Genomic DNA, 56,336 nt, shown 5'->3' on the forward strand with positions numbered 1-56,336 from the left:
GAGCGCGACGTCCGGTTCGTGATCTCTACCTCACCCCACGCGCCCATCCCGCGCAGCGGGTTCGTTCTTCGGCCCCAAGGCTGCCAGTCAGCAGCGCGCATTTTGCAGCCAGTGGAATCACTTGGCGTCCCAGAAATGCGGCTAACACAAATAGGGAGCCCAGTTTAATCTAGACATATCCCTAGTCGGGGCGGTGGTAGGCCAGCACCTCGGTTGGCGCGCTCAGGCTTTGCAGGGAACCGGGGGCGGCGCCGCCGATCCAGCCCAGCACCGAGCGGGCGAGTTCGGCGCCGGCCAGCCGGAAGTTCTCGTTGACCACCAGCAATTCCCTGCGGAACAGGTGCAGCAGGTCGGACGACTGCTTGGACACCACGTCGACGTCCCGGCCGAGTTTTAGGCCGGCATCCTCGATGCCGGCGACGATGGCGAGTGTCGCGGCAGCGGCACAGCTGACGAAACCGTCCGGCTTTCATCGCGATGATGCAGGAAGCACATCCGTCGCTCCGCGGCATCGTGGCAAAGGCGTCGGAAGCCGGCTCGCCGGTGCCGGCGCTGTCGTCGGCGCTTGCCTATTTCGACAGCTATCGCCAGGGCCGCGGCACCTCCAACCTGATCCAGGCGCAACGCGATTTCTTCGGCGCGCACGGCTTCGAACGCATCGACGTGCCGGGCGCGTTCCATGGCCCTTGGGGGAGCGGAGCGGCAGGTTAGCGCCTAATGTCGGTCGTAAGAATCACCTTGCCGGCCCCGGGGAGCAGATATTGTGCGTGACCAGCTAGAGGTCGTGGTCGCGCGAGAAGTGGTCGTTACAACTGGTTTGTGGAACCTGACATCGCTTCACAGGGTCCACGGGGTTGCCGTCGAAACGTGCTCAGGCTGATGCTCGCCGAATGATCCTGAACCCGATGTCGATGACGTTCTCCGCCTGCTCCTCGCCGCGGAAGCGCGACAGGATGGCCTCGGCGGCGGCAGCGCCGAGCGCTTCGCGGTCGACGCGTACGGTGGTCAGCGCAGGTTCCACCGCGGCGGCATAGTCCTGGTCTCCGAAGCCGATCACCGCCACGTCGCCCGGTACGGAAAGTCCTCGCGCATGCGCCTCGATTAGAGCGCCGTGCGCGAGCAGATCGGAACTGCAGAACACGACGCCGTCCGAAAAGCCTTCCCGCAGCAGGCGCGAAAGCCCGGCCCGGCCGTTGGCCAGAGTCGCCGGCGCGTCGAAAGCCGCTTTCAGGACGGCATGGCCGCTACTCCGCTCGAAGCGGTCCGAGAACGCCTGCTGGCGCCGGCGCGCCCGCTCGTCGCCGGCCGACACGCAGGCCGCGCGCGGGTAGCCTGCGTCGATCGCGAAGTCGGCCGCCGCGCGGCCCGCCTCGACATGCGAGAAGCCGACGCAGATGTCGATCGGCGTGGTGCTGATGTCCCAGACCTCGACGACCGGAATGCCCGCCGCCAGCAGCATGCGCCGCGCCTGCGCGGAGTGGTGAATGCCCGTGAGCAGCATCGCGTCGGGCCGGCGCGAAAGGTGGGTGGCGATGAACGCCTCCTCGTCGCCGGGGTCGAAACCCGTCTCCGACAGCAGAATCTGGTAGCCGCGCGCGCGCATGCGTTCGTTGAACGAGGTGATCATCGAGGCGTAGACGATGTTCGAGATCGACGGAACCAGCGCCGAAACCAGCATGCTCCTCTGGGAGGCGAGCGCGCCGGCGAGCGCATTCGGAACGAAGCCGGTGACGCGGATCGCCTCGTGGATGCGCCGAAGCGTCTCAGCAGAGACCTTTGAGGGTTCCGAAAGCGCGCGCGAGACCGTGACCTGCGAGACGCCGGCCATACGGCCGACCGTCTGCATGGTCACCGCCCCTGACGAGCGCCTGCGCCTGGCGCGAGTCGACGTCTCCTCCACAACCATGTACGACTTATTTCTTCGGCCGGCCCGAAAGGCAAGCTTCAACCGGCGGCAAGCTTTTCCGCGCGCTGGCGCCGGCCGATGACGACCGAAACCGCGATCGACGCCACGATCAGGACCCACAGGAAGGCTGCGATCCAGCTCTTGGTGAAGAAGATCGTCAGGTCGCCAAACGACTCCAGGCTCTTGACGAAGTAGATCTCGGCCGAAGGGCCAAGGATGAAGCCGATGATGAACGGCGCGACCTCCAGCCCCAGCTTGACGCCGATCCAGCCCAGCACGCCGAAGAAGAGCAGCGTCCAGACGTCGAACATGATGCCGTAATTGATCGTGTAGGCGCCGATGACGCACATCATCAGGATGACCGGGTAGAGGATCGCCTTCGGGATCGCCACCGCCAGCGAGAACCACCGGATCGCGTAGTACATCATCACAAAGGTGGCGAGGTTTGCGAGCAGCATCGCGAGGATCATCGAATTCCATGTGTCCGGATGCTGCCCGATAAACAGCGGGCCGACCTGGATGCCTTGCAGGGCGAAGGCGCCGATCAGCAGCGCGGTGGTCGAATCGCCCGGTATGCCGAGCGACAGCAGAGGCACCAGCGCCCCTCCGGTCAGCGCGTTGTTGCTCGTCTCCGAGGCAATGACGCCCGCCGGTTCGCCCTTGCCGAACGTCTCGGGATGCGACGAACTCGTCTTCGCCGCCGTGTAGGCGAGGATCGACGCCGCCGACCCGCCGATCCCCGGCAGGATTCCGACGAAGGTGCCGATGCCCGACGAGCGGATGAGATTGATCGTCTGGCCCCGAAATATCGACCACGAGAACTTCGACCTGCCGCCCGACTCCAGTTCCTTGACCGAAGGCCCCTTCGGCATGCCGATCTCGGCCTCCTCCAGCACCGTCGTCAGCCCGAACAGCGCGATCAGCACCGACAGCAGCGCGAAGCCGCCGTAGAGGATGTCCTCCATGCCGGGCGGGATCAACCGGAAATGGCCGTTGCCGCCATCGGTCACGTCATAGACCCCGACGAGGCTGACAAAGATGCCCAGGAAGCCCGAGAAGATGCCCAGCAGCATGTCGCTCGACAGCGCGCCCATCACCGTCAGCGCGAACAGGATGATCAGGAACTTTTCGACGTAGGAGAAGCGGATCGCGAAATCGGCCAGCCACGGCGTGAACAGATAGAGCGCCGCCAGCGAGATCAGGCCGCCGATCAGTGAACCGATGATGGCGATGCGCATCGCCTGCTCGCCTTTGCCCTGACGGGCCATCTGGAAGCCGTCGAACGTGGTCGCGACCGACGACGGCGTGCCGGGTATGCCGATGAGGATCGCCGGCACCACCCCGCCTGAGATGCCGCCGACATAGAGACCGATTAGCAGGGCGAGGCCGTTCTCGAGCCCAAGCGAGTAGGTCATCGGCAGGCAGACGGCCACCGCCATCGTCGCCGTCAGGCCGGGAATGACGCCGAAGACGATACCGATAGCCGTTCCGCCGGCGATCAGCAGCACAAACAGAGGCGTGACGAAACCGAACAGTTCCATTGGGTTCTCCCTGTCAGGGCAGCGTCAGGAAGAAGACGTGCGCGAACACCCACCACACCAGCACGGGCGCGGCGACCGCCACCACGCCAAGCACGATGACGGCGGACCTTGTACGCTCCTGCAGGTAGAGCAGCCCGCTGAGCGCCACGAACGGGATGGAGCAGATTAGGAAGCCCATGCCCGTGTTGGGCCAGATGTCACCGACAGGGACCATCAGCAGGAAATAAACCAGCGTCAAAGCGATCGTCCCGAAGAAGCGCGGCTTGTCCATCGCCGCCAAGGTCTGCGACCAGTACCGGCCGGCGCCGGCGATCGCCTGCCGGCGCGTGATGAGAATGGCCATCCCCAGCGCAAGCAGAATGCCGCCGATCAGTGTCGGAAACACCAGGTGCGAGGTCTGGAAATCGATCGTGACGCGCGTAAAATCGCCCATCTGCCGTGTGCTCCTCCATGCGCGAGCAGCGTCCGGCCTGCGTGCAGGCCGGACGAAAGACTATACCCCTAGAGCAAGCCGCCCAATTGGCGGCTCGCTCCAGCTTTTTGTTTTCGCATCGGTTTTGCCGAAAACTGGCATCCACTTTTCGGCACGATGCTCTAGCCCTTCAGCTTCTCGATGATCGAGGCCACCGTATCCCGCTTGGACGTCAGATGCGCCTTCGCCTCGGCCTGAGGCAGGTAGTTGGGGATGAAAAAGGCCTTGGCCTGCCGCTTCTGGATCTCGCCGGCGGCGTAGATTTCCTTCAGCGCGGCGTCGATCTCGGACGCCAAGGCGGCGTCTATCTCCTTGTTGAACAGCAGGAAAAACTCCTTGTCGAACGTGAAATCCTTGCTGCCGTCGAGCGTGACGCTGGTCTGGGGGCTGGTGAATTTGAGCATTTCTTCCCGGCTCGTTCCACCCATCCCCGCCTCGGGGGCCTGCGCCAATGTCTCGGGACGCGCGGTGATCCAGACGAAGCGCATCGCGGTGCGGTCGTCTTCCGGCAGTTGCGTGAACTGCTCGTTGGCCTGGATCGAACCGTTGATCACGTCGGCCAGGTCGTCCCACATCGCCTGGTTCTTGTCGGCCTGCGAGCCGGTGTTGACCGCCACGATGTTGGCTTCCGATCCCGGATTGCGCACGCGGGCAGCATTGCGCATGCCGGTCAAACCGATCTCCGAGACGCCGCCCGGCTGGATGGCGACGCGAACCTTCTCGCCTTTTGCGGCTGCCGCGAAAACGTCCTCCATCGACTGATAGGGGGACTTCTTGGGAACGAGGAAGCAGTCGCCGGGGTTGATCGCCACAGTCGGTCCGATCGCGAAATCGGCGAAGGCATCGGGGACGCCCGGCACTCCGTAGAGATAGGAGAGGTAAATCTGGTCGTGGTGCAGCATGATCGTCGTGCCGCGGGAATCGCGGCCGGTGGCGTTCAGCGCCTCACTGGTGCCCACCGGGTCGACGCGAATGTTCACGCCCAGCTTCTGCGCTAGCGCTTCGGCGGCGATCGACGAGTTTTGGTAGGTGTCGCCGCCCGTCGAAGTCGAACCGATGACCATTCGGATGTTGCGCGGCAGGCTCTGCGCACGCGCGACGAACGGGCTCGCCAGCGCGACGGCGGCCCCGGCTCCTGTTGCGAGAAGGGATCTGCGGGTCAGTTTCATGATGTCCTCCCTGGGCCGCGGAACCCGCGGCGCGATCTCAGGGTCGCGCGGCAATCTCCCACTGCCGCACAACCCGCTCCCATGCGCATCTATGTTAGCGCATACATCCTCATGCACGAAAACGAGCGTTTCTGTCAACCGTACCGACATTGGCGGGTATAAATTCTGTTCTACGCGGACGCACCAAATTGACAAACATGAATGTTACCGCATACATCGAGCGATACGCGTGGAGGATGTCATGCCCGACGACAACCGCAGAACACCGGCGTCGCTGCGGTCGGCGCGCTGGTTTGCGCCGGACGATCTGCGCAGCTTCGGCCACCGGTCGCGGCTGATGCAACTCGGTTATTCCGAGGAGGATTTTCGCGACAGGCCGGTGATCGGGGTTCTCAACACCTGGTCGGAGCTCAACTCCTGCCACGCGCATTTTCGCGAGCGGGCGCAGGACGTGAAGCGCGGCGTCGCTCAGGCGGGCGGGTTCGCCGTCGAATTGCCTGCACTGTCGGTCGACGAGAGCTTCACCAAGCCGACCTCGATGCTCTATCGCAACATGCTGGCGATGGAGACGGAGGAGATGATCCGCTCGCATCCGCTCGACGGCGTGGTGCTGATGGGCGGGTGCGACAAGACCACGCCGGGGCTGGTGATGGGCGCGCTCAGCGCCGGTGTGCCGATGATCTTCCTTCCCGCCGGCCCGATGCTGCGCGGCAACTACGCCGGCAAGACGCTGGGCTCCGGTTCGGATGCCTGGAAATTCTGGGACGAGAGGCGTGCGGGCAAGATTTCGGATGACGAGTGGACGGGTATCCAGGGCGGCATCGCGCGGTCGGCCGGCGTTTGCATGACGATGGGCACGGCCTCGACGATGACCGCGATCACGGAAGCGCTGGGGCTGTCGCTGCCGGGCGCTTCCTCGATACCCGCCGTCGATTCGGACCACCAGCGCATGTCGGCAGCATGCGGACGGCGCATCGTCGACATGGTTTGGGACGACCTCACCCCCGATAAGATCGTCACCGCGGCAGCCGTCAGGAACGCGGCTATCGTCGCGATGGCCACCGGCTGTTCGACGAACGCCGTGGTTCACCTCATCGCGATGGCGCGCCGCGCCGGCGTGCCGCTGACTCTCGACGATCTTGACGCGCTCGGCCGCACCACGCCGCTGATCGCCAACGTCCGCCCCGCCGGCAAGGACTACCTGATGGAGGATTTTTACTACGCCGGCGGCCTGCGCGCACTGATGGCGCAACTAAGCGAGCGGCTCGACCTTTCGACGCTGACGGTCACAGGCAGATCGCTCGGCCAAACGCTCGAGGGCGCGCGGGTATGGAACGACGACGTGATCCGCCCTTTGTCCAACCCGGTCTATTCGGAAGGGTCGCTCGCCGTGCTGCGCGGCAACCTCTGCCCCGATGGCGCCGTCATCAAGCCGGCCGCCTGCGACCCCCGCTTTCATGTCCATGAAGGGCCGGCGCTGGTTTTCGACAGCTATCCCGAGATGAAGGCGGCGGTCGACGACGAAGATCTCGACATCACGCCGGACCACGTGCTGGTGCTGCGCAATGCCGGCCCGCTGGGCGGACCCGGTTTTCCCGAATGGGGCATGCTTCCGATCCCCAAGGCGCTGATCAAAAAAGGTCATCGCGACATGCTGCGCATCTCCGATGCGCGGATGTCGGGAACCTCCTACGGGGCGTGCGTGCTTCATGTCGCGCCGGAGGCCCACATCGGCGGCCCGCTTTCGCTGCTGCGGACAGGCGACATCGTGCGGCTGGATTTGCCGAACCGGCGGCTGGACATGCTGGTGGCGGACGACGAACTGGCGCGCCGTCGGGCCGACTGGTCACCCCCCGCGCCGCATTTCGAACGCGGCTGGGGCTGGATGTTCTCGCGCCATGTGACACAGGCCGACAAGGGTTGCGACTTCGATTTCCTCGAGCGCGATTTCGGCGCTTCGGCCGGCGAACCGGACATTTTTTGAAAGGCCAGGCATGACATTTTCCCTCGACAAGGCGCTGACCGGCATATCGGGCATTCTGGTTACGCCTTACGACCAACGCGGCGACATCGCGCCCGAACGGCTTTCCCCGATCCTCGACAGGGCACTGGACGCCGGCGTGCACATGCCGGTGGTCAACGGCAACACCGGCGAGTTCTATGCGCTGACAACCGACGAGGCGGTGACGATGGCGCGCGAAGTCGTTTCGATGGCAGCCGGCCGCGCGCCGGTGCTCGCCGGCGTCGGGCGGAGCATCCGTGATGCGCAGAAGCTGGCGAAACTATCCGCCGAAGCCGGAGCCGCGGCGCTGATGGTGCACCAGCCGCCAGACGCCTTCGTCGCGCCGCGCGGACTGGTTGACTACCTGAACGCGGTATCCGAAGCGTCGGGCGGCCTGCCGATGATGCTTTATATGCGCAACGATGCGATCGGCACGCGCGTCATCGCCGAGCTTTGCGGCCTTCCAGGCGTCAAGGGGGTGAAATGGGCGACGCCCAATCCGCTTCGCTTGGCGGAAGCGCGGGCTGCCTGCGACCCGTCGATCGTCTGGGTCGGAGGCCTGGCCGAGGTCTGGGCGCCGGTCTTCTATGCCGTTGGCGCGCGAGGGTTCACCTCCGGGCTGATAAACGTATGGCCCGAACGGTCGGTCGCGATCCATGCCGCACTCGAGGCCGGCGAATTTGAGAAGGCGAACGCGCTCATCGATGGAATGCGAGTCTTCGAGGAAATCCGCGCGGAGGAGATGGGCGGCGCCAACGTGACCGGCGTAAAAGCGGCGCTGATCGCGCAGGGCCTTGGCTGCGGACCGACGCGCCCGCCCTCGGCCTGGCCGCTCACTTCGGCGCAGCAGGCGAGGCTCGACGCCTTTTTAGTCGCGAACCGCCTTGCGGCGGGAAATCGCGAATGAGTTGCGAATTGCCTGCCGGCCGACGACGGGAGAGCCCCCGAAGAGCTTGCAGTGCCAGCACCTGAAATGAGGAAGCGAACATGGACGAGAATCTGCGCGAAAAACTTCTAGGCGTGTCCGTCGCCACCCTGGCCACAGCGCTGTTCAAGCGCGGCCTGCGCAACCAGGTAATCCAGGGTGTGGGTCCGTTGCAGCGAAAAGGCCGCAACATGGTCGGGCCGGCCTTTACGCTGCGCTACATCCCCGCGCGCGAGGACCGCAACCAGCTCACAGAATTCCGCAAGCCGGATCATCCGCAGCGCGTCGCCGTCGAGACCTGCCCGGCGGGCCATGTGCTCGTCATGGATAGCCGCAAGGATCCTCGCGCGGCATCCGCGGGCGACATTCTGGTGACGCGCCTGATGGTGCGCGGCGTCGCCGGCGTGGTCACCGACGGCGGGTTCCGCGACGCCGCGGTGATCGGCGAACTCGATATCCCCGCCTATCATACCCGGCCCTCCAGTCCGACCAATCTCACCCTGCACGAGGCATTCGACCTGAACGTGCCGATCGGTTGCGGGGACGTCGCCGTGTTCCCCGGCGATATCGTAGTCGGAGACGACGATAGTGTCATCGTCATTCCGCGGGAGATCGCCGGTGAGGTCGCCAATGAGGCGGCCGAGATGACCGTCTATGAGGATTTCGTGGTCGAACAGGTCAAGGGCGGCGTGCCGATCATCGGGCTCTATCCCTGCACACGAGACGAACACGCCGAACGGTTCAAAACGTGGCGCGCCGAGCGCGGCCGATAGGCATTGCTCGCGCAACCGGAAGGTTCGCCCACTCGGAGTGCGAGCGCCTGATCACCGTGATTTCGGGAGAACGAAGCTATGATTCACGGTATGAGCTGCACGTACGCCCGATATCAGCCTTCAACTTCCTCCTTCTGTTCGATGCCGAATCCGTAGGGCGGTGGATCTGGACGGCTGGCAGCGGGTTCAGCTATCGCCAGGGCCGCGGCACCTCGAACCTGATCCAGGCGCAACGCGATTTCTTCGGCGCGCACGGCTTCGAACGCATCGACGGGCCGGGCGCGTTCCATGGCCTTGGGGGAGCGGGGCGAGCGGCTAGTCGAAGGAGCCTCCCAAGCTGTGGCTCGATCATATTTCATGCATTGATGCTGAATAGTCTTGGATCTGGACGTCAGGCGCCGGTCAGTCCCGTGTGCCGATCGCTGGTGCGCGAGAACTTGTTCGCCGCCGCCTTCAGCGCAGCGGGATCGACTTCCATGCAACGCAACGCACGTGCCGCCACTCCCTGCTCCATCGCGGCGACTATAGCCACGACATGCGCACCCAGCAGTGGCCGGTGATCGTTTCGGTTGGCCGCCAATTCCTTCATCACCTCAGCTCCCGACGGGGCTGCGTCATAAAGGCCTGCGGCTGCCTGAAGCGGTTCTGGGGTCAAACCCCCGGATATGTGCTCCCCGGCGTTCACCCCAACCGAGCGGAGGGCTTCCCGATATTGGGCGCCGACCGCGTCGCGGAAGCCAGCGGCGTCCGCGCCAATTTCGCGGAATGCGAGACGGGCGGTATTGTCGGGAAGATCGATGGCCGCCAGCAGGAAATGTTCGGCTCCGGCCTGTCGCTGCTGGTCCTGTAGAGCGTAGTTTTCCGCACTTTCGCACAGTGTCTTGATGGTGCGGACGTTCGATAGACGGGTTTTGATGCCGCTGAGCATGATCGTCTCCTATGGCGGATTGTCCTGGGCGTTGATGTCGGACAGCCGCTTGTGGGCTGCCTGCTTGGAGATGCCGAGTGCCTGGGCAATCTTCGCCCAGGACCAACCTTGCTTCAGGGCCGCCCTGACCGCTCTACGCTCCAATAGGTCAGCCGCTCGCCGAAGCGCAACGACCGCAGCCAAGGCTTGCTCCGGCTGGTCAGGTGTGGGCAGTTGGTGGACATCGATCATGCGTCAACATTAGTTGACGAAATCGTCTCGTGTCAACATATATTGACGGACGATGCATTCGGGTCGGTTTCCAGAGAACCCAGACCAGGTCGAGAGCGGCCGCGCGCGATTGCCAACAGTGTGCACCGAATTTTTGATTTGGCTATCTAGCCGTCGCGCTAGGAAGTGACACCTCGGCTTTGCAACTAGCCGAGATGCGGTGGCTGCCCGAGATTCAGCCTTGCAGCCATGTTGACGAGTTCGGGAAGGGAACCGGCCTTCATCTTTCGCATAACCTGACCGCGATGGGCTTTTACTGTGATCTCGCTGATGCCGAGTTCGAAGCCAACCTGCTTGTTCAACAGTCCCGTCACGACCAGCGCCATCACCTCCGCTTCGCGTGGACTGAGTGATGAATAGCGCTCACGGAGCACTTGCTTGTCCAACTCGTTCGCACGTGCAGTCCGGCTGCGTTCAAGTGCGTACTCGACGGCCGTCATGAGCACGTCGTCCCCAAACGGCTTGGTGAGGAATTCTACGGCTCCGGCCTTCATCGCTTTGACTGTCATCGGCACGTCGCCGTAGCCAGTGACGAAAATAATCGGCATGTCGGTTCGCTCGACGGAGACGAGTTGTTGCAAGTCGAGCCCGCTGAGATCGGGAAGGTTGACGTCAAGAATCAGACAATTCGGAACCAGGGCTCGGGGCCGAGAGAGAAATTCCTGCGCCGATGAGCAGGGCTCCGGATGGAAGCCCGCTGAACGGATGAGCAATTCCAGCGATTCACGCACAGAAATGTCGTCGTCAACGACGAATACGACAGGCGTTTCGTGTGACATGATGCCGGCCTTGCCCTTGCTCGGTGCAGTTGCCAAATCCGTGTGTGCGGGAAGTATCCGTTGCGGATCGGCATAGCAAGTCGCGTTCAATCATTAGCGAAGGCCAGGTTGAGCGCTTTCTGCAGGGCTGTGTCGCTAAACGGCTTGGATAGGCATTCTACCGCACCCTTTTTTAAAAGGTCCGGCCGCGCGGTCTCACAACTCTGCGCCGTAATGTAGATGATTGGGATAGCCTGGCCCCGGCGCGCCAACTCTCGTTCGAGATCAGGCCCGGTCATGCCGGGCATGCTGATGTCAAGCACCAGACACTCGGTCTCGTTGATGATGCCTGACCGCAGAAACTGCTCCGCCGAAGAGAACGCTTCGGCACGGAAGCCGAACTCGCTCAACAGGTCGGGCAGGGACTCGCGCACGGATTCATCGTCATCGACGATCGACACGAGTGGGCGGCGAGCGTTCATGAAAAACCTCGTTGGATTGAGGCGCTGCTGCTGGTCGGCGCCGATATGGCGCCAGACGGATGGGCAGGTGGTGGTTCTGCGCGTAGATATTCGTGGATCGAAAACGAGAAGGTCGATCCAGGACCGACATTCGCCTCCGCCCAAAGCCGCCCGCCATGGCTTTCGACGATGGAACGACTGACGGACAGGCCTATTCCCATGCCCTCGGCTTTGGTCGTGTAGAAGGCTTCGAAAAGCCGCTCCGCACCCTGAGCATCAAACCCGATTCCGCTATCCCGCACGAAAAGCTGCACCTTACCGTCCTCCCCGAGCCGAGTGCCAAGCACGACAAGTCTTGGTCGATCGTCGACGGCGACCATCGCGTCGGATGCGTTGCGCAACAGGTTCATGATGACCTGTTGCAGTTGGACCCGATCGCCGCCGACGAGCGGCAGTCCGTCTGCAAGCTGGGTCTGAAGGAGCACCTTGTTTCGCTGAAGGTCTCCGGAAAACAATGCGACCACCTCTGCCGCAGCGTTGTTGAGATCGATCGGTTCAACTAACGTGGCCCTTTTGGCGAACAGCGCGCGAAGCCGGGCGATCACGTCAGCCGCGCGGTTGCCATCCCTGATTGTGCGCCGCGCAGTTTCCCGCGCGCCGTCAACGTTAGGCGGGTCGGCCGCCAGCATGCGAAGGCAGGTGCCGGCGTTGGTGACGATGCCCGAGAGCGGTTGGTTCACTTCGTGTGCAATCGACGCGGTCAACACACCCAAGCTCATAGTCCGCGTAGCTTGTGCAAGTTCGGATCGGACTTTCTCCAGCGCCTCTTCGGAGCGCCGCCGTTGTGTGATGTCAAGAACCGCGCCGACATACTCGATGGGGCTGGAATCGTTATGTGCGCGGTGGGCGATCAAGTGCAGGTGCTTGACCGACAGGTCGGGCAAGAGAATCCGGTGCTGGTATTCAAAGTCGCTATCACCGCGCAGCGCCCGTTCAACCATGTCCCCCATCAGAGGCAGGTCTTCGGGATGAACTCGGCTGGCTATTCTTTCGAGCGTTACGAGCGTACCCGGCTCGAACTCGAAGATGCGGTAAAGAGGCTCGGACCAGGTGATCTTGCCCGTTGCGACTTGCCAGGACAAATTCCCCATGCGGGCAAGGTACTGACCCTCCGACAGGAATGCTTCGCTGCGCTTGAGCGCGTCTTCGGCACGCTTTCGCCCGTGGATGTCGGTATGCGTGCCGTACCATTTGACGATGTTTCCGGCTTCGTCGCGCAGGGGATTGGCCCGAAACAGGAACCACCGATATTTGCCGTCGAAGCGGCGGAGGCGTGCTTCGGCTTCCCCCGACTTCCCTGACGCCAATATGGCCTCCCATGCGGCGGCAAGTCGGTCTACATCGTCGGGATGGACAGCCGCAGTCAAGTCCCAATACTCGGACAATGGACCGGCCGGCTCCCAATCCTTTGACTGGCCAATGGAGAGGCCCACGTAGTGGAGATAATGCTGGTTGAAGAATTCAGGTGACCCGTCAGGACGAGCCGACCATGCCATCACAGGTATGGTGTTGATGATGAGGCCAAGATCGTGCCTGCTTGCAAGCAGCGCCTCTTCGGCGCGCCTCTGGTCGTCAATGTCTATGCCGACCGAATACCAACGGATGACGCGTCCGTTTTCGTCGCGATGGGGCACGCGGCGAGATGTGTGCCAGCGATATTGTCCATCGGCGCGCCTAACCCGCACGTCAATGGTAAGCGGCTCGCCGCTTTCCAGTGCAACTCTCCACGCCGCATCGTTCCGCTCTACATCATCCGGATAGAAATGCGGAAATGTCTTCCCGGATGGACCTGTCGCGTCCTCGAGTGTGAGGCCCATGTAGTCTTGCCACGTCCGGTTCACGAAAGTGCGCGTTCCGTCCGGACTGTATGTTGCAACGAATACGGGGATCGTATCGATCGTCTGCCGAATATCTCGCTCGGCGGCGGTCAGCCTCGCCTCGTCCTGCCGAAGCGTTTCTTCGGCGCGTTTCCTTTGATCGATGTCGGTGTTGATCGCATACCACTCGACGATACGACCAACATCGTCACGCAGCGGACTGCAATGGATCACGAACCATCGGTATTGCCCGTCGGCGCGCCGCATGCGCGCTTCCATTTCGCCGGGTTCCCCGGAAGCCAGTATCGATCGCCAACTCTCGGTCAGGTTCGGCAAGTCTTGCGGGTCGATCGCAGCCTGCCACCCGGAGAAGCGGACCTGATCAATATCGAGCCCCGTATAGTCTGACCAGCGTCGATTGACGAAGTCGGCATGCCCGTCCGGTTTCGCGGTCCACACCATAGCCGGAAGTGCATCCAAAACGCGGCTCTGTTCGATCTCCATTGCGGTCCTTTCGCGAGTATCGCGTGCCGTGACAATGCGCCGGCGTGATAGCGGCGTCCATTGTGCCTTGGTGTCGGTCCGACGGGACGATGAGGCATCGCCGGGCCAATACAAAGGTATCGCCGATACCATCGTGCAATAGATTTGCCTCGCCTGACAGTCGATCTGTGTGCCGTCCAAAAGCATCAGCAAACAGGGAGAGTGTCATGTCAGCACGGTCACTTACTCGGCGCGAAATCCTTGTTGCGACCGCCGCCGCCGGGGCCGTGGGCCTGCTTCCGGGAACGCTTAACGCTGCAGCCACCAGCAGTTCGATCCGTCCGTTCACGGTCAACATCCCGCAGGAAGCGATTGACGAGCTTCGCCGGCGCATCATGGCGACACGGTGGCCTGACCAGGAGACAGTCGCCGATCGGTCGCAGGGCATTCAGCTCGCACGATTGCAGGAGATCGTCCGCTACTGGGGAACCGAGTACGACTGGCGCAAGGCTGAGGCAAAGCTGAATGCCCTGCCGCAGTTCATGATCGAGATCGACGGGCTCGATATCCACTTCCTGCACATTCGGTCGAAGCAACCCAACGCCCTGCCGCTGATCATGACGCATGGTTGGCCCGGCTCTGTGTTCGAACTGCTCCAGACCGTTGGTCCGCTCACGGACCCCACGCAGCATGACGGCAGGCCTGAGGATGCCTTCGACCTGGTGCTGCCCTCGATGCCCGGCTACGGGTTCTCCGGCAAGCCGCGCGGCGTCGGCTGGAATCCAGACCGCATCGCAAGTGCCTGGACCGAACTGATGCAGCGCCTGGGCTACGACCACTTTGTTGCCCAGGGCGGCGACTGGGGCGCGCCCGTTTCCAGCGCGATGGCACGCCAGGCGCCAAAGGGATTGCTTGGCATCCACATCAATTTGCCGGCAACGATACCGGCGGACGTGGCCGCAGTCCTTGCCGCCGGCGGGCCGGCGCCAACCAGCCTCACCGGGAAGGAAGGTGTCGCGTTTGGTTCGCTCGAAACCTTTTACAAGAAATATCGGGCCTACGCGGCAATGATGGGCACGCGGCCTCAGGCGATCGGCTACGCATTGACGGATTCGCCGGCCGGGCTCGCCGGCTGGATGTACGATTACAACAACGGCGAACCCGAGCGCCTGCTCAGCAAGGACGAGATGCTGGACGACGTCACGCTGTACTGGCTGACGAACAGCGCGACTTCGGCGGCCCGGCTCTACTGGGAGACGATGGGCCAGAGTGTCCTTCTCGCAGCGGCGCAGAAAACCTCCGATATCGGGCTCCCGGTCGCCATCTCGGTATTCCCCGAAGAGGTCTATCGAGCGCCCGAGACCTGGGCCCGCCGCGCCTATCCCAACCTGATCTACTTCAAGGAAGTGAACAAGGGCGGCCACTTCGCCGCCTGGGAGGAGCCGGAACTCTTCTCGGCCGAACTGCGCGCCGCGTTCAGGTCTCTGCGGCCGGCACACTAATACTCAAACCGCGAACGCCAAAGGAAAATAGCCATGAAAACGTTTCGAATGATCGCGGCGGCGACGCTTTTCGCCGGTGCTGTTCTCACGCCGTTGCTAGCGCAAACCGAAGAGGCACAATTGCCCGGTGTTGGGCGCACCGACTTGCTGCGGGCGGACCTCGGCACCCCCGGACGTGAAGTCATTCAGGTGCTTGTCGAATTCGCACCGGGCGTGACGGCGCCTTGGCACGCGCATCCTGGCGAAGAGATCGCCTATGTCGTCGAGGGCCAGCTGGAGTACACGCTCCAGGGTAAGCCGCCGCTGACACTCAACGCCGGCGATACGCTCTTTATCCCCCAGGGAACAAGCCACACGGCCAAGAACGTGGGCAGCGGCAAAGCGCTCGAGCTCGCTACCTACATCGTCGAAAAAGGAAAGCCGCTCGTCGCGCTGGATGAATAGCGCCTAGCAAGTGACGCCCAGCGAAGCATGCGCACGTCAACACAACCAACGGGAAATAGGAGACCATCATGAACCAGGCTGTTATTGCAAGAGATGTCGCGTCCTCCACGCAGGCGACAGACATGAAGCTCGAGGTCGTCGTTATCCCAATCTCGGATGTCGAGCGTTCCAAGCGCTTCTACGGCGAGCTGGGCTGGCGGCTTGACGCCGACTTTGCCGTCGGGGACGACTTTCACGCCGTTCAGTTCACGCCCCCAGGTTCGCCGAGCTCGATTCACTTCGGAAAGGGGATCACGTCGGCCACCCCGGGATCGGCTCGAGGACTGTATCTGGTCGTCTCGGACATCGTCGCAGCGCGTGCCGAGCTCATCGCTCACGGTGTCGAGGTGGGCGAGATCTTCCACCGCGCCGGGCCTGGAAAGCCTGTGATCAGCGGTCCGGATCCGGAGCGCCGCAGCTATTTCACATACGCGACATTCAGCGATCCCGACGGCAATGAATGGCTGCTGCAGGAAGTCACCACCCGGTTTCCCGGCCGGATCGACACCAACATGACGAGTTACGCTTCTGAGGCCGATCTGGCCTCTGCGATGCGGCGGGCATCTGAGGCTCATGGCGAGCACGAGAAGCGCAATGGCGGCCAACGCGATGAGAATTGGCCGGATTGGTACGCCAAGTACATGGTGGCGGAGCAGGCGGGCAAGCCGCTGCCGCTTTAAGCAGCACCGAGATTGGGTGAGCGGGACGGGTCACCGTCCCGCCGCCAAACATAGCCGGCGATCCAAGCCAGGTTTGCGGCTGATGGTTTCACGCGCAGTTGTCAGCGCAATCGAATGAGAGAGCAATCATGACGTATTCCAAAATGGGCATCGCGATGGTGACCGGCGCCTCCGCCGGGATTGGAGCGATCTACGCCGACCGGCTCGCGCGCCGCGGCTATGACCTCATTCTCGTGGCGCGCAGCCAGGAGAGGCTGGACGAAGTGGCCAGGCGCATCGCCGGCTCAACGAATTGCAACGTCAGCACTGTTGCGGCTGACCTCAACGACAAGGCGGATCTGGGCCGGATCGAGACCTTGCTCGGCGCCGATCCCGCCATCACGATGTTGGTCAATAACGCTGGCATCGGCGCTGTCGCGCCGCTCTTGGAATCCGACATCGACAAGATGCAAGCGATGATCGGGCTCAACATCACGGCGTTGACCCGCCTGACTTATGCAGCGGTTCCGGCCTTTGTGGCGCGAGGCGGCGGCACAATCATCAACATCTCGTCAGCGGTCGCCATCGCGCCGGAAATCCTCAACGGTGTGTATGGCGCGACGAAAGCCTTTGTGCTCGCTTTCAGCCTGTCGCTCCACAAGGAGCTTGCGGACAAGAAGCTGCGCATCCAGGCGGTTCTGCCCGGCGCCATCGCCACCAATTTCTGGGACGTATCAGGAGGTTCGCTCGACGATTTGCCGAGCAAGGCGATCATGCAATCCGATGACCTCGTCGACGCGGCCCTTGCCGGCCTCGACCAGGGCGAGTTGGTGACCATTCCCTCGCTTCCCGACGTCGCCGACTGGCACGCCTATGAAGCGGCGCGGCAGAAACTCATCCCAAATCTTTCGCTCAACACCTCGCCGGCGCGGTACGAAATCGCCGTGGCCGCGTAACCAAACTCAATGAGTCGGCCTGAGTAAAGACGGGTTCGTATTCCCGACACGGCGGCGTGTGCTCCTGCATGACGCCGAGGGGGTCGCAAACCAAGCATTCGCACCTATCACGGCCGACGTGTCCGATGTGACAGTCGACCGAAGATAATCTTCCACCAGGCACCATGCCTTATCAACGGATACAAACCGCCATGACCGAACAGATCGACCTCCATCGACGCCACTTGTTGGGCGTGGCCGTCACCACCGTCGCGGCCGCTCAGTTTGCCATGACGGGCTCGGCAAATGCGCAGTCCAGCATTACGAAACCGGACGCCAGCACAATCGAACCACCAGCAAACACGTCGTTCGGTCCGTTGAAGCAGGTTCAAGCTGGCGTACTCGACATTGGATATGCCGAGGTCGGTCCTGGCAAAGGGTCGGTCGTCATCCTCCTGCATGGATGGCCGTACGATATCCACACCTATGTCGACGTTGCGGCGATCTTGGCGTCGAGGGGCTTTCGCGTCATCGTCCCCTATCTGCGCGGCTACGGCACGACGCAGTTTCTCTCCAGCGAAACCCCGCGAAATGGCCAGCAGGCTGTGGTCGCCGTTGACGTCATCGCGCTGATGGATGCACTGCAGATTGATAAGGCGATCGTCGGCGGTTGCGACTGGGGCGCACGCACGGCCAACATCGTCGCGGCATTGTGGCCGGAACGCTGCAAGGCCCTGGTCTCGGTCAGCGGTTATCTGATCGGCAGCCAGGAGGCCAACAAGATGGCGCTGCCGCCAAAAGCCGAGCTGCAATGGTGGTACCAGTATTACTTCGCCACCGAACGCGGCCAGGCCGGCTACGAAAAGTACCGGTGGGATTTTGCCAAGCTGATCTGGCAGATTGCCTCGCCGCAGTGGAATTTCGACGATGCCACGTTCGAGCGCAGCGCCAGGGCCTTCGACAATCCGGATCATGTGGCGGTCGTCATCCACAATTACCGCTGGCGGCTCGGCCTCGCAGAAGGCGAACCGCAATATAACGTTCTGGAGCAGCGGCTTGCAAAGGCGCCGGTGATCAGCGTGCCGACGATCACCCTTGAGGGTGACGCCAACGGCGCTCCGCATCCCGACCCCAGTGCCTATGCCAAGAAGTTTTCGGGCAAGTACGAGCACCGCCTCATTACCGGCGGCATCGGGCACAACCTTCCGCAGGAAGCCCCGCGGGCATTTGCAGACGCCATACTGGAGGTGGCGAGCCTAGCTTGAGCAAATCGCTGTACCGCGATACATGATCGAGGGGGCCCAGGGCGAAACTGATGAAATCACAACCGCGCCGAGCAACAGGCCGGGGCAGTCCCGATCTCATCGAGCAGGATACGAAATGAACTCTGGGCGTGGCCGGGACCGCTTTCGTCGCCCTTTGCAGTGGCTCCTCGCACCCGTTGTGGGGGCAGTAGCGGGCTTGGCCTACGCGCTGATGTTCGACGTCGAGGCCCTGCACTCCGCAGTCAGGGGCGTGTTCATCGGAACTCCTATTCTGTTGTATGAGCGCGGCGTTATCTTGCGCCGATGGCGCAATGTGATCCGGCAAGCGGCAACGCCGGTGTTCGTCGTGACTACGATCGCAACCTACGTGTTGATGATCTTGATCGGCAACGCCGCCGCCGGCACAGCGCTTCACCATCTCCTCGGCTATATGAGCACCGCTCGCGAAGCCATGGTGATCTCGGAGTCCGGTCTTTTGTATTCACTCGGCGTCTCCACCCTCGTCGCATTCGTGTTCCGACTGCGTGACCTTATCGGGCCAAGCCTGTTCACCAGCCTGCTTCTCGGTCGTTATCACCGTCCCATCAAGGAGGAGCGGATCTTTCTGTTCCTCGATGTCAGTGGCTCCACGCAATTCGCGGATCGGTACGGAGATCTGGAGACCCAGGCCTACCTCGGACAGATATTCAACGCACTTGCGTCGCCTGTTCGTCGCTCCCAGGGCTCTATTGACGACTACATCGGGGATATGGCGCTGGTCACCTGGCCCATGGATCGCGGCATGCGGGACGCCGCGTGTCTTCGTTGCGTCTTCGACTTCGCGGCGGCCATAAGGGATCAGGCGGCGGCGTGGCAAGCGCGTTTCGGGCAGGTGCCGGAGTTTCGCGCCGTGCTGCATTGCGGGTCGATCGTTACCGCTGAGATTGGCCTTGAGCGACACAAGATCGCGTATTTCGGCGATGTCGTGAACACCACTGGACGTCTAGAGTCACTATCCAAGGCTCTCGGTCATCCTATTCTGGTCTCCGCAGATCTTCTCGCCGGTATCCGTGTTCTACCTCCGCATGTCGTCGCGGAGAACCTCGGAATCTCCGAGAATCCACCTATCTTCGATGCCCATTTTACGGCAGTCGCCGTCACCCCTGTGCGCTTTTGAATGTCCAGGTTCCGCAGCTGCCGGGTTCGTTCTCCGGCCCAAGGCTGCCAGTCAGCAGCGCGCATTTTGCAGCCAGTGGAATCACTTGGCGTCGCAGAAATGCGGCTAAGACAAATAGATGGAGATGCCCAATTCTATTTGAACGTATCCCGCTCTAGTCGGGACGGCGATAGGCCACAACCTCGCCAGGCATGCTCAGGCTCTGCAAGGAGCCAGGTGCCGCGCCGCCGATCCAGCCCAGCACCGAGCGGGCGAGCTCGGCGCCGGCCAGCCGAAAATTCTCGTTGACCACCAGCAATTCCCTGCGGAACAGGTGCAGCAGGTCGGACGACTGCTTGGACACCACGTCGACGTCCCGGCCGAGCTTGAGGCCGGCGTCCTCGATGCCGGCGACGATGGCGAGTGTCGCGGCAGCGGCGCTGCTGACGAAACCGTCCGGCCTGACATCGCGGCGCATCAGCTGCGCGGTCCTCATCCTGATCTGATCGATCGAATGGTCGACCGAAACGGTGTTGAACGGGATCTCGCTGGCGCCGACCTCGCTCAGCGCATCGGTGAAGCCGTTCAGCGTATGACTGTGGTAGGTCAGCTCGACTGGAGGCGCCAGCAGAGCCAGCCTGCGGCGGCCGATGCCGGCCAGGTGGCGCACAGCCTCGGTCGCGAACGCGTAGTTGTCGAAGTCATGATAGGGATGGATCAGCCCCATATCGGTGCGGCCATGCGTGGCAAAGGGAATGCCACGCTCGAGCATGTAACGGGCCCTGGGGTCATTCGGCTGGGTGCGCGAAATGATGACGCCGTCGGCGGAACCGGTCTCCACGAGATAGCGTATCGGGTCCAGGGGATCCTGAGAGCGTGAATAGGGCGTGACGATCAGGTGATAGGGTGTGGCGGCGATGACTTCCGAGACGCCGTAGATGATGTCCGAGACAAAGCTCATGATTTCGCGCTCGGTGTTGAGCACGAGGCTGATGACGTTGGTCTTGCCGGTCCGCAGGCGCACACCGGCGCGGTTCGGCCGGTAACCGATCTGCTTGGCGACGAGCTGGACGCGTCGCCTGGTCTCGGCGCCGATCTCGGGCGCGTCCTTCAGCGCCCGCGACACAGTGGTGACGCCCAGCCCGGTCATGAAGGCAAGCGTCTTCAGTGTCGGCCGGCCCGAGCCCTCGTCGTCCTTTTCCGTCTGATCTCTGTCCATTCATCCCGCCCGTCAGGCGCATAGCAGTTGCCGTGCAGGTCGGCAATCGGCGATGAACACCCTATATACTGAAACGTTACAGATTGTCACTTGCCATCGCGCAGCGGCCAGTAAAAGCTAGCCTGGATGAGCGGCGCTTCGTTCGACGCAAAGTCGGTGTGCGTCGGCAAGGCTTGCCCGCTGAGCAAGGTTTTGCCGAATTTCACGCATTGCAGCATCATTTTGCAGTGCAGCCTGCCCTGCTGCGATGCAGTAGGCGGACATTGTGCGGCGAGTTTGTTCGCTGCTCGAAAAAAATGCCGAACTGCTCCTGTTCGGGGTTGCGCGCCTCCAACAATTGCCGTATCGAAAATCTGTAACGTTTCAGATTCTGGGAGGAGCCGAAATGCGATACCAAATCATGACCGCTGCGTTGGCGGTGACAACCGCGCTGCCATTCGCCGGGCCGGCGGCAGCGACGGATCTGGAAGTCACCCATTGGTGGACTTCAGGCGGCGAGGCGGCGGCGGTCGCCGAATTCGCCAAGGCGTTCGACGCGACAGGCAATCATTGGGTCGACGGCGCCATCGCCGGCTCCGGCGGCACGGCGCGGCCGATCATGATCAGCCGCATCACTGGCGGCGACCCTATGGGCGCCACCCAGTTCAACCACGGAAGGCAAGCGGAAGAATTGGTGCAGGCCGGTCTGATGCGCGATTTGACCGAGCTCGCCACCAGGGACAAGTGGACGGAAATCGTCCAGCCGAAGAGCCTGCTCGATGGCTGCACCCTCGACGGCAAGATCTATTGCGTGCCGGTCAACATCCACTCCTGGCAGTGGCTGTGGCTATCGAACGCGGCCTTCGAAAAGGCCGGTGTGCCGGTGCCGAAGAATTGGAATGAATATGTCGCGGCCGCCCCGGCGCTGGAGAAGGCAGGCATCTTACCGATGGCGCTCGGCGGGCAGCCCTGGCAATCCTCGGGCACCTTCGACGTGCTGCTTACGGCGGTCGGCGGCACGGACGCTTTCTTGAAGGTCTATCGCGACAAGGATGCCGAATTCGCCGCCGGGCCAGAAGTCGCCAAGGTGTTCAAGGCCGCGGACGATGCCCGCAAGATGGCGAAGAACACCAATGTGCAGGACTGGAACCAGGCCACCAATCTCGTCATCTCCGGCAAGGCCGGCGGCCAGATCATGGGCGACTGGGCGCAGGGCGAGTTCCAGGTTGCCGGGCAGGCCGCCGGCAAGGACTATACGTGCCTTCCCGGCCTTGGGCTGAACGAGGTCATCGCCACCGGCGGCGACGCCTTCTACTTCCCGCTGCTGCAGGACGCTGAAAAATCCAAGGCGCAGGAAGCGCTGGCTAAAACGCTGCTCGATCCCAAGACGCAGGTCGCCTTCAACCTCAAGAAGGGCTCGCTGCCGGTGCGCGGCGATATCGACCTCAAGGCGGCGAACGACTGCATGAAGAAAGGACTCGACATCCTGGCCAAGGGTAGCGTCATGCCGTGGACGGACCAGCTGCTGTCGCAAGACACCCAAAAGCAGAAAGAGGACCTTTTCTCCGAGTTCTTCGCCAAGCCGGACATGACCGTGGAAGAGGCGCAAAAGCGCTTCGCCGACATCGTCGCCTCAGCGGACTGACGACCGACGAACCGCTCGCTCCCGGCCCGCGACCGCGGGGCCGGGAGCTCCGGGTCAAGAGACTCTTCGGCTTTGACCCTCCCGCCCTTACCCGATCCAGCCCGGCTGTGCAGATGAGCAAGAGCGAACGCCCCAACCAACTCTTCCGCAACCTTAATGCCAAGGTCGCCTCTATTCCGATGGTCCTCACCGCACTGGTGATCTTCGTTGGCGGCAGCGCGTGGACGGTGCTCTATTCCTTCACCAATTCAAAACTGCTGCCGCGGCTGAACTTCGTCGGGCTCGACCAGTATTATCGGCTGTGGTCGACGCCGCGCTGGCTGGTCTCGATCGAGAACCTGCTGGTCTACGGCGTGCTGTCGCTGGTGTTCTCTCTGATCATCGGCTTCATACTGGCGGCGCTGCTCGACCAGAAGATCCGCTTCGAGGACACGTTCCGCACCATCTTCCTCTATCCCTTCGCGCTCTCCTTCATCGTCACCGGTCTGGTCTGGCAGTGGCTGCTCAACCCGGAGTTCGGAATCCAGGGGGTGGTGCGCGGCCTCGGCTGGGAAACCTTCAGCTTCGATCCGCTCTACAATTCCGACATCGTCATCTACGGCATCCTGATCGCCGCGCTCTGGCAAGGCACCGGGCTGATCATGTGCCTGATGCTGGCGGGCCTGCGCGGCATCGACGAGGATATCTGGAAGGCCGCGCGGGTGGATGGGATACCCACCCTGAAGACCTATCTGTTCATCATCATCCCGATGATGCGACCGGTCTTCATCACCGCGCTCGTCATCATCGCCGCCGGCATCGTCAAGGTCTATGACCTGGTTGTCGCCCAGACCAGCGGCGGTCCCGGCATCGCCTCCGAAGTGCCGGCCAAATATGTCTATGACTACATGTTCTTCGCCCAGAACCTTGGGCAGGGCTTCGCCGCCTCGACCATGATGCTGCTGTCGGTGGTGGTCGTCATCGTTCCCTGGGCCTATCTCGAATTCGGAGGCAAGAAGCGTGGCTGACCTTGCCGTTCCCCTGCCTGCCGGTACGGGCTCTATCGGGCTTGAGGCATCCGGGCCGCGGGGGCCCAAGCCGCGGCATGTGTTCTCGCGGCGCAACATCTTCCTCTATGGCACGCTCATCGTGGTGGCGCTGTATTATCTGCTGCCGCTCTATGTGATGGTGGTGACATCGCTCAAGGGCATGCCGGAGATACGCCTCGGCAACATCTTCTCGCCGCCGCTCGAGATCACCTTCGAGCCTTGGGTGAAGGCCTGGTCCAGCGCCTGCACCGGCCTCAACTGCGACGGGCTCTCGCGCGGCTTCTGGAATTCGGTGCGCATCACCGTCCCGTCGGTCGTCCTGTCGATCGCCATCGCTTCAGTGAATGGCTACGCGCTTGCCAACTGGCGCTTCAAGGGAGCCGATACTTTCTTCGTGATCCTCATCGTCGGCGCCTTCATCCCCTATCAGGTGATGATCTATCCGATCGTCATCATCCTGCGCGAGATCGGCCTCTATGGCAGCCTGAGCGGCCTGGTGATCGTCCATTCCATTTTCGGCATGCCGATCCTGACGCTGTTGTTCCGCAACTATTTCACTTCCATGCCGGAGGAACTGTTCCGCGCGGCGCGCGTCGACGGCGCCGGCTTCTGGGGCATCTATTTCCGGATCATGCTGCCGATGTCGCTGCCGATCTTCGTCGTCGCCATCATCCTGCAGGTGACCGGCATCTGGAACGACTTCCTGTTCGGCGTCGTCTACACCCGCCCCGACACTTATCCGATGACGGTGCAGCTCAACAACATCGTCAACTCTGTGCAAGGCGTGAAGGAATACAACGTCAACATGGCCGCCACCATCCTGACCGGCCTGGTACCGCTCGTCGTCTACTTCGTTTCCGGCAAGCTTTTCGTGCGTGGCATCGCCGCCGGCGCGGTGAAAGGATGATGATGACAAGACTCGAAAATCCCAGCGTCTCAATCCAGGACCTTTCGCTGAATTTCGGCGCAATCTCGGTGCTGGAAACACTCAACATCGACGTCGCCGAGGGCGAGTTCATCGTGCTGCTCGGGCCGTCCGGCTGCGGCAAGTCGACCCTGCTCAACTGCATCGCCGGTCTGCTCGACGTTTCGGACGGCCGCATCTTCATCAAGGGCAAGAACGTCACCTGGGAGGAGCCCAAGGACCGTGGCATCGGCATGGTGTTCCAGTCCTATGCGCTCTACCCGCAGATGACGGTGGAGAAGAATCTGTCGTTCGGGCTGCGCGTTGCCGGCATTCCCAGGGACGAGATCGCCAAGCGCATCGCGCGGGCCGCCGAGATCCTGCAGATCGAGCCATTGCTGCAACGCAAGCCGTCGGCGCTTTCGGGCGGCCAGCGCCAGCGTGTGGCGATCGGGCGGGCGCTGGTGCGCGACGTCGACGTCTTCCTGTTCGATGAGCCGCTCTCCAATCTCGACGCCAAGCTGCGCGCCGAGCTGCGTGTCGAAATCAAACTGCTGCACAGCAAGCTGCAGAACACGATGATCTATGTCACCCACGACCAGATCGAGGCGATGACGCTGGCCGACCGTATCGCGGTGATGAAGGGCGGCGTCATCCAGCAGCTCGACGCACCGCAGACCATCTACAACCGCCCGGTCAACCGTTTCGTCGCCGGCTTCCTCGGCTCGCCGGCGATGAATTTCCTCGACGGCCGGCTGGAGAAGGACGATGGCAACTGGCACTTCGTCGCCAACGATGTGCGGATCCCGCTTGCCACCTACGCTTTCGAAAAGGAGCCCGTGCCGGGATCGGCGGTGTTCGGTATCCGGCCCGAGCATGTCGCCTTCAACAGCGGCTCCGGATGGCCGTTCACAGCCACGGCAAATGTCGTCGTCGTCGAACCCATGGGGTCCGACACGCTGGTCTGGCTGAAGCTCGCAAATCAGAATTTCACCGTGCGGGTGACATCTGAGCGCACGCCAAACAACGCCGACACCGTGAGCATCGGTTTTGACCCGATGCGCGCTTCGCTGTTCGACGCCGCAACCGGCAACCGCCTGTAACTCCCCAGAATTTCACCTCAAGCCCATCCATCCCCAGAGAACGGACAGAGACGATGAATTGGTCATTCCAACTTTACAGCGCCCGCAATTTCCAACCTTGGGATGGGGTGCTCAAGATGCTGGGCGAGCTCGGCTACGCCCAAGTCGAAGGGTTCGGCGGCGTCTATGACGACCCCAAGGCGTTTCGTGCCGAACTCGACAAGAACGGCCTCACCATGCCGACCGGCCATTTCTCGATCGATGCGCTCGAGAAGGATTTTGACGGTGTGCGCAAAATCGCCGACGCGCTCGGCATCACTCTGCTCATCTGCCCCTATCTGGTCGCCGAGAGCAGGCCGACCGACACGGCCGGCTGGCGCGGCTTCGGCGCACGCCTGGCCAAGGTCGGCGAGACGGCTGAAAAGGCCGGCTACGGCTTTGCCTGGCATAACCATGATTTCGAGTTCAAGAAGCTTGCCGACGGCTCGGTGCCGCAGGACCACATCCTGGCGGCAGCGCCCGACATCGGCTGGGAGATGGACGTCGCCTGGGTGGTGCGCGGCGGCGACGATCCGCTGCCCTGGATCGAGAAACATGGCAAACGCATTGCCGCCGTCCATGTCAAGGACATTGCCAAGCCCGGCGAGGGCCTTGACGAGGACGGCTGGTCGGATGTCGGCCACGGCACAATCGACTGGGCCGGTCTGATCCAGGCGCTGCGCGCCAACAGCCCCGCCAAATACTACGTCATGGAACAGGACAACCCCAACGATATCGAGCGCTTCGCCCGCCGCTCGATCGCAGCCGCCAAGACCTATTAGGAGCATCAGCATGGCAAGAAAACTTGGGGTCGGCGTCATCGGCTGCGGCAACATCTCGAAGGCGTATTTCTCGTTTGCGCCGCTGTTTCGCGGCATCGAGATGCGCGCCTGTGCGGATATTAACATGGATGCGGCCAAGGCGCGGGCGAAGGAGTTCAAGCTGCGAGCCGAGACAGTCGAAGGGCTGCTCAAGGCTGACGATATCGACATCATCGTCAATCTCACCGTTCCGGCGGTGCACTACGAGGTGTCGAAACAGATCCTCGATGCCGGCAAGCACGTCTATTCGGAAAAGCCATTCGTGCTATCGGTCAAGGAAGGGCTCGACCTGAAGAAGCTGGCGGAGAAAGACGGACTGCGCATCGGCTCGGCGCCCGATACTTTCCTCGGTGGCGCGCACCAGCTTGTCCGCGACCTGATCGACAGTGGCAAGCTCGGCAAGATCACCAGCGGCACATGCCACGTGATGAGCCATGGGATGGAGCACTGGCACCCCAATCCGGACTTCTTCTTCCAGCCTGGCGCTGGTCCGGTGCTCGATATCGGACCCTATTACATCACCAACCTGATCCAGCTGATCGGACCGGTGAAGCAGGTGGCGGCCTTCGCTTCGATCCCGTCGACAGAACGCACGATCTCGTCCAAGCCTCGCGCCGGCGAAAAAATCCTGGTCGCCACGCCGACGACGATCCACGGCGTGATGGAGTTCGAAAATGGCGCCGTGGTGACGCTCAATACCAGTTGGGACGTGTGGAGCCATGGCCATGCGCCGATGGAACTCTACGGCGAATTGGGCACGGTGTTTTTGCCGGATCCGAATTTCTTCGGCGGCGACGTTCGCTTCACCGATGCCGCCAAGCCGGTCAAGAAGCTGCCAAAGTGGAAGCATCCGTTCGGCGTGGCCAATCAGATGCATTCGCACGGCATGATGGCCAACTACCGCACCGCCGGTCTCGCCGACATGGCGCTGGCTATCGCGGAAGGACGGCCGCATCGCTGCTCGATGGAACTGGCGCTGCATGCCGTCGATGTGATGACCGGCATGTTGCGGTCGGGCGCGAGCGGAAAGTTCGTTGCCATGCAGACCACCTGCGAACGGCCTGCGGCACTGGGCGTCAAGGAAGCGGAAGGGCTGTTGGCGAAGAAAAAGTAACGCAAGCGCTTCAGCGATCCCTCTCCCCATAGGAACGGCGAGAGGCTAAGGGTGAGGGCAGGGCCGACTCACCCTTTTTTTCGCGGTGGCAACTGCCGGGCTCGCTTTTGATTTGAGGATCTCCCCATGCCCTATGTGCCCGCCGAAAACCGCTACGAGAACATGGTGTATAATCGCTGCGGGCGATCCGGCCTGAAATTGCCGGCGATCTCGCTCGGGCTCTGGCACAATTTCGGCGATGACACGCCGCACCGGACCAAGCAGGCGATCGCGCGCAAGGCCTTCGATCTCGGCATCACGCATTTCGACCTCGCCAACAATTACGGCCCGCCGCCCGGTTCGGCGGAGACGGCTTTTGGCGAAATCCTGCGAACGGATTTCTCCTCCTATCGCGACGAGCTGATCATCTCGACCAAGGCCGGCTACGAAATGTGGGCCGGACCCTATGGCGAATGGGGCGGGCGCAAATATGTGCTGGCCAGCCTCGACCAGAGCCTGAAGCGGATGGGGCTCGACTATGTTGACATCTTTTATTCGCACCGCTTCGACCCTGATACTCCGCTGGAAGAAACGATGGGCGCGCTCGATCACGCGGTGCGCTCGGGCAAGGCGCTTTATGCCGGCATCTCCTCTTACAATTCGCAGCGCACACGCGAGGCCGCCGACATATTGAAGCAACTCGGCACGCCTTGCATCATCCATCAGCCGAGCTATTCGATGCTCAACCGCTGGGTCGAGGACGACGGTCTGCTCGACACGCTGGAGGGGCTCGGCGTCGGCTCAATCGTGTTCACGCCGCTGGCGCAAGGCATGCTGACCGACAAATATCTCGGCGGCATCCCTGAGGGCAGCCGCGCCAGCCAGGGCAAGTCGCTGCGGCCGGCCTTCATCAACGACAAGACCATCGTCAACATCAAGGCGCTGAACGCCATCGCCGGCCGACGCGGCCAGACGCTGGCGCAGATGGCGCTGGCCTGGGTGCTGCGCAAGGGCCGGGTGACCTCGGCGCTGATCGGCGCCAGCCGGCCGGAACAGGTCGAGGATTGCGTCGGCGCGCTGAAGGCGCTCGATTTCAGCGATGCCGAACTCGCCGAAATCGACACCTACGCGCGCGAGGCCGACATCAATCTGTGGGCGGCCTCCGCCGAGCGCAAGGGTCCGCCACGGAAGTGACAATCACTTCAGGTTTGCATCGATTGGCATAGCCAAACAATGCCTCGGAGTTGGCCGGCTTCTGGGCCATGCCGACACAGAAACAGTAGCAAAAAGGCCGGTTCGTCGCTATCTGGAGAGAATTGAAGCCGATTGCATGCGGAAAATGACGAGCAACCGGCGCAAAACGGGTTGGAAACAGGATCATGGCGGCAAGGGATGTGCTGACGAAAAACCAGTTGTGCGTGCTCGAGAAACTCGAGGCCGCCAGCGGGCCGCTCAGCGCCTATACATTGCTCGACCAGCTTCGCGATCGGGGTTTTCGCGCACCGCTGCAGGTCTATCGCGCGCTCGACACGCTGGTGAAGTCCGGCTTCGTGCACCGGCTCGAAAGCCTCAATTCCTTTGTCGCCTGCGCCGAGCCGCACGACCACAGCCATTCGATGACCGCCTTTGCCATCTGCGACACATGCGGGCAGGTGACCGAATTTTCCGACCATGATGTCGGACACCGGCTCGACGAATGGGTGCGCTCGACCGGCTTCGCCGCCAAGAAGGCGGTGATCGAGTTCCGCGGGACGTGTGCCAAATGCCTGGCCGAGGCGGCTTAAAGGCCTGTTGAAGCCTAATGCGCCTCTTCCCAATTGTCGGCGGCGCGAGCGTCGACGTGCAGCGGCACCGACATCGACACCGCCGGCATCGCGGCGTTCTCCATGACATGACGCACGACGGGGATCGTCGCCTCGACCTCCGCTTCGGCCGTCTCGAAGACCAGTTCGTCATGCACTTGCAGCAGCATGCGGGCGGACAGCTTCGCCTTTTCCAGCGCTTCGTCCATGCGAATCATGGCGCGGCGGATGATGTCGGCCGCGGTGCCCTGCAGCCGGGCGTTGATCGAGGCGCGCTCGTTGAAGGCACGGACCGACGGGTTTGACGACCGTATCTCCGGGTAGTGGATGCGGCGGCCGAAGATCGTTTCGACATAGCCGTATTCGCGGGCATAGGCCTTGGTCGCGTCGATATAATCGCGGATGCCTGGGAAGCGTTCGAAGTATTTCTTGATGTAGGCGCCGGCCTCTTCGCGCGGGATCGACAGCTGGTTGGCCAGGCCAAAGGCGGAAATGCCGTAGATGATGCCAAAATTGATCGCCTTGGCGCGGCGGCGTACCTCCGAGGGCATGCCCTCGACCGGCACGTTGAACATCTCCGAGGCGGTGATGGCGTGGATGTCGGCGCCGTCGGCAAACGCCTGCTTGAGCTGCGGGATCTCGGCGACATGGGCGAGCACGCGCAGCTCGATCTGGCTGTAGTCGGCGGAAACCAGCTTGTTGCCCTTGTCGGCGATGAACGCCGTCCGGATCTTTCGCCCCTCGACGGTGCGTACCGGAATGTTCTGCAAATTGGGATCGGAGGACGACAGCCGGCCTGTCGTCGTTGCGGCAAGCGCGTATGAGGTGTGGACGCGCTTCGTATCGGGATGGACGAAACCGGGCAGCGCGTCGGTATAGGTCGATTTCAATTTGGTCAGCTGGCGCCAGTCGACGATCTTGCGCGGCAGCTCGTGGCCTTCTGCGGCGAGGTCTTCCAGGAGCTGGGCCGAGGTCGACCATTGGCCGGTCTTTGTCTTGGAGCCGCCGGGCAGGCCCATCCTGCCGAACAGGATGTCGCCGAGCTGTTTTGGCGAGCCGATATTGATGCGCTCGCCGACGAGCTGGTAGATCTCGTCCTCCAGCCGCGCGGCGCCCTGTGCCAGCTCGCCGGAGAGCCGCGACAGGATCTGCCGGTCGACGGAGATGCCGCGCTGCTCCATCCTTGCCAGAACCGGCACCAGCGGCCGTTCCAGCCGCTCGTAGACCGAGACGAGGCCCTTGGCGGCAAGCCGCGGCTTCAGCACCCGCCAGAGCCTGAGCGTCACATCGGCGTGCTCCGCGGCATAGGCGGTTGCCTTGTCGATGTCGACCTGGTCGAAGCCGACGAAGCTTCGTCCAGAGCCGGCCAGTTCCTTGAGGGCAATGGTCGAGTGGCCGAGCCACTTTTCCGACAGAGCCGCCATGCTGTGGCCGCCGGACGTGCCTGCGTCGAGCACATAGGAAATCAGCATGGTGTCGTCGAAGGGGGCGATATCGATGCCATGGCGGCTCATGACGACGAGGTCGTATTTCAGCTCCTGAACGATCTTGAGAACCGACCTGTCCTCCAGCAACGGCTTCAGAATGGCAAGCGCATCACGGATCGGAATCTGGTTTTCGACCACTCCGCCGCCGAGCAGGTCGCCATTTCCGCGTTTGTGGGCGAGCGGCACATAGGCGGCGCGACCGGGCGCAGTGGCTATGGACAGGCCGATCAACTCGGCCTGCATCGGATCGGCTGAATTGGTCTCGGTGTCGAAGCCGACGATGCCGGCCTCCATCGCCACGGCCACCCATGCCTTCAACACTTCAGTGTCGCGGATGGAGACGTAGGCGCTGGTGTCGATCTTGCTGGCGGTGGCGTCCTCGAAGCGAAGCGCCGAGAGAAGCGATGGGGTGTCGCCTTGCTTGGGTTCCACCTTGACGGTGGCCGGCACCGCTTCCCCGGCTTCGTCTGTCACTGTGCCCGCCGCGCTTTCGGCGGCGCCCGGCACGCCAAACCCCATATCGGGACCATGCGCGGTGTCGGCGCGCTCGATAATGACGGGCATGGCCTTGACGTCAGTCGCTTCCGTTCCGGTTGCTTCCGCCACGCGGCGGGTCAGCGAGGAGAATTCCATCGTCTTGAGGAAGCCGATCAGCCTTGGTCCGTCGGGCGGGTGCAACACGAAATCATCGAGCCCGCCGTTCAACGGCACGTCGTTCTTCAGCGTCACCAGTTCACGCGAGATGCGCGCCTTGTCGGCGTTGGCGATGATCGATTCGCGGCGTTTGTCCTGCTTGATCTCGGCGGCGCGGGCGAGCAGCGTATCGAGATCGCCGAACTGTTCCAGCAATTGCGCTGCGGTCTTCGGCCCGATGCCGGGCACGCCCGGCACATTATCGACCGAATCGCCGGTCAGCGCCTGCAGGTCGATCATTTTTTCCGGCGGCACGCCCCATTTCTCGATTACCTCGGGAACGCCGATCTGGCGGTCCTTCATCGGGTCGTACATGGCGACCGAAGGGCCGACCAGCTGCATCAGATCCTTGTCGGAGGAGATGATGGTGGTGTCGGCGCCGGCTTCGCAGGCAAGCCGGCAATAGGTGGCGATCAGGTCGTCGGCCTCGTAGCCTTCCGTCTCGAGGCAGGGCAGGTTGAAGGCCCTGGTCGCCTGGCGGATCAGGCCGAACTGCGGGATCAGATCTTCCGGCGGTGCCGAGCGGTTGGCCTTGTATTCGGGGTAGAGATCGTTGCGGAAGGTTTTCGACGAATAGTCGAAGATGACGGCGAAATGCGTCGGCACGATGCCGACATCGGTGTTGCGGGCGTCCTGCGTCAGCTTCCACACCATGTTGCAGAAGCCGAGCACGGCACTGGTCGGCAGCCCATCGGATTTGCGGGTCAGTGGCGGTAGCGCGTGATAGGCACGGAAGATGTAGCCGGAGCCGTCGACAAGGAAGAGATGATCGCCTTTTTTCATGGGACGAAGGGATAGCGCGGCGCGGCGTCGTGGTCCATGCCAAAGGCGGCCTCAACCACCGGTTCCGGCAACATCCCTGACACGTCGATCCGATCACGGCTATGTTACGAAAGTGTAATCTTCGTGCCCTTGAATCGCCACGTTCGGAGACACAGATAAACGCCATCGGCATTTTTCGCCGAGGTCCGGAGCAAGGCCCGTCCCCCGCCTATCCCGGACACTTGCGGCAGCCTATCCCCCCTCTCCGGGCTGCCGCATCGTTTCGAGTAAAGGCCGCCGTGGTTCCCCCTCCACCACGGCGGCATTTTTTTGCCTTTCGGTGCCCGTGGTCCAACGACCGCCGGCTTTTCGTTTCTGCCGCGCAGCTTTAGGGTTGCCGCTCAGAATCGAAAGGCTTTATAAAAATGTCCAGAATTTCTCCCGTCCTCGACCGCCTCGACAAAAATCTCGACGAGAGCCTGGAGCGCCTGTTTGGCCTGCTCAGGATCAAGTCGATCTCCACTGATCCATCCTATGCCGCAGACTGCCGCAAGGCGGCAGAATGGCTGGTGGCCGAGCTCAGACTGATCGGCTTCGACGCCAGCGTGCGTGACACGCCAGGCCATCCGATGGTGGTGGCGCACCATGACGGGCCGGCGGGCGCGCCGCATGTCCTGTTCTATGGCCATTACGACGTGCAGCCGGTCGACCCGATCGAGCTTTGGGAAAGCGATCCGTTCGCGCCTTCGGTAAAGCAGATCGAGCCCGGCCGCCAGGTGATCGCGGGACGTGGTTCGGCCGACGACAAGGGGCAGTTGATGACCTTCGTCGAGGCTTGCCGCGCCTGGAAGCAGGTGCATGGCGGGCTGCCGTGCCGCATCACAATTCTGTTCGAGGGCGAGGAGGAGTCCGGCTCGCCATCGCTGAAGCCGTTCCTCGAGGCAAATGCGGCCGAACTCAAGGCCGACTTCGCGCTTGTCTGCGACACCGGCATGTGGGACCGCGAAACACCGTCCATCTGCGTCGCGCTGCGCGGGTTGGTGGGCGAGGAGATCACGGTGAAAGCCGCCGACCGCGACCTGCATTCCGGTCTCTACGGCGGTGCTGCCGCCAATCCGATTCGCATCCTGGCCAGGATCCTGGCCGACATCCACGACAAGGACGGCCGCGTCACCATTCCCGGTTTCTATGACGGTGTCGAGGAGACGCGTTCGCAGATCCTGAAGTCGTGGGAGGCGCTCGGCGAGACCGCTGAGACGTTCCTTGGGCCCGTCGGCCTGTCGATCCCTTCCGGCGAACACGGCCGCTCGGTGCTCGAACTCACCTGGGCGCGGCCGACTGCCGAGTTCAACGGCATTATAGGTGGCTATACCGGCAAAGGGTTCAAGACGGTGATCGCGGCGGAAGCCTCGGCAAAAGTGTCTTTCCGCCTCGTCCACAAGCAGAACCCGGAAAAGATCCGCGCCGCTTTCCAGGCCTTCGTCAGGGAGCGCATCCCGGCCGACTGCTCAGTCGATTTCCACCCGCATGGCGGCTCGCCGGCGATCCAGCTTTCCTACGACTCGCCATTTCTCGCCAAGGCCAAGGACGCGCTGTCCGACGAGTGGCCGAAGCCGGCGGTGACCACGGGAAGCGGCGGCTCGATCCCGGTGGTCGGCGATTTCCAGACTTATCTCGGCATCGAATCCTTGCTTGTCGGTTTCGGGCTCGACGATGACCGCATCCATTCGCCGAACGAGAAATACGAGATGAGTTCCTTCCACAAGGGCCAGCGCTCGTGGGCGCGCATTCTCGACGCGCTGACACGCTGAGAGGGCCAGACTGCAACTTTCTGTTGATTTTTCATCGGATCGCGGCGAGGACGGGATAGAGCGACGCGCGCCCAATTGGACGCACGAATGGGCCGCGACCGGAGAAGACGATGAGCGATATCCGCTTCCACAAGAACGACCTGCCCGGGCTCTTGCACTACGACGTCGGGGCGGTCGCGATCGACACGGAGACGCTGGGGCTCAATCCGCATCGCGACCGGCTTTGCGTGGTGCAGATCTCGCCGGGCGACGGTTCCGCCGACGTCATCCAGATCGCGCCCGGCCAGAAGAAGGCGCCAAACCTCGTCAGCCTGCTCAGGAACCGCAGCATAACCAAGCTGTTCCATTTCGGCCGTTTCGATCTCGCCGTCCTCTACAACGCCTTCGGCGTCATGCCAGAGCCGGTGTTTTGCACCAAGATCGCCTCGCGGCTGACCCGAACCTACACCGACCGGCACGGGCTGAAGGACATTTGTTTTGAGCTTCTCGGCGTCAGCCTGTCGAAGGCGCAGCAATCGTCGGACTGGGCGGCGGAGACGCTGTCGCCCGAACAACTCGAATACGCAGCCTCCGACGTGCTTTACCTGCACCAGCTGCGCGATGTGCTGACGATGCGGCTGGCGCGCGACAACCGGAGCAAGGAGGCCGAGGCCTGCTTCCGCTTCCTGCCGACGCGTGCGAAACTCGACCTGATGGGCTGGGATGAGGCAGACATCTTCGCCCACAGCTAAGTGGAACCAGGTGTTCGCCTCGACGTTCTATCGATCGATGGAGGGGATGAAATGGCTGCCAGAAAACCAATCGAAACAGCACCCAGGGATGGCTCCAAGGTCACCGTCTACTGGAAGGACAGCGACGGGGTGATGAACGAATCCATCGCGCAGTACAGGTCGCTCGACCGGCTGAAAGCGGCCGGCGGCGACTGGGACGAGAACGACACCGGCTGGTGGGCCTATACGGACGGTCATACGCAAAGAAAGATCGAGCCGATCAGCTGGCGGCCTGCATCCGGGGATGACGACGGCGAATGACGCCGCTGGCGGCGCCGGTTTCTTTCCAATAGGTTGGACCTGTTGCAATCGGAGGTCGATTCGGAGCTTTCTGCTCCGCGACCATTCGCGCGGGAGGGATCTGCAATGGGTACTGAGAGCCTGCTTGTCTTCATCATCATCGGCGCCATTGCCGGCTGGCTCGCCGGCTTGATCGTCAAGGGTTTCGGCCTCGGCCTGATCGGCAATATCGTCGTCGGCATCGTCGGCGCCTTGATAGCCGGCTTGCTCTTCCCCAGGCTGGGATTCGCCATAGGCGGTGGCATATTTGCCGCCATTATCCACGCCACGATCGGCGCGGTGATCCTGCTCGTGCTGATCAAGCTGGTGAAGCAGGCCTGATCCTGCGAAGCACATCAAGGGCGCGCCATGAAACAGAACATGCTCTATCTCGTCATCGGCGCGCTCGTCGTCGTGGTCATCGCGCTCGGCATCTATGTCTATCGCGAGCAAACCAGGCCGGAGGGCGTGGAACTCAAGATCGACGACAAGGGAATATCGATCCAGCGGAATTGAGCGGGTGTTGGGTTGACGCGGCAAAGGAGCCGATGACCCCCATCAGGCCGAAAATTGACGATAAGGCAGGGGCCGCTCCATCCTTCGATGCACCCAAAGAGAAGCCAAGCTGGATACGGAATGAGAGTGACGTATCGACACATTCGCGGTATGATCTTGGTACAGGGAGTTTGGGGCCAACCCGCCTACTATTAGGAGGTTGCCATGAGGCACCAAACACTGGACCAACTGCATACGGTGGCAAAGGTACACAGAGACCCAACGCCTCCTGCAATGGACCGAACCCAGCGTCTCGAACGTTGGTCAAAACTTCTTGAACGGCAGCCCAACCGACTCCTCACCGCACTTATCGGGACCGAATATCGTTCGTCACCCGAGCGCGAAATTATGCGTAGCGAAGGCTCGCCAATATCGGTTGCCTTCGAGGATTCGATCCTGCGCGATGAGGGGCTGAAAGACGATACTTATGGCGAAGCAAAGCGTTTCTTCGAATTGACCGACAATGAGCTCCACGAAATTGTCTGCTACTGCCATGTGGGCGAGACGATGCAATCATCCTGGGCAGCGCTTTCCGTTCGTGCTGCGATTGGCTAACGCATGACCCCCAGTGCGCGTCACTTTGGTGACAAGGTCATGCGTAGATTCAATGGTTTAGAGCGCGATCGAACGCACTTTACCGATCGCGCTCTAATGACGGGCATAGATTGCGGCAACCTTGCTATCGGCGGTCCGCGCCGAACGACTGCGGCTGGGCAGTTGATGCCGAAATGCGAGAACGCCCGCCGTCTCGCGATAGACGCCATTGTTGCCGACCGCCAGGAGCAAGGAACGGAGCGGTGACGTGCCGTAACGCATTGAATTAACTTTGAACCATTTAACCCGCCCTTAAATCGCCGCATCTACTCTTCACCCGGAACGCCATGGAGCGACGTGCGTCCGTTCGGACGCACGCTCTAAGACTTTGAAGCTTCGCATCGGCTTTTTCCGAAAATCGATTCCGATTTTCAGGCCGATGCGACAGGCATCGGGACAGACAGCACAGCGCATGGCGAACCGCAGAGACAGCCGCATCGAACCGAGCTTCGAGGGACCGCCACGGGCGAAATCCTCGGCCGGTTTTTCGGTGAGCGAGGAGGATCGCGTCGTGCCGAGCAACCGCAAAACCTCTGCAAAGCGCCAATCGGCCAAGACAAAACCGTCGCGTCGAGGAAGCGGCAAAAGCCGGCGCGGCCTGTTCGGCGTGCTCGGCCGGTTGGCCTACTGGTGCTTCGTGCTGGCCATCTGGGGCGGCATCGCCGCCGCCGGCATCGTCGTCTATTACGGTGCGAAAATGCCGGCGGCCACAACCTGGGCCATCCCCGACCGGGCGCCCAATATCAGGATCGTCTCGGTCGACGGAAAACTGCTCGCCAATCGTGGCATGAGCGGCGGCGAAGCCGTCGGCCTGCATGAAATGTCGACCTATATTCCCGAGGCCGTCATCGCCATCGAAGATCGCCGCTTCTATTCGCATTTGGGCATCGATCCGATCGGTCTGTCCAGAGCCATGGTGGCCAACGTTGTCGGCGGGCGTTTTTCGCAGGGCGGCTCGACGCTGACCCAGCAATTGGCGAAAAACCTGTTCCTGACGCCCGATCGCACGCTGGAACGCAAGGTGCAGGAAGTGCTTCTGGCGCTGTGGCTCGAGCACAAGCACACCAAGGACCAGATCCTCGAGATGTATCTCAACCGGGTCTATTTCGGCTCCGGCGCCTATGGTGTCGAAGCGGCCTCGCGCCGCTATTTCGGCAAGAGCGCGCGCGACGTCACGCTGCCCGAAGCCGCACTTCTCGCCGGCCTGTTGAAAGCGCCGTCGCGACTGTCTCCGGCGCGTGACCCGAAGGCCGCCGAGCGGCGCTCGCAGCTTGTTCTCGCCGCCATGCGCGACGCAGGCAAGATCAGCGCCAAGGAACTGACAACGGCGATGAGCGCGCCGGCGTCGCGGGTGGCATCCTACTGGACGGGTTCGGAAAACTACGTCGCCGACGCCATCGTGGAAGAACTGCCCGACCTGATCGGCGACGTGCGCGGCGACATCATCGTCGACGCCACCGTCGACCTGACGCTGCAGAAGCTCGCCGAACAATCGATCCGCCGACTGATCGACGGCAGCGGCAAAAAGCTCAATGCCAGCCAGGGCGTGCTGGTGTCGATCGACAATTCCGGCGCGGTACGCGCCATGGTCGGCGGCTATGATTATTCGACCAGCCAGTTCGATCGCGCCTCGGAGGCGCGCCGCCAGCCGGGCTCGGCGTTCAAGCCCTTTGTTTACATGGCGGCGCTGGAAGCCGGCCGCACGCCCGACAGCGTGCGCAATGACGCGCCGATCAAAATTGGCAAATGGACGCCCACCAATTACGGCGGCAAGTATTTCGGCAAGGTGACGCTGGCGACGGCGCTGGCGAAGTCGCTGAACTCGGTGGCCGCCCAGCTGACCATGGAAGTCGGGCCTGACGCGGTCGTCGAAGCGGCGCATCGCATGGGTGTCCAGTCCGACCTAACGGCCAACACCTCGATCGCGCTCGGCACGTCTGAAGTGACACCGCTGGAACTGACGTCGGCCTATGTCCCCTTCGCCAATGGCGGCTACCGGCCGGATGTCCATTTCATCCGCCGCGTGACGACAGCCGGCGGCAAGGTGCTCTACGACAACAATGGCGGCGCCCCGCGCGTCATCAAGCCCGAGATCGTCGGCATGATGAACTCTATGATGATGGGCACCGTTGAAATCGGCACTGCCAGGAAGGCGGCCTTTGCCTGGCCGGCCGCCGGCAAGACCGGCACCAGCCAGAATTCGCGCGACGCCTGGTTCATCGGCTATACCGCCAATCTCACCACCGGAGTCTGGTTCGGCAATGACGATGGCGGTCCGATGAAGAAGGTCACCGGCGGCGCGCTGCCGGCGCAGGCCTGGCATGAGTTCATGGTCGCCGCGCACGAAGGCGTGCCGGTGCGGCCGCTGCCTGGAACATGGAGGTCGACGCCTGCCGATACGATCGTGCAGGACGAATTACCGCCCAACACGGCGCAACCGGCGCCGGTGCCGTCCGCTTCGGTTGGCCAATCCGCGCCGACCGCTCAAAAAGCGTCGCCGCCTCGCGCCGTGCGCCCCGCCGAAACGGTCGATGCCGGCGGCTTCGGCATGCCGGGCGGTGGCGGCACAACCGCATCGATCAAGCGCCCGGTGCCGCCCGCCGATGTCGGCGGCCCGGTCAAGAAGCGGCAGACCTCGATCCTCGACATCCTCACCGGCGGCTGACCCCTCGTCATCGCTGCCGTGTTCCGCTACATCTGCGGTTTAAGAGAGATCGTGAATGGCCGAGACCGACACCAGAAAGACCATCGTGCTGACCGGCGCCAGCCGCGGCATCGGCCACGCCACGGTCAAGCGCTTTTCGCGCGAAGGCTGGCGCGTCATCACCTGCTCGCGCCAGGCCTTTGCCGACGACTGCCCGTGGCCGGCCGGTCCGGAGGACCATATCAAGGTCGATCTCGCCGACCAGGAGGATGTCGGCATCGCGATCTCGGAGATCCGCCATCGGCTGGAGGCGCATAGCGGCCAGCTTCATGCGCTGGTCAACAATGCCGGTATCTCGCCGAAGCTCAAGGACGGCAATAGCCGCATGAATTCGATCGACACTCCGATGCATGTCTGGCGCGACGTGTTCCAGGTCAATTTCTTCGCGCCGATCATGCTGGCGCGGGGATTGTTCAGGGAATTGGCGTCGGCCAAGGGCTCGATCGTCAATGTCACCTCCATCGCCGGCACTCGCGTGCATCCCTTCGCCGGCACCGCTTATGCGACGTCGAAGGCGGCGCTTGGCTCGCTGACGCGCGAAATGGCGCATGATTTCGGCCCGCATGGCATCCGCGTCAACGCCATCGCACCCGGCGAGATCGACACCGCGATCCTGTCGCCGGGCACGGAAAAGATCGTCGAGACGATTCCGCTGCGGCGGCTGGGCACTACGGCGGAAGTCGCCGACATCATCTTCTTCCTGTGCTCACAGCAGGCGTCCTATGTGACGGGCTCGGAAATCCACATCAATGGCGGCCAGCACGTGTGAGCTTTTGATCGATCGTTGAAGCTGCCCCTCACCCCCTGCCGGGACCTTCTCCCGTAAAAAACGGGGAGAAGGGGCTTGACCGCAACGCTGGCGACCCCCTCTCCCCGTTCTTCACTGGGAGAGGGGCAGGCTTAGGCTGCTGAAGGCGCTTTCGATGCTGCCAAAACCTCTTCCACAATCCCACGGGCGATCTCGCGCTCACCCATGATGACCGTGTCGGCTCCGAGCCCCTTGAGATGCTCGACCTCGGCATCGGAGTGGGCGCGGGCGATGACGTTGATCTTCGGGTTGGCGGCGCGGGCGCGCAGCACGATCTGTCCCGCCTCGAAGGCGTTGGGGATGGCGAGGATCAGCCGCTTCGCGCCCTTGGGATTGGCTGCGGCGAACACCTCGCTATTCGCCGCATTGCCGGATACGGTTTCGATGCCGTCGTCCTTGAGCTTCGCCAGCGTCTTGTCGGCATCCTCGATGACGAGGAAGGGCAGGGCGGCCTTCTTCAAGGACGCGCCGACGAGGCTGCCGACACGGCCATAACCGACCAGGATGGAGTGGCCGGTAAGCGCTGTGCTGGGCGGCGGGCCGTCCTCTTCCACCGGTGCCGCAACCGAAGCCAACTGGCCTGGCTCCGTGGCGGGGCCGATCGGCTTTGCCTCATCGAGCGGCGCCGTCTTGCCGGCGCGCCTCTCCAGCCAGGGTTTCATCCAGTCGACGGCAAGGAACATCAGCGGGTTGAGGACGATCGACAGGATAGCACCGGCGAGGATGAGGTCGCGTCCTTGTTCGGGCAGCAGCTTCAGCCCGACGCCGAGCTCGGCCAGGATGAACGAGAATTCGCCGATCTGGGCCAGGCTTGCCGAAATCATCAACGCGGTCGCGATCGGATAACGGAAGGCGACGACGATGACGAAGGCGGCCAATGATTTGCCGATGACGATGATGGCCAGTGCCGCCAGGATAGGCCAGCCATTGCTGACCAGGCTGAATGGGTCGAACAGCATGCCGACCGAAACGAAGAACAGCACGGAAAAGGCGTCGCGCAGCGGCAGCGATTCCTCGGCCGCCCGATGGCTGAGTTCGGATTCGCTCATGATCATGCCGGCAAAGAATGCGCCCAGCGCCAGCGAGACGCCGAATAGCTTGGCCGCGCCGAAAGCGACCCCGAGCGCGATGGCCAGCACCGCCAGCCGGAACAATTCACGCGACCCGGTATGGGCGACGTAGTGCAGGATCCAGGGGATGACCCGGCGGCCGACCACCAGCATAACCACGACAAAGGCCGCGACCTTGGCCAACGTCATGCCGACGATACCCCAGACGCCGAAGCTCGCCGGCAGCGACAGCAGACTGCTATGGCTCTCCACTTGCTGCTGGCCACCCAGCACGCCGGCCAACGCCGGCAAAAGCACCAGCGCCAGCACCATGGCCAGATCCTCGACAATCAGCCAGCCGACGGCGATGCGGCCGCGCTCGGTCTCGATCAGCCGCCGCTCCTGCAAGGCACGCAGCAGCACAACGGTCGATGCGACGGAAAGCGCCAGCCCGAACACCAGCCCCGCGCCCATCGACCAGCCGAGCATCCAGGCAAGGCCGGCGCCGAGCGCCGTCGCGAAGCCGATCTGCACGATGGCGCCGGGCACGGCGATGGCGCGGACCGACAACAAGTCCTTCAGCGAGAAATGCAGGCCGACGCCGAACATCAGCAGGATCACGCCGATTTCGGCCAGTTCATTGGCGAGGCCGGTATCGGCGACGAAGCCCGGCGTGTTCGGCCCGACCAGGACGCCGGCGACGAGGTAGCCGACCAGCGGCGGGATGCGGAAGCGATTGGCAATTGCGCCGAAGACGAACGCCAGCCCCAAACCGGCGACGATGGTGGCGATAAGCGGCGTGTCATGCGGCATTGTCTATGGAGCGCCTTTCAAAATTACGATGTCGGATATGCACCGCCCGAAGCAGCCGCCTTGCAATATGGCGGCCCGGATGGCCGCGAGGCAACCCGCAAATGCCGTGGATCGATGACAAGGGTGGCAGGAGGCGGGTCGCCTCGTGCTGGCAATGGTTGCTGCTAAAAAGAGATGGCCTGCGCGCCTGATGCCCGATCAGGCGGCCTGCAGCAGGTTTTCGATGTCGACGATGGTGTGGTTGGTCAGCGTCTTGGGAATTTCCGCTGTGATTTTCTCCGCAACTTCCTTGTGCAGTTTTCGACGCATGTCACCCAGTACCTGCGGCGGTGCGATCAGCACCATCTCCTTGAAGGCGCCGCGATGCGCGAGCTTGTATAGGCGCTCGGCAACTTCGTCGGCGAAACGCTCCTTGCCGAGGCGATGCCAGTCAGTGTCCTCGACTGCGCTGCGGTGGACGGATGGGCCGTCGCTGTAGCGACCCGGGCGGTCCGAACCTTGCTCTCGCGTCGCCGGATTTTCCTGTTCCATCTCCTGCACGACCTGAAGGTCGGGATATTGGGTGTCGCCGCGGTTCTCAAGGAACAGTGCCTTCTCGCCGTCGGCGACCACGACCCACAGTCCGCGTTTCAGCTTGAGGTTGTTCACCGGAGCGCTCCTTTTTCTGTTTTTCATGGTTTTCCAGGCCCGTCTCTGGAGCCATTGCCGCAGCTGGACAGCCAGGCTCGGATTCGCAGAGGAGCAAACGCGCGCCGAGGCAGGAATGTTCCGGTGACGACAAGCACGGCGAGCAAGCCAACCAGCGGGGATGACGGTGCTCAGAGCATGTCGGCTTTAATCTACTAGATTGGTAGAATTTAGAAAAAAGTGTTTTGTAATATATCTCGCTTGTCGCTAGAACGGCCGCAGATCAAGGCTCGCAACAGTGGCTTGGATCCGCTCCACTCGTAGGTGTGGAATCTTTTTCTCCTGCCTCTGGTGCTTGCGGAAAAGCGATTGCTTCACACGAAGCGATGCGCGAGTGCGTTCCTTCTGCTTTTTCGCGCCCGCGCGTAAAACCGACAGCGTATTCAGGATTCCGCTCGCTATGCCGCAGGCCCCCGCCAAGCTCAACGCCTTTCCCGTCTTTATGCGGGTCGCTGGCGAAGCCGTGGCCATCGTCGGCGGCGGCGAGGAGGCTCTGGCCAAGGCGCGGCTGATCGGCCAGTCAAGCGCCGTCTTGCGCATCATAGCCGATGCCCCCGAGCATGATTTGCTGGCCTTCATCGCCGCGAATGGCGCCGTCCACATCGCTGCCGCCTATGAGGCCGCGCATCTCGAAGGCGCGGTGATGGTGTTTGCTGCCAGCGGCAACGAGGCGCTTGACCGCCGCGTTGCCGAGGATGCGCGCCGGCTGGGCATTCCGGTCAATGCCGTCGACCGGCCGGAGCTGTGCGATTTCTTCACCCCGGCGCTGGTCAACCGCGCGCCGGTCGCCATTGCCATCGGCACGGAAGGGACCGGACCGGTGCTTGCCCAGATGCTGCGCAGCCGCATCGACCGCATGCTGTCGCCGTCGCTCGGGCCGCTTGCTTCGCTTGCTGCCTCGTTGCGCGGCACTGTTGAGAGATTGCTGCCGAAAGGCAATGCCCGCCGCCGCTTCTGGAGCGAATTTTTCGGCGGCGCGCCGGCCCGCGCCATGGAGGCTGGCCAGCTTTCGCAGGCGCACGGTGCCGCCGTCGACCTGTTGCTTTCGAACGCGCCGGCATCGGGTCACATTGCCCTGGTTGGCGCGGGTCCCGGCGCCGAAGACCTGCTGACGCTGCGCGCCCACCGGCTGCTAATGGAAGCCGATGTCATTGTCCATGATGCGCTGGTGCCGGAGGCGATCGTCGCCATGGGCCGTCGCGACGCCGAGCGTCTGCCGGTAGGCAAACGCAAGGGCTGCCACACCAAGAGCCAAGCCGAGATCAATGCGCTGCTGATCGAGCTCGGCCGCGACGGCAAGCGCGTCGTGCGGCTGAAATCCGGCGATCCGCTGGTGTTCGGCCGGGCGGGCGAGGAAATGGCAGCGCTGCGCGATGCCGGCATCGCCTATGAGGTGGTTCCGGGCGTCACCGCGGCCTTCGCCGCCGCCGCCGATTTCGAGCTGCCGCTGACGCTGCGCGGCGTGTCGTCGTCGATGGTGTTCACCACCGGCCACGACCTCAAGGGAAATTCGCTGCCCGACTGGGCCAAGCTCGCCATTTCCGGCGCCACGGTCGCCGTCTATATGGGCCGCTCGGTCGCGGCCGAGGTTGCCGGCCGGCTGATCGAGGCCGGCCTGTCGCCGGATACGGCGGTCGCCGTGGTCGAGAATGCCAGCCTTGCCAACCGGCGCCGTTTCCACGGCACGCTCGCCGACCTGCCGTCGCTGGAGGTTCGCGCCGACCTTACCGGCCCGGTCATGACCATCATCGGCGATGCGGTCGCCGGCGCCAATTTTGAACGTTCCGAGCCGCTGGCGGCACACAGGCATGAAGGCGCGGCCCAAACAGCCGCCGAAGGAGCTGAACGATGAAAGTCCTGAGTGCAAACCGCCTCGCCGACGGCGAAGCCGTCTGGTACGCCAATGGCGGCTGGGCCGAGACCATCGACAATGCCGATGTCGCCTATGACAAGGCGGCTGAAGACCGGCTGGAGGCGATCGGCGCCACGGCCTCTGCCAACAATGAAGTGGTCGACGTCAATCTGATCGACGTGACCGTCGCCAATGGTGTCGTCGAGCCGGTCCGGCTGCGCGAAAAGATCCGCGCCGCCGGCCCGACCAACCGCAACGACCTGGGCAAGCAGGCCCGCCCGGTAGCCGCCCGGGCGGCGTAAACGACGACATTGAAGACAACGGGCGGATGCGCCCGGAAAGACCAGACATGTACCGTTACGATGAGTTCGATCACGATTTCGTCCAGGCCCGCGTCGCCGAGTTCAGCGATCAGGTCGCGCGGCGGCTTGCCGGCGAGATCACCGAGGATCAATTCCGGCCGCTGCGGCTGATGAATGGCGTCTACCTGCAGTTGCACGCCTACATGCTGCGCATCGCGGTGCCTTACGGCACGCTGAACAGCAAGCAGTTGCGCATGCTTGGCCACATCGCCCGCAAATACGACAAGGGCTACGGCCATTTCACGACGCGCCAGAACATCCAGTTCAACTGGCCGGCGCTGTCGGACATTCCGGCGATCCTGGCCGATCTGGCTGGTGTCGAGATGCACGCCATCCAGACCAGCGGCAACTGCATCCGCAACGTCACCGCCGACCACTTTGCCGGTGCCGCCGCCGACGAGGTGGCCGATCCGCGTCCTTATGCGGAAATCCTGCGCCAATGGTCGTCGGTGCATCCGGAATTCTCGTTCCTGCCGAGAAAATTCAAGATCGCGGTGACCGGCGCGGAGCGCGACCGCGCCGCCATCCAGACGCATGACATCGGCCTGCATTTGAAGAAGAACGCTGCCGGCGAACTCGGTTTCGCCGTCTATGTCGGCGGCGGCCAGGGCCGTACGCCGATGATCGCCAAGAAGATCCGCGACTTCCTGCCCGAGGCAGACCTTCTGTCCTATTGCACGGCGATCCTGCGCGTTTACAACCTCTACGGCCGCCGCGACAACAAATACAAGGCGCGCATCAAGATCCTCGTCCACGAGACCGGCGTCGAGGAGATCACCCGCCAGGTCGAGGCCGAATGGCAGCAGCTTAAGGATGCGGATCTAAAACTGCCGGAAGCCGACATCCGCGCCATCGATGCCTATTTCGCACCACCGGCGCTGGTCGAACGGCCGGAAGGCGACGAGACCGTCAAGCTCGCCCGCCTCGATTCGAAAAGCTTTTCGGAATGGCTCGACCAGAACGTGGTGACCCACCGTCACCCCGATTATGCCGCCGTGACCATCTCGCTCAAGGGCATTGGCGAAGCGCCGGGCGATGCCTCCGACAGCCAGATGGAAGCGGTCGCCGACCTTGCCGAAAAATATGCTTTCGACGAGCTGCGCGTCAGCCATGAGCAGAACCTGATCCTGCCGCATGTCGCGCGCGCCGACCTCAAGGCGGTCTATGACGCGCTGGTCGACATCGGACTGGCGACCGCCAATTCCAACCTGATATCAGACATCATCTCGTGCCCGGGCCTCGACTATTGCGCGCTGGCCACGGCGCGCTCGATTCCGGTGGCGCAGGAAATCTCGCGTCGTTTCGCTTCGCTCGAGCGTCAGCGCGAGATCGGCGAATTGAAGCTGAAGATTTCCGGCTGCATCAATGCCTGCGGCCATCACCATGTCGGCCATATCGGCATCCTCGGCGTCGAGAAGAAGGGCGCCGAACTCTACCAGGTCACGCTCGGCGGCTCGGCCGACGAGAACACCTCGGTCGGCGAGATCATCGGCCGCGGCTTCAGCTCGGCAGAGATCACCGACGCCATCGAGCAGATCGTCGAGACCTATCTCGGCCTCCGGCTCGACAGAAACGAAAAATTCATCGACGCCTACCGCCGTGTCGGTCCCGCGCCGTTCAAGGAGGCGCTCTATGCTGGCGAAGCCAAGGCCGCTTGATCGTATCGTCGACGTCGAGGCCGGCATCGCCGCCGAAGCGGCGGGGCTCGATGCGCTCTATGGTCATCTCAAGCCGCTGGAGATCATCGAGCGGTCGGCCCGGGAATTCTTTCACGGTGAAATCGCCGCAGTTTCGTCGTTCGGGGCGGATTCTGCAGTGCTTCTGCACATGATCGCCAAGATCGACCGGACGCTGCCGGTCATCTTCCTCGACACCGGCAAGCACTTCGAGGAGACGCTCGGCTATCGCGACGCGCTGGTTGCCGATTTCGGGTTGACCGATATCAGGGTGATCACGCCCGAAGAAGCGGCGCTCGAACGGATCGATCCGACCGGTAATCTGAACGAAACCGACACCGACGCCTGCTGCGAGGTCCGCAAGGTCGAGCCGCTGGCGCGCGGCGTCGAGCCGTTCCGCGCCTGGTTCACCGGCCGCAAGCGTTTTCAGGCGACGACGCGGGCATCCCTGCCGGTGTTCGAGGCGGTCGGCTCGCGCATTCGCATCAATCCGCTGGCGCATTGGACGACATCAGACCAGGCCAACTATATGCGCGCGCATGCGCTGCGTGAGAATCCGCTGGTCGCCTATGGCTATCTCTCGATAGGCTGCTTCCCGTGCACGCAGCCGGTGCAGCCGGGCGAGGATGCACGCAGCGGCCGCTGGGTGGGGCACGCCAAGACCGAGTGCGGCATCCATTTGTCGGGGCTGGAGAAGTCGCTGACCGACGCATCGCTTTAGGGTATGTCGATATTCAGGTGAGGCTGGCCTGCGAATGGCGGCACGTACCCAAAGTACGCTCCGCTCCGGTTCTCGGAAGCCACCATTCTCGGCTCGGCCTTACCTGAATCTCAACACACCCTCGAGCGTTTTGAACTTTGGAATTTTGTGGACTTGGGAATTTCTCGATGAGTGAATCGATAGCGGAAAACGCCACCCGCCTCTGGACCCCGACAGGTTTTAGCGAGGACGAGTGGAGCCATGCCGAGAGCGCCGACGCACTGTCCGGCAATGGCCGCTTCATCCTGCCGCTGCAGGCGTTTCTCGACCTCGATCCGGCGGTGCGCCGGTCGGCGAAGGAGCGCCTCGGCGTGCTGCTTCAGCCCGGCGATCAACTCGAAAAGATCGCGGACCTGCTCGACCAGATATCGCTGGTGGCGCTGGCCTTCCCGGCTTTCAGTGACGGCCGCTCCTTCTCCAAGGGCGAACTGCTGCGCAGCCGCTACCGTTTCGAGGGCGCGGTCCGCGCCACCGGACAGGTTCTGGTCGACCAGCTTCCGCATATGCTGCGCCTCGGCTTCGACGAGTTCGAAGTGTCAAATGCAGTGTTGCTGAAACGGCTCGAGGAAGGCCGCACCGGCGGTCTGCCGCTGTCCTACCAGCCGACCGTGAAGCCGGAGGCCAAAGGCCCCAAATATTCCTGGCGGCGGGTGCGCACCGGTTGATATCCCCACCGAGCAAGTCGCATCTGGTCGGACCACTTTGCCGATTCAATCTTTTATTTTCGGCATCCGCCCCTTAAGATACGGCCTATTATTTCGCGATCCGAAATAAATTCGCCACCAAGGGAGGAACCGGGAATGGCTGGTAAGAAGATATTGATGCTCGTTGGCGAGTTCAGCGAGGAATACGAGATTTTCGTCTTTGAACAGGCCATGCATGCGGTCGGCCACACCGTGCATGTCGTGTGTCCTGACAAGAAGGCGGGCGATATCCTGAAGACGTCGCTGCACGACTTCGAGGGTCACCAGACCTATACGGAAAAGCTCGGCCATGACTACATCCTCAACAAGACGTTTTCCGAGGTCAATCCGGCCGAATACGATGCGGTCTATGCGGCAGGCGGGCGCGGGCCGGAATATATCCGCATCGACAAGCGCGTGCAGGCGCTGGTGCGGCATTTCCACGAGACCGGCAAGCCGATCTTCACCATTTGCCACGGCGCGCAGATCCTGATGGCGGTCGACGGCGTGCTGCGTGGCAGGGAAGTCGCGGCGCTGCAGTATTGCGAGCCGGAAGTCACGCTCGCTGGCGGCACCTACATCGATGTCGCGCCGACCGGCGCCCATGTCGACGGCAATCTGGTGTCGGCCAAGGGCTGGCCGGGGCTGGCCGCCTTCATGCGCGAATGCCTGAAAGTGCTTGGCACCGAGATCCGCCACGGCGAGATCCTGATGCGCGACGAACGCAAGGCGGCTTGAGTCGGGCCTTGGAAACCGCCGCACCTGTGGTGCGGCGGCACTACAGCGCCGCGTCCTTTTGGGACGCGCAAAGGACGCTGTAGAACTTGATTCTGCGCATGATCCTTCCGAAAATCGATTTCGATTTTCGGGTGATGCTTTTACGCAGTCATCCGCGCTTCGCGAAACGACACCAGCTTGCTGCGGCTCTCATCCCACAGCGCCAGCTTGACGCAGCGCAGGCTGTCGAGAAGCGTGACGCGGCCGATTTCGCGCAGTTCCGGATAGTCCCTCAGGACCTCCTGGAGCCGATAGCACGGCACCTTGGCGGAGAGGTGATGCACGTGATGGACGCCGATATTGCCGGTGAACCAGTTCAGCACCGGCGGCAGGTCATAATAGGACGAGCCGTGCAGGGCCGCATGCTGGAACTCCCATTCGGAGTCCTTTGCCCACTCTGTCTCTTCGAACTGGTGCTGGACGTAGAACAGCCAGATGCCGGCGGAGCCGGCGAGAACGACGATGGGCAAGTGGACAACCAGGAACGCTTCGAGGCCGACGAACCAGATGAGGGCGGCGGCCGCAACCGCGATGGCCACGTTGGTGGCCATCGACGACACCCAGGGCGTGAGGCCGCCTCGCATCATGCCGACCGGCAGTCGCTGCTCAAAGATGAAAAGCCAAATGGGGCCGAGGCCGAACATGACGAGCGGATGGCGATAGAGACGATAGGCAAGGCGGCCCCGCCAGGACATTTGCCGATATTCGGCAACAGTCAGCGTCCTGATGTCGCCCGTGCCGCGCTCATCGAGATTGCCGGCGCTGGCGTGATGGGTTGCGTGGGCACGCCGCCAGCAATCGTAAGGCGTCAAGGTCAGGATGCCCAGCCCGCGGCCGATCCAGTCGTCGGCGGTGCGATTGGCGAAGAACGAGCCGTGGCCGCAATCGTGCTGGATCATGAAGATCCGCACCAGAAAGCCGGCGGCCGGAAGGATGAGGATCAGACCCCACCAATGGCCATAGGCATAGGCAGCCGAGGACATTGCCCACAGCGTGGCAAAGGGGATGAGGGTGATGGCAAGTTCGACGGCGCTGCGCCGCCTGTCAGGTTTCTTGTAGCGCGCCAGGATCTTCAACCAGGCACGCTTGCTGTTCGCTACAGCTTCGGGGGAAATCATGTTCATCAGGAAGCATAGACGGACCATTTCGTCGCCGCAAGCCAGGCATCACGCAAAGTTACTGCGGGTAATTGTCGCGCGACGCGCAAGTTGCGGCAAAAGGCATGCCAATGGCGCTCAGCGACAGGCGTGTGTGTTGTCTATCGCCGGTTGCCACCGGCGGCTACGCTGCTTTCGATGCCGTCCAGGCGGTCAAGCAATTCCCTGAAACGATCGGGAATGTCGTTCTCCGTCCGGAACGCCGGCAACGCGCGCAGAAAGTGCATCGTTGCCTCGGTGCCGAACTGGCGCCTGATGCCGGCCGCCAGCCTTTCACGTCTTTCGTCATCGTTGGGGGCGCCATTCTTACGGTCGCCGTCGTTGCGGGTCGCCATCTCAAAATCCTGTGTCGGTTTCGAAACTCTTCCAGCAGACGAATGGTTCCCCTATCGCAGCATCTTGGCAAGCAAAGCCGGTGGTTACAGTAAAATTTGAATTAATATCGAAAGGTCTCCATGATGCGACGTCAAAAGCGCGAGCGGCCTGTCCAGTATCGCTTGCCCCTTGATTTTTGGCCGCCAAACCTCGATATCGGGCACAAAATCCACATCATTTGAAATGACGGGAAACGGCGATGAGCGACCAGGCAAAAGACGAACGCGCGCCCGATGAAGCCGAGACGGCCGGGGCTGCCACCGAATACACGCAAGGCAGCGCCGACGGCGACTATGAAGCGCTTGTGCGGCTGCTGAAGGAAAACGACGAGTTGAAGGACCGCGCGCTCCGCGTCGCAGCCGAGATGGAGAATCTGCGTCGCCGTACCGCCCGTGACGTGCACGATGCACGCGCCTATGCGGTTGCCAATTTCGCCCGTGACATGCTGTCGGTATCGGACAATCTGCGCCGCGCACTGGATGCGATCCCGGCTGAGTCCAAGGCGTCAGGTGATGCCGGTTTGAAGTCACTGATCGAGGGCGTCGAGCTCACCGAGCGCGCCATGCTATCGGCGCTCGAGCGGCACGGAGTGAAGAAGCTCGAGCCGGAAGGCGAGAAATTCGACCCGAATTTCCATCAGGCGATGTTCGAGGTGCCCAATCCGGAGGTGCCGGCCAACACGGTGGTCCAGGTCGTGCAGCCCGGCTATTCGATCGGCGAGCGGGTGCTGCGGCCGGCCATGGTCGGCGTTGCCAAGGGCGGTCCCAAGCATGTGGCAAGCGAAGCGCCGGTCGAGCCAGGGCCGGTGAATGAGCAAGCTGAGAAGGATGCGTAAGTTAAGGGAATAGGGCAGTAGGAGCAGTAGGGTAAAGGAGCCGTACCAATCGTCCGGCTTCGTGCTATTCATACATCCCTATTCACCCGCTCTCCTACTCCGCTATGCCCTTGAACCCGATCGAGCTTCTCGACTATGCCGGTGTCGCCGTCTTCGCGGCGACCGGTGCGCTGGCCGCTTCGCGCAAGCAGCTCGACATCATCGGCTTTCTGTTCCTGGCCAGCGTCACCGGCATCGGCGGTGGCACGTTTCGTGACGTCATCCTCAATCTGCCGGTCTTCTGGGTTACCAACTCTGGCTATGTGCTGATCTGCGCGGTGGTGGCGATGCTTGTCTTTTTCGGGGCGCACCGTCTCGAATCCCGCTGGAAATTACTGCTCTGGCTCGACGCCGTCGGCCTCGCCGCGTTTTCGGTGATGGGTGCCGCCAAGGGCCTGGCCATCACCGGCTCGCCGGTCGTGTCCGTTGTTACCGGCGTGCTCACCGCCACGTTCGGCGGGATCTTGCGCGACCTGCTGGCCGGTGAGGCTTCGGTGCTCTTGAGACCAGAAATCTATGTCACCGCCGCCCTTGCGGGCGCCATCCTGTTTACAACAGGCGATCTCGCCGGACTGCCGCCGCTCGCCTCGGGCCTGGTGGGCTTCATAGCCGCTTTCTGCGTGCGTGGCGGCGCGCTTAAGTTCGGCTGGGCCTTTCCGTCCTACAAGAGCCGGCCCGGCCGGCGGCCGGAAGATATTCCGTGAAATGAGGGCGAGTAGCGACTGGGGACAACGATCCGCAGCGAAACTCCCGCTACTCGCTACTCCCTATTCGCTACTCATTGGAATCTCAGGCGGCGAAGCGCTGGGCTTCCCCGCCATAATAGCTGACGTAGCGGGCGCCGATCTCCTTGACCGGCATCACCACGAACACGTCGACCGTCGAGAATTCGCGGTCGATGACGCAGCCGTCGCCGATGCGCGCGCCGACGCGCAGATAGCCCTTGACCAGCGGTGGCATCGCCGCGATCGCGGCCTTGGCGTTGACCGCCTCGATCGGCATCAAATCCATGGAACAGTAGCGGCCGGCGACGGCGCGCACGTCCCAGGCCGAATTCGTCCGGCAGTGATGGGCGAGATAGGTCAGCGCTTCGGCGTGCGCCGCCGGCACGGTGCCGGGGAACGAGGCGCAACCGGTCATCACGCCGATCCCATAATGGTTGATATAGGCCCAGATACCTTGCCAGAGCGCCTCGATGGTGCGCTTCGAGCGGTATTCCGGCAAGACGCAGGAGCGGCCGAGCTCGAGGAAACGCTGGCCGGGATGGCGGGCGATAAGATTGGTCAGCTCAAACTCGCCCTCGGAATAGAAGCCGCCGGCCGCTGCCGCGATCTCCTGCCGCAACAGGCGGTAGGTGCCGACAATGCGGCGATGCTCGGGACCGGACAGCGAGGTGTCGAAGACGAGCAGATGATCACAGAGCGGATCAAAATGGTCGGCGTCGCGGCGGTCCTGCACCTGAAACAGGGTTTTCCTGGCGCCGAGCTCGTCATAGAACACCCGGTAGCGCACTTCCTGCGCGGCGGCGATCTCGGCCTCGTTGCGTGCGAGCCGCACTTCGAGGTTGCCGATACGGCCAAGCGCTTCGCCTTTTATGACAGCATCGACGTTGCGCCCGGTGAGCAAAGCACCCCTGGCGTTCGGCCGAGCGTCACATTCCGGCATAACTGTATGCACGAGTGATTCTCCTTCGAGCCATCCCTCTTGGCACGGGGATACGGCGTATGTGCAACAGGATTGTGACAGTACCGTGATACGGCCCTGCCGGCAATACTTCGTCGGCTGGTCAACCCTTCAACCGGCTATGTTCTGCAGGTAAGCCAGGCAAGGACAGCCGGCGGATCAAGCGGCGACGTGACCCTCGACCGCATGGACAAGCGCGTCGGGGTCGAGCGGCTTGGTGACGAAGCCGCTGGCGCCATGGGCGAGCACTGCGTGGCGGGTCGTTTCCTGACTGTCCGCCGACAGCACCATGATCGGAACCGGCGACACGGCGGTTTCCTCCTCGTGCCGGCGGATGGCGGCGATCGCGTCCAGCCCGTCCATGACAGGCATGTGCAGGTCCATCAGCACCACGTCGAAGCGGTACTTGTGGTCGGTGCCGGTGACGGCCTCGACGGCGGCCTTGCCGTTGCCGACCAGTTTCACGCGATGCCCGGCCTTTAGCAGCGTGGCACGGGCAAGCATGGCGTTGATGTCGTTATCCTCGGCGATCAGCACGGACAGGCCCCGCCGCCGGCCGCCAATGGCGCGGGCGGTTGGTGCGCCGCGCTTTTCCGGCTGCGGCTGGGTGAGGGCAGGCACGCTGCTGGTCAAAAGCACGCGAAGCAACGTTTCGCCACGCACCGGCCTTGCCAGAAAGGTGGCGTAGCCGCTGGCGCGGAACTCGCCCAGCATGCCGCGGTCGGTTGGCGCGATCAGTGTGATCGCCTCGCAATCGGCAAAGCCGCTCTGGCGAAGGCGTTTGAGCAACCTGCCGTCGCCTTCCTCCATGGCCGCATCGACCAAAAGCGCGTCGCAGTCTTCGGCGAAGGACGCTGCCTGGGCGGCGGTGGTGGCCAGATCGACCTTGCCGCCATTGGCGCGGATGGTGCGGGCGATGGCGTCGGCCTCGATGGCGTTCTTCGACAGGATCACGGCGCGCCGCCCTGACAGCGCATCTCGACGGCTCTGCGGCGGCTCGGTGGCCGATATTGCAGGGATTTCGAAGACGAATTCCGAACCCTGGCCGAGCTGGCTCGACACCGAGATCGTGCCGCCCATGGCGATCACCAGGCGCCTGGAGATGGCAAGACCGAGCCCGGCGCCGCCATGCGCGCGGGTCGACGTGCCGTCAGCCTGTTCGAATTCCTCGAAGATGCGCTCCAAGTCGTCCTCGTGCAGGCCGGGACCGGTGTCGGTGACGGTGAAGCCTATGCGGTCGGTGGTTTCGGTGCGGGCACGAGCGATGCTCACCAACACGCCGCCGCTGTCGGTGAACTTGATGGCGTTGCCGATGAGGTTGAGCAGCACCTGCCTGACCCTTCCAGGATCGGCTGATATCATCTGCGGCACGTCGGGTTCGACATGGCAGCCAAGGCCGATGTTCTTGGCGAAGGCACGCGCCGCCAGGAGTTCCACGATGTTGTCGGCGATCTCGCGCACCGACATTGGCTGCGGTTCGGGATCGAAGCGGCCTGCCTCGATCTTGGAATAGTCGAGCAGGTCCTCGATCAGCGCCAGCAGCGCGCTGGCCGAGGTCGAGATGGCGCCGACATAGGTCCGTTGTTGCGGCGAGAGCCCGGTGTCCGCCAGCAGCTTGGCCATGCCCATGATGCCGTTCATCGGCGTGCGGATCTCGTGGCTGACGGTGGCGAGGAAGCGCGATTTGGCCTGGCTTGCATATTCGGCTCGCTCGCGGGCGGTGATCAGCGACGTTTCGGCGTGCTTGCGGGCGGTAATGTCGCGGGCGATGGCGCGATGCGAGACAGCGCCGCTCTCCTTGTCGCGCACGGACAGTTCGATCCATGAGAACCAGCGCGGGCCGCTCGGTGTTCTAATGGCGACGTCGGTGGAGCTCAGGCATTCATGGTCGGAAAAAGCGGCATCGGGAACGATGCCGACGTCGATGCCGAGGTCGGCCAGGGCCTTGCCGGCAAGGTCGCGCTGGTCGGCTCCGACAAGCTCGGCGAAAACCTTGTTGGCATAGACGATGTGGGCGTCACGGTCGCGATGGACGACGAGATCGCCAAGCGCGTCGATCAGCCCGCGAAAGCGTTCCTCGCTCTCCTGCATCTCCCACACGCGGTCGGCCAGGCTCTCAACCTCGGCGCGGCTGCGCGCTGCGGTCTCGCCAAGCAGCGCAACCGTGCGGCGCGCCGTGCGCCTGGCACGCAGATGCACGGCAAGGCCTGCCATGCCAGTCGACAAAAGCCCGACGGTGATGAAGATCGGCGCGCCGGTCAGATGCGACAGGCCCGCCAGCACGACGATGGCGACGAGCATCAGGAACGGCAGGCCTTCGCGATTGGCGGCGGGCAATTCAGGCGCCAGTGGCGGCGCCGCGATATGCTGCCGGCTTGGCGCCTCCGGGCCGATCCCGTCGACGTTTTCGGCGCTCTCTGTTTCTCTGATGCCGGATTCCGTGACCATGCGGAAACCCTTGCCAGACAGAGATTATGGAAAATTGCCGCGGATCGTTCGAATTTTAGCGGTCGCGCGTTTTTTGCCTCTCCGCTCCTGAAGCGCGTCGCGTTTGGCCGGCCTCATGCGAGGCGCTTCAGGTTACTGTTTTTATGCATGCCGTTATCGCAAACCGCTGCAGGCCCGAGGGCATGCTTTTTGCTCGACATGCATTAAAAATCGGAGAAGGAAGAGCTCACATGTCCACCACCAAGCGACCGCGGACCTTGCCCTCGACGATATCGTGCGCGGCGTCGATGATGCCATCGAAGCCGATGGTCGTGGACAGGTTGGCGAGCTTCTGGAGGTCGAGGTCCGTGCCGATGCGGCGCCACGCCTCCATGCGGACCGTTTTTGGCGCCATCACCGAATCGATGCCGAGCAGACAAACGCCGCGCAGGATGAACGGGGCGACGCTCGTCGGCAGATCCATGCCGCCGGCCAGGCCGCAGGCGGCGACGGCGCCGCCATAGGAGGTCATCGAAAGGACATTGGCCAGGGTGTGACTGCCGACCGCGTCGACGCCGCCGGCCCAGCGTTCCTTGGCGAGCGGCTTTGCCGGCTGGGCAAGCTCGTCGCGCGATATCACCTCCGAAGCACCCAGGTCGGTCAGGTAGGAACTTTCAGCGCTGCGGCCGGTCGAGGCGACGACGTGATAGCCGAGGCTGGACAGAATCGAAACCGCGACCGAGCCGACGCCGCCGGCCGCGCCCGTCACCACGATGGGGCCGCGTTCCGGCACGATGCCGTGCCGTTCCAGCGCGATAACGCAAAGCATGGCGGTGTAACCTGCCGTGCCGACCGCCATCGCATCATGCAGGCTCATGCCCTGGGGCAGCGGCACCAGCCAGTCGCCCTTGACACGGGCGCGCTCGGCATAGGCGCCAAAATGCGTCTCGCCGACACCCCAGCCGTTCAATATGACCTTGTCCCCCGTGCGCCAGTCGGCATGGGAGGACGAGATGACGGTGCCGGCGAAATCAATGCCCGGCACCAGCGGCCAGCGGCGGATCACCGGCGCCTTGCCGGATATGGCGAGGCCGTCCTTGTAGTTCACCGTCGTCGCCTCGACGGCGACGGTGACATCGCCTTCCATCAGGTCGGCTTCGGTAAGGTCGGTGATCGCGACCGACTGCTTCTTCTCGGCGTCGCGCGAAACGAGGATGGCTTTGAAGGTTTCGGGCATGTCTTCTCCTCGGGCTTCTTGAATGGGACACTGTATGGCGGCAGAAGGCCAGGTCAATCGCTTGAGGGCTTGGCCTCACGCCGCCAACCAATGAGTTCGTCGAGGACGACCACCACCGCGCCGACTGCGATGAAGGCGTCGGCGAGGTTGAAGATGGCGAAGGACCATATTGGGGTGTGAAACAGGATGTAGTCGATCACGTGACCATAGGTAACGCGGTCGAACAGATTGCCGAGCGCGCCGCCGACGATCAGCGCAAAGCCGATGCGGGTAAGCACGTGGCCGGGCGGAGTGCGGGCCGCGAG

At 62.9% G+C, this 56,336-nt stretch carries 52 protein-coding genes and 3 pseudogenes (1 of these 55 running past the window's edge); 35 read left to right on the plus strand and 20 right to left on the minus strand.

All coding sequences use genetic code 11. From position 1 onward, the window contains the following. Positions 1–181: 181 nt before the first annotated feature. A pseudogene (locus AC0L2V_RS21050) lies at positions 182–469 on the minus strand (LacI family transcriptional regulator); the annotation flags it as partial. Between AC0L2V_RS21050 and AC0L2V_RS21055 the strand changes: the two are divergent. Beyond that, positions 463–711: pseudogene (locus tag AC0L2V_RS21055) on the plus strand (NADP-dependent phosphogluconate dehydrogenase); the annotation flags it as partial. The pseudogenes AC0L2V_RS21050 and AC0L2V_RS21055 sit on opposite strands and share 7 nt — an antisense overlap. Positions 712–871: 160 nt before the next feature. Here the strand turns inward: AC0L2V_RS21055 and AC0L2V_RS21060 are convergent. The 4 genes from AC0L2V_RS21060 to AC0L2V_RS21075 all read right to left on the minus strand — a co-directional run bounded on the left by AC0L2V_RS21060 (position 872) and on the right by AC0L2V_RS21075 (position 5,088). After that, the gene (locus tag AC0L2V_RS21060; protein ID WP_473521090.1) at positions 872–1,846 is read right to left on the minus strand and encodes a LacI family DNA-binding transcriptional regulator; all 975 of its coding nucleotides are present in this window, start codon (positions 1,844–1,846) and stop codon (positions 872–874) included. Between the two features lie 98 nt (positions 1,847–1,944). Beyond that, positions 1,945–3,447, minus strand: a complete 1,503-nt coding sequence (locus AC0L2V_RS21065) for a tripartite tricarboxylate transporter permease (protein ID WP_473521091.1) — start codon at positions 3,445–3,447, stop codon at positions 1,945–1,947. Between the two features lie 13 nt (positions 3,448–3,460). Continuing rightward, positions 3,461–3,880: a tripartite tricarboxylate transporter TctB family protein gene (locus AC0L2V_RS21070; protein WP_473493313.1), complete on the minus strand. Its 420-nt coding sequence runs from the start codon at positions 3,878–3,880 to the stop codon at positions 3,461–3,463. A 161-nt stretch (positions 3,881–4,041) separates the two neighbouring features. Beyond that, the gene (locus AC0L2V_RS21075) at positions 4,042–5,088 is read right to left on the minus strand and encodes an ABC transporter substrate-binding protein (RefSeq protein WP_473521092.1); all 1,047 of its coding nucleotides are present in this window, start codon (positions 5,086–5,088) and stop codon (positions 4,042–4,044) included. Positions 5,089–5,329: 241 nt separating this feature from the next. Here AC0L2V_RS21075 and araD point away from each other — a divergent pair, with 241 nt between their 5' ends. The 4 genes and pseudogenes from araD to AC0L2V_RS21095 all read left to right on the plus strand — a co-directional run. Then, complete coding sequence (gene araD, locus AC0L2V_RS21080; RefSeq protein ID WP_473521093.1) at positions 5,330–7,072, plus strand: L-arabinonate dehydratase; 1,743 nt, start codon at positions 5,330–5,332, stop codon at positions 7,070–7,072. Positions 7,073–7,082: 10 nt separating this feature from the next. Further along, positions 7,083–7,997, plus strand: coding sequence for a dihydrodipicolinate synthase family protein (locus tag AC0L2V_RS21085; protein WP_473521094.1), 915 nt, complete (start codon positions 7,083–7,085; stop codon positions 7,995–7,997). A gap of 80 nt (positions 7,998–8,077) precedes the next feature. Beyond that, positions 8,078–8,788 carry a ribonuclease activity regulator RraA gene (locus AC0L2V_RS21090; protein ID WP_473521095.1) on the plus strand — a complete coding sequence of 237 codons (711 nt, stop codon included), beginning with the start codon at positions 8,078–8,080 and terminating at the stop codon, positions 8,786–8,788. A gap of 188 nt (positions 8,789–8,976) precedes the next feature. Continuing rightward, a pseudogene (locus AC0L2V_RS21095) lies at positions 8,977–9,102 on the plus strand (hypothetical protein); the annotation flags it as partial. Between the two features lie 77 nt (positions 9,103–9,179). Here AC0L2V_RS21095 and AC0L2V_RS21100 read toward each other — a convergent pair. The 5 genes from AC0L2V_RS21100 to AC0L2V_RS21120 all read right to left on the minus strand — a co-directional run bounded on the left by AC0L2V_RS21100 (position 9,180) and on the right by AC0L2V_RS21120 (position 13,586). Beyond that, positions 9,180–9,716, minus strand: a complete 537-nt coding sequence (locus AC0L2V_RS21100; protein ID WP_473521096.1) for a Clp protease N-terminal domain-containing protein — start codon at positions 9,714–9,716, stop codon at positions 9,180–9,182. Between the two features lie 9 nt (positions 9,717–9,725). Further along, positions 9,726–9,899 (minus strand): helix-turn-helix domain-containing protein, encoded by a 174-nt coding sequence (locus AC0L2V_RS21105; protein WP_236375973.1) that lies wholly within the window; start codon positions 9,897–9,899, stop codon positions 9,726–9,728. A gap of 233 nt (positions 9,900–10,132) precedes the next feature. Next, entirely contained in the window at positions 10,133–10,765 is a 633-nt protein-coding gene (locus AC0L2V_RS21110; RefSeq protein WP_473521160.1) for a response regulator transcription factor, read from the minus strand. A gap of 86 nt (positions 10,766–10,851) precedes the next feature. Then, a complete protein-coding gene (locus AC0L2V_RS21115) occupies positions 10,852–11,226 on the minus strand; it encodes a response regulator transcription factor (RefSeq protein WP_473493303.1) in 375 nt (124 codons plus the stop codon). Next, on the minus strand, positions 11,223–13,586 hold the full coding sequence (locus AC0L2V_RS21120; protein ID WP_473521097.1) for a PAS domain-containing sensor histidine kinase: 2,364 nt from the start codon (positions 13,584–13,586) through the stop codon (positions 11,223–11,225). The genes AC0L2V_RS21115 and AC0L2V_RS21120 overlap by 4 nt, the downstream gene beginning before the upstream one ends. A 206-nt stretch (positions 13,587–13,792) precedes the next feature. Between AC0L2V_RS21120 and AC0L2V_RS21125 the strand changes: the two genes are divergently transcribed. The 6 genes from AC0L2V_RS21125 to AC0L2V_RS21150 all read left to right on the plus strand — a co-directional run bounded on the left by AC0L2V_RS21125 (position 13,793) and on the right by AC0L2V_RS21150 (position 19,565). Continuing rightward, on the plus strand, positions 13,793–15,067 hold the full coding sequence (locus AC0L2V_RS21125; RefSeq protein ID WP_473521098.1) for an epoxide hydrolase family protein: 1,275 nt from the start codon (positions 13,793–13,795) through the stop codon (positions 15,065–15,067). 33 nt (positions 15,068–15,100) lie between these two features. Then, on the plus strand, positions 15,101–15,511 hold the full coding sequence (locus AC0L2V_RS21130; RefSeq protein WP_287223215.1) for a cupin domain-containing protein: 411 nt from the start codon (positions 15,101–15,103) through the stop codon (positions 15,509–15,511). Between the two features lie 68 nt (positions 15,512–15,579). Next, the gene (locus AC0L2V_RS21135; protein ID WP_473493300.1) at positions 15,580–16,230 is read left to right on the plus strand and encodes a VOC family protein; all 651 of its coding nucleotides are present in this window, start codon (positions 15,580–15,582) and stop codon (positions 16,228–16,230) included. Positions 16,231–16,358: 128 nt separating this feature from the next. After that, complete coding sequence (locus AC0L2V_RS21140) at positions 16,359–17,165, plus strand: SDR family NAD(P)-dependent oxidoreductase (protein ID WP_473521099.1); 807 nt, start codon at positions 16,359–16,361, stop codon at positions 17,163–17,165. Positions 17,166–17,356: 191 nt separating this feature from the next. Next, positions 17,357–18,409 carry an alpha/beta fold hydrolase gene (locus tag AC0L2V_RS21145; RefSeq protein ID WP_473521100.1) on the plus strand — a complete coding sequence of 351 codons (1,053 nt, stop codon included), beginning with the start codon at positions 17,357–17,359 and terminating at the stop codon, positions 18,407–18,409. 196 nt (positions 18,410–18,605) lie between these two features. Continuing rightward, positions 18,606–19,565, plus strand: a complete 960-nt coding sequence (locus AC0L2V_RS21150; protein WP_473521101.1) for an adenylate/guanylate cyclase domain-containing protein — start codon at positions 18,606–18,608, stop codon at positions 19,563–19,565. Between the two features lie 154 nt (positions 19,566–19,719). On the opposite strand, the gene AC0L2V_RS21155 is transcribed toward AC0L2V_RS21150, so the two are convergent. After that, positions 19,720–20,763 (minus strand): LacI family transcriptional regulator, encoded by a 1,044-nt coding sequence (locus tag AC0L2V_RS21155; RefSeq protein WP_473521102.1) that lies wholly within the window; start codon positions 20,761–20,763, stop codon positions 19,720–19,722. Between the two features lie 385 nt (positions 20,764–21,148). Between AC0L2V_RS21155 and AC0L2V_RS21160 the strand changes: the two genes are divergently transcribed. The 8 genes from AC0L2V_RS21160 to AC0L2V_RS21195 all read left to right on the plus strand — a co-directional run bounded on the left by AC0L2V_RS21160 (position 21,149) and on the right by AC0L2V_RS21195 (position 29,138). Further along, positions 21,149–22,387 (plus strand): ABC transporter substrate-binding protein, encoded by a 1,239-nt coding sequence (locus tag AC0L2V_RS21160; protein WP_473521103.1) that lies wholly within the window; start codon positions 21,149–21,151, stop codon positions 22,385–22,387. Between the two features lie 113 nt (positions 22,388–22,500). Beyond that, positions 22,501–23,394, plus strand: a complete 894-nt coding sequence (locus AC0L2V_RS21165; RefSeq protein ID WP_473510787.1) for a carbohydrate ABC transporter permease — start codon at positions 22,501–22,503, stop codon at positions 23,392–23,394. Beyond that, entirely contained in the window at positions 23,387–24,322 is a 936-nt protein-coding gene (locus AC0L2V_RS21170) for a carbohydrate ABC transporter permease (protein WP_027153093.1), read from the plus strand. The genes AC0L2V_RS21165 and AC0L2V_RS21170 overlap by 8 nt, the downstream gene beginning before the upstream one ends. 2 nt (positions 24,323–24,324) lie before the next feature. Further along, the gene (locus AC0L2V_RS21175) at positions 24,325–25,422 is read left to right on the plus strand and encodes an ABC transporter ATP-binding protein (RefSeq protein WP_473521104.1); all 1,098 of its coding nucleotides are present in this window, start codon (positions 24,325–24,327) and stop codon (positions 25,420–25,422) included. A 53-nt stretch (positions 25,423–25,475) separates the two neighbouring features. Next, positions 25,476–26,222, plus strand: a complete 747-nt coding sequence (locus AC0L2V_RS21180) for a sugar phosphate isomerase/epimerase family protein (RefSeq protein ID WP_473521105.1) — start codon at positions 25,476–25,478, stop codon at positions 26,220–26,222. 10 nt (positions 26,223–26,232) lie between these two features. Next, complete coding sequence (locus AC0L2V_RS21185; protein WP_473510782.1) at positions 26,233–27,375, plus strand: Gfo/Idh/MocA family protein; 1,143 nt, start codon at positions 26,233–26,235, stop codon at positions 27,373–27,375. A 126-nt stretch (positions 27,376–27,501) separates the two neighbouring features. Then, positions 27,502–28,548: an L-glyceraldehyde 3-phosphate reductase gene (gene mgrA / locus AC0L2V_RS21190; protein ID WP_473510780.1), complete on the plus strand. Its 1,047-nt coding sequence runs from the start codon at positions 27,502–27,504 to the stop codon at positions 28,546–28,548. Positions 28,549–28,733: 185 nt separating this feature from the next. After that, the gene (locus AC0L2V_RS21195) at positions 28,734–29,138 is read left to right on the plus strand and encodes a Fur family transcriptional regulator (protein ID WP_023797411.1); all 405 of its coding nucleotides are present in this window, start codon (positions 28,734–28,736) and stop codon (positions 29,136–29,138) included. 14 nt (positions 29,139–29,152) lie between these two features. Here the strand turns inward: AC0L2V_RS21195 and polA are convergent, their stop codons facing one another. Next, a complete protein-coding gene (polA, locus tag AC0L2V_RS21200) occupies positions 29,153–32,119 on the minus strand; it encodes a DNA polymerase I (RefSeq protein WP_473521106.1) in 2,967 nt (988 codons plus the stop codon). A 404-nt stretch (positions 32,120–32,523) separates the two neighbouring features. On the opposite strand from polA, the gene AC0L2V_RS21205 reads away from it, so the two are divergent. The 8 genes from AC0L2V_RS21205 (at position 32,524) to AC0L2V_RS21240 (ending at position 39,580) form a co-directional block, all read left to right on the plus strand. Further along, positions 32,524–33,909 carry a M20/M25/M40 family metallo-hydrolase gene (locus AC0L2V_RS21205; RefSeq protein WP_473521107.1) on the plus strand — a complete coding sequence of 462 codons (1,386 nt, stop codon included), beginning with the start codon at positions 32,524–32,526 and terminating at the stop codon, positions 33,907–33,909. Between the two features lie 110 nt (positions 33,910–34,019). After that, positions 34,020–34,640 (plus strand): ribonuclease D, encoded by a 621-nt coding sequence (locus AC0L2V_RS21210; RefSeq protein ID WP_128184720.1) that lies wholly within the window; start codon positions 34,020–34,022, stop codon positions 34,638–34,640. Positions 34,641–34,691: 51 nt separating this feature from the next. After that, positions 34,692–34,940 (plus strand): hypothetical protein, encoded by a 249-nt coding sequence (locus AC0L2V_RS21215; protein WP_023797415.1) that lies wholly within the window; start codon positions 34,692–34,694, stop codon positions 34,938–34,940. Between the two features lie 105 nt (positions 34,941–35,045). After that, complete coding sequence (locus AC0L2V_RS21220; protein ID WP_473510776.1) at positions 35,046–35,300, plus strand: GlsB/YeaQ/YmgE family stress response membrane protein; 255 nt, start codon at positions 35,046–35,048, stop codon at positions 35,298–35,300. A 27-nt stretch (positions 35,301–35,327) separates the two neighbouring features. Continuing rightward, on the plus strand, positions 35,328–35,474 hold the full coding sequence (locus tag AC0L2V_RS21225) for a hypothetical protein (protein WP_027153083.1): 147 nt from the start codon (positions 35,328–35,330) through the stop codon (positions 35,472–35,474). 204 nt (positions 35,475–35,678) lie between these two features. After that, positions 35,679–36,068 (plus strand): hypothetical protein, encoded by a 390-nt coding sequence (locus AC0L2V_RS21230; RefSeq protein WP_027153082.1) that lies wholly within the window; start codon positions 35,679–35,681, stop codon positions 36,066–36,068. A gap of 451 nt (positions 36,069–36,519) precedes the next feature. Further along, the gene (locus AC0L2V_RS21235; RefSeq protein ID WP_473510773.1) at positions 36,520–38,772 is read left to right on the plus strand and encodes a transglycosylase domain-containing protein; all 2,253 of its coding nucleotides are present in this window, start codon (positions 36,520–36,522) and stop codon (positions 38,770–38,772) included. 55 nt (positions 38,773–38,827) lie between these two features. Beyond that, complete coding sequence (locus AC0L2V_RS21240; RefSeq protein ID WP_473521108.1) at positions 38,828–39,580, plus strand: SDR family NAD(P)-dependent oxidoreductase; 753 nt, start codon at positions 38,828–38,830, stop codon at positions 39,578–39,580. Positions 39,581–39,711: 131 nt separating this feature from the next. Here the strand turns inward: AC0L2V_RS21240 and ybaL are convergent, their stop codons facing one another. Both ybaL and AC0L2V_RS21250 read right to left on the minus strand, forming a co-directional pair. Beyond that, positions 39,712–41,481, minus strand: a complete 1,770-nt coding sequence (gene ybaL, locus AC0L2V_RS21245) for a YbaL family putative K(+) efflux transporter (protein ID WP_473521109.1) — start codon at positions 41,479–41,481, stop codon at positions 39,712–39,714. A gap of 198 nt (positions 41,482–41,679) precedes the next feature. Then, entirely contained in the window at positions 41,680–42,129 is a 450-nt protein-coding gene (locus AC0L2V_RS21250; protein ID WP_027153079.1) for a baeRF12 domain-containing protein, read from the minus strand. A 439-nt stretch (positions 42,130–42,568) separates the two neighbouring features. On the opposite strand from AC0L2V_RS21250, the gene cysG reads away from it, so the two are divergent. The 6 genes from cysG (at position 42,569) to AC0L2V_RS21280 (ending at position 48,239) form a co-directional block, all read left to right on the plus strand. Beyond that, positions 42,569–44,020, plus strand: a complete 1,452-nt coding sequence (cysG, locus tag AC0L2V_RS21255) for a siroheme synthase CysG (protein WP_473521110.1) — start codon at positions 42,569–42,571, stop codon at positions 44,018–44,020. Further along, on the plus strand, positions 44,017–44,322 hold the full coding sequence (locus AC0L2V_RS21260) for a DUF2849 domain-containing protein (RefSeq protein WP_473521111.1): 306 nt from the start codon (positions 44,017–44,019) through the stop codon (positions 44,320–44,322). The genes cysG and AC0L2V_RS21260 overlap by 4 nt, the downstream gene beginning before the upstream one ends. A 47-nt stretch (positions 44,323–44,369) precedes the next feature. Continuing rightward, a complete protein-coding gene (locus AC0L2V_RS21265) occupies positions 44,370–46,040 on the plus strand; it encodes a nitrite/sulfite reductase (RefSeq protein ID WP_473521112.1) in 1,671 nt (556 codons plus the stop codon). Next, a complete protein-coding gene (locus AC0L2V_RS21270; protein ID WP_287122714.1) occupies positions 46,015–46,779 on the plus strand; it encodes a phosphoadenylyl-sulfate reductase in 765 nt (254 codons plus the stop codon). The genes AC0L2V_RS21265 and AC0L2V_RS21270 overlap by 26 nt, the downstream gene beginning before the upstream one ends. Before the next feature lie 167 nt (positions 46,780–46,946). Beyond that, positions 46,947–47,483: a DUF934 domain-containing protein gene (locus AC0L2V_RS21275; protein WP_473521113.1), complete on the plus strand. Its 537-nt coding sequence runs from the start codon at positions 46,947–46,949 to the stop codon at positions 47,481–47,483. A 135-nt stretch (positions 47,484–47,618) separates the two neighbouring features. Further along, a complete protein-coding gene (locus tag AC0L2V_RS21280) occupies positions 47,619–48,239 on the plus strand; it encodes a DJ-1/PfpI family protein (RefSeq protein WP_023797428.1) in 621 nt (206 codons plus the stop codon). 140 nt (positions 48,240–48,379) lie between these two features. On the opposite strand, the gene AC0L2V_RS21285 is transcribed toward AC0L2V_RS21280, so the two are convergent. After that, positions 48,380–49,402: a fatty acid desaturase gene (locus AC0L2V_RS21285; RefSeq protein WP_473521114.1), complete on the minus strand. Its 1,023-nt coding sequence runs from the start codon at positions 49,400–49,402 to the stop codon at positions 48,380–48,382. A gap of 134 nt (positions 49,403–49,536) precedes the next feature. Continuing rightward, positions 49,537–49,770 (minus strand): hypothetical protein, encoded by a 234-nt coding sequence (locus AC0L2V_RS21290; protein WP_023797430.1) that lies wholly within the window; start codon positions 49,768–49,770, stop codon positions 49,537–49,539. Between the two features lie 239 nt (positions 49,771–50,009). On the opposite strand from AC0L2V_RS21290, the gene grpE reads away from it, so the two are divergent. Next, positions 50,010–50,645 carry a nucleotide exchange factor GrpE gene (gene grpE / locus AC0L2V_RS21295; RefSeq protein ID WP_473521115.1) on the plus strand — a complete coding sequence of 212 codons (636 nt, stop codon included), beginning with the start codon at positions 50,010–50,012 and terminating at the stop codon, positions 50,643–50,645. 110 nt (positions 50,646–50,755) lie between these two features. Then, positions 50,756–51,388, plus strand: a complete 633-nt coding sequence (locus AC0L2V_RS21300) for a trimeric intracellular cation channel family protein (protein WP_023797432.1) — start codon at positions 50,756–50,758, stop codon at positions 51,386–51,388. An 85-nt stretch (positions 51,389–51,473) separates the two neighbouring features. On the opposite strand, the gene olsB is transcribed toward AC0L2V_RS21300, so the two are convergent. From olsB to lspA, 4 genes are all read right to left on the minus strand, one after another. Next, positions 51,474–52,349, minus strand: a complete 876-nt coding sequence (gene olsB, locus AC0L2V_RS21305) for a l-ornithine N(alpha)-acyltransferase (protein WP_167366477.1) — start codon at positions 52,347–52,349, stop codon at positions 51,474–51,476. Between the two features lie 177 nt (positions 52,350–52,526). Then, entirely contained in the window at positions 52,527–54,815 is a 2,289-nt protein-coding gene (locus tag AC0L2V_RS21310; RefSeq protein ID WP_473521116.1) for a response regulator, read from the minus strand. 226 nt (positions 54,816–55,041) lie between these two features. Then, complete coding sequence (gene acuI / locus AC0L2V_RS21315) at positions 55,042–56,031, minus strand: acrylyl-CoA reductase (NADPH) (protein ID WP_473521117.1); 990 nt, start codon at positions 56,029–56,031, stop codon at positions 55,042–55,044. Positions 56,032–56,084: 53 nt separating this feature from the next. Continuing rightward, positions 56,085–56,336, minus strand: the 3' end of a protein-coding gene (gene lspA / locus AC0L2V_RS21320) for a signal peptidase II (protein ID WP_473510758.1). It continues 261 nt past the right edge of the window; the window shows 252 of its 513 coding nt (coding positions 262–513); the start codon falls outside the window, past its right edge; its stop codon occupies positions 56,085–56,087.

Source organism: Mesorhizobium sp. WSM4814 (assembly GCF_055811595.1).

What these genes read in the sequence shown, in the direction of transcription:
- AC0L2V_RS21060 (WP_473521090.1), bottom strand. Translation starts at nt 1,846, where the DNA reads ATGCAGACGGTCGGCCGTATGGCCGGCGTCTCGCAGGTCACGGTCTCG.
- AC0L2V_RS21065 (WP_473521091.1), bottom strand. Translation starts at nt 3,447, where the DNA reads ATGGAACTGTTCGGTTTCGTCACGCCTCTGTTTGTGCTGCTGATCGCC.
- AC0L2V_RS21070 (WP_473493313.1), bottom strand. Translation starts at nt 3,880, where the DNA reads ATGGGCGATTTTACGCGCGTCACGATCGATTTCCAGACCTCGCACCTG.
- AC0L2V_RS21075 (WP_473521092.1), bottom strand. Translation starts at nt 5,088, where the DNA reads ATGAAACTGACCCGCAGATCCCTTCTCGCAACAGGAGCCGGGGCCGCC.
- araD (WP_473521093.1), top strand. Translation starts at nt 5,330, where the DNA reads ATGCCCGACGACAACCGCAGAACACCGGCGTCGCTGCGGTCGGCGCGC.
- AC0L2V_RS21085 (WP_473521094.1), top strand. Translation starts at nt 7,083, where the DNA reads ATGACATTTTCCCTCGACAAGGCGCTGACCGGCATATCGGGCATTCTG.
- AC0L2V_RS21090 (WP_473521095.1), top strand. Translation starts at nt 8,078, where the DNA reads ATGGACGAGAATCTGCGCGAAAAACTTCTAGGCGTGTCCGTCGCCACC.
- AC0L2V_RS21100 (WP_473521096.1), bottom strand. Translation starts at nt 9,716, where the DNA reads ATGCTCAGCGGCATCAAAACCCGTCTATCGAACGTCCGCACCATCAAG.
- AC0L2V_RS21110 (WP_473521160.1), bottom strand. Translation starts at nt 10,765, where the DNA reads ATGTCACACGAAACGCCTGTCGTATTCGTCGTTGACGACGACATTTCT.
- AC0L2V_RS21115 (WP_473493303.1), bottom strand. Translation starts at nt 11,226, where the DNA reads ATGAACGCTCGCCGCCCACTCGTGTCGATCGTCGATGACGATGAATCC.
- AC0L2V_RS21120 (WP_473521097.1), bottom strand. Translation starts at nt 13,586, where the DNA reads ATGGAGATCGAACAGAGCCGCGTTTTGGATGCACTTCCGGCTATGGTG.
- AC0L2V_RS21125 (WP_473521098.1), top strand. Translation starts at nt 13,793, where the DNA reads ATGTCAGCACGGTCACTTACTCGGCGCGAAATCCTTGTTGCGACCGCC.
- AC0L2V_RS21130 (WP_287223215.1), top strand. Translation starts at nt 15,101, where the DNA reads ATGAAAACGTTTCGAATGATCGCGGCGGCGACGCTTTTCGCCGGTGCT.
- AC0L2V_RS21135 (WP_473493300.1), top strand. Translation starts at nt 15,580, where the DNA reads ATGAACCAGGCTGTTATTGCAAGAGATGTCGCGTCCTCCACGCAGGCG.
- AC0L2V_RS21140 (WP_473521099.1), top strand. Translation starts at nt 16,359, where the DNA reads ATGACGTATTCCAAAATGGGCATCGCGATGGTGACCGGCGCCTCCGCC.
- AC0L2V_RS21145 (WP_473521100.1), top strand. Translation starts at nt 17,357, where the DNA reads ATGACCGAACAGATCGACCTCCATCGACGCCACTTGTTGGGCGTGGCC.
- AC0L2V_RS21155 (WP_473521102.1), bottom strand. Translation starts at nt 20,763, where the DNA reads ATGGACAGAGATCAGACGGAAAAGGACGACGAGGGCTCGGGCCGGCCG.
- AC0L2V_RS21160 (WP_473521103.1), top strand. Translation starts at nt 21,149, where the DNA reads ATGCGATACCAAATCATGACCGCTGCGTTGGCGGTGACAACCGCGCTG.
- AC0L2V_RS21165 (WP_473510787.1), top strand. Translation starts at nt 22,501, where the DNA reads ATGAGCAAGAGCGAACGCCCCAACCAACTCTTCCGCAACCTTAATGCC.
- AC0L2V_RS21175 (WP_473521104.1), top strand. Translation starts at nt 24,325, where the DNA reads ATGACAAGACTCGAAAATCCCAGCGTCTCAATCCAGGACCTTTCGCTG.
- AC0L2V_RS21180 (WP_473521105.1), top strand. Translation starts at nt 25,476, where the DNA reads ATGAATTGGTCATTCCAACTTTACAGCGCCCGCAATTTCCAACCTTGG.
- AC0L2V_RS21185 (WP_473510782.1), top strand. Translation starts at nt 26,233, where the DNA reads ATGGCAAGAAAACTTGGGGTCGGCGTCATCGGCTGCGGCAACATCTCG.
- mgrA (WP_473510780.1), top strand. Translation starts at nt 27,502, where the DNA reads ATGCCCTATGTGCCCGCCGAAAACCGCTACGAGAACATGGTGTATAAT.
- AC0L2V_RS21195 (WP_023797411.1), top strand. Translation starts at nt 28,734, where the DNA reads ATGGCGGCAAGGGATGTGCTGACGAAAAACCAGTTGTGCGTGCTCGAG.
- polA (WP_473521106.1), bottom strand. Translation starts at nt 32,119, where the DNA reads ATGAAAAAAGGCGATCATCTCTTCCTTGTCGACGGCTCCGGCTACATC.
- AC0L2V_RS21205 (WP_473521107.1), top strand. Translation starts at nt 32,524, where the DNA reads ATGTCCAGAATTTCTCCCGTCCTCGACCGCCTCGACAAAAATCTCGAC.
- AC0L2V_RS21210 (WP_128184720.1), top strand. Translation starts at nt 34,020, where the DNA reads ATGAGCGATATCCGCTTCCACAAGAACGACCTGCCCGGGCTCTTGCAC.
- AC0L2V_RS21215 (WP_023797415.1), top strand. Translation starts at nt 34,692, where the DNA reads ATGGCTGCCAGAAAACCAATCGAAACAGCACCCAGGGATGGCTCCAAG.
- AC0L2V_RS21220 (WP_473510776.1), top strand. Translation starts at nt 35,046, where the DNA reads ATGGGTACTGAGAGCCTGCTTGTCTTCATCATCATCGGCGCCATTGCC.
- AC0L2V_RS21225 (WP_027153083.1), top strand. Translation starts at nt 35,328, where the DNA reads ATGAAACAGAACATGCTCTATCTCGTCATCGGCGCGCTCGTCGTCGTG.
- AC0L2V_RS21230 (WP_027153082.1), top strand. Translation starts at nt 35,679, where the DNA reads ATGAGGCACCAAACACTGGACCAACTGCATACGGTGGCAAAGGTACAC.
- AC0L2V_RS21235 (WP_473510773.1), top strand. Translation starts at nt 36,520, where the DNA reads ATGGCGAACCGCAGAGACAGCCGCATCGAACCGAGCTTCGAGGGACCG.
- AC0L2V_RS21240 (WP_473521108.1), top strand. Translation starts at nt 38,828, where the DNA reads ATGGCCGAGACCGACACCAGAAAGACCATCGTGCTGACCGGCGCCAGC.
- ybaL (WP_473521109.1), bottom strand. Translation starts at nt 41,481, where the DNA reads ATGCCGCATGACACGCCGCTTATCGCCACCATCGTCGCCGGTTTGGGG.
- cysG (WP_473521110.1), top strand. Translation starts at nt 42,569, where the DNA reads ATGCCGCAGGCCCCCGCCAAGCTCAACGCCTTTCCCGTCTTTATGCGG.
- AC0L2V_RS21260 (WP_473521111.1), top strand. Translation starts at nt 44,017, where the DNA reads ATGAAAGTCCTGAGTGCAAACCGCCTCGCCGACGGCGAAGCCGTCTGG.
- AC0L2V_RS21265 (WP_473521112.1), top strand. Translation starts at nt 44,370, where the DNA reads ATGTACCGTTACGATGAGTTCGATCACGATTTCGTCCAGGCCCGCGTC.
- AC0L2V_RS21270 (WP_287122714.1), top strand. Translation starts at nt 46,015, where the DNA reads ATGCTGGCGAAGCCAAGGCCGCTTGATCGTATCGTCGACGTCGAGGCC.
- AC0L2V_RS21275 (WP_473521113.1), top strand. Translation starts at nt 46,947, where the DNA reads ATGAGTGAATCGATAGCGGAAAACGCCACCCGCCTCTGGACCCCGACA.
- AC0L2V_RS21280 (WP_023797428.1), top strand. Translation starts at nt 47,619, where the DNA reads ATGGCTGGTAAGAAGATATTGATGCTCGTTGGCGAGTTCAGCGAGGAA.
- AC0L2V_RS21285 (WP_473521114.1), bottom strand. Translation starts at nt 49,402, where the DNA reads ATGAACATGATTTCCCCCGAAGCTGTAGCGAACAGCAAGCGTGCCTGG.
- AC0L2V_RS21290 (WP_023797430.1), bottom strand. Translation starts at nt 49,770, where the DNA reads ATGGCGACCCGCAACGACGGCGACCGTAAGAATGGCGCCCCCAACGAT.
- grpE (WP_473521115.1), top strand. Translation starts at nt 50,010, where the DNA reads ATGAGCGACCAGGCAAAAGACGAACGCGCGCCCGATGAAGCCGAGACG.
- olsB (WP_167366477.1), bottom strand. Translation starts at nt 52,349, where the DNA reads ATGCCGGAATGTGACGCTCGGCCGAACGCCAGGGGTGCTTTGCTCACC.
- AC0L2V_RS21310 (WP_473521116.1), bottom strand. Translation starts at nt 54,815, where the DNA reads ATGGTCACGGAATCCGGCATCAGAGAAACAGAGAGCGCCGAAAACGTC.
- acuI (WP_473521117.1), bottom strand. Translation starts at nt 56,031, where the DNA reads ATGCCCGAAACCTTCAAAGCCATCCTCGTTTCGCGCGACGCCGAGAAG.